Genomic DNA, 51002 nt, shown 5'->3' on the forward strand with positions numbered 1-51002 from the left:
TTTAAGGATTAAGATGCCAGAGAAAAGACTGGTATACTTTGCCGCGGAATGCTGGTATACTTTTGTCGGAATAATCATCTCACAGAACCGTGCTTGAAAGTCTCCCTTCACACGGCTCTTGTTGTACAAATCTAAGCTACTACATTTATTTCTGAAAATTGCCAATGGTAAAACAAGGTGGGGTATTGACTCCGTACTCTTGCTAACCATTTGTAACCTTTCCTGATACTGGTTTTGTATCGCTTATACCTTTCCCTTGCCCACCAAACCAATCGCTTACTCAATAATCTGAAGACTTTTGTAAGTTCAAACATCTTAAATTTACCATAATAATGCACCCATCCTCTAATCATTGGATTAAGGAATTGAGCCACCCCTACAATACTTTTAAAAGTAAGTCTGTTTACGTTGAGTTCTTCAAGCTTGTCTGCAATTCGTTTTCTTGAACTTATACTTATAGCACAATCATAACCTATAAACAGCTTTCCCTTTTTCTTAGAGTAGGCAGTTCTTGGCTGAAAAGAATATCCCAAAAAATCAAATTTGACTGTTGGGTATTTTTCTCTTCTTCTAAAATCTCGGCAATAGACAATTTTTGTCTTCTGTGGGTGTAGTTCCAACCCTACCGATTCCATTCTTTGATGTACCAATCGTAGTATTCGTTCTGCATGGGGTTTTGTGTTACAGTGTAGTATCAATCGAGTAAGCCCAGGGAACCTCCCCCTGAGCTTCTCACAGATCCGTGCGTGATAGTCTCCCATCACACGGCTCTTCTTATTCCAGCCACCCCTAAATTTTCGGAGGACGAGTCAAACCACTGAACTCGTAATGTTTGTCATACTTCAAACACTTTTGACAGAATGTAGCACTTTCTCAGCCTGCCCTGTTTTTCACAGGGACACTTCATCAGAGGTTCATTTACATTCATCTCCTTTATCCTTACCTGACCACGCTCTTGACGTGGCCTTTTCCATAACGCTCAATACCTTGACGCTGCCACCAAAGCACCTTATGGTGGTTTGATGCTCTCCCCTGTAGGACAACACCGGTGGGTCGGTTCCACCATCTTATAAACAGTTGCGTAACGATTTTCAGCCGTTCGTTACTCTCGGCACACGTATGAGCAGTAGCGGATTTCAAGGCGATTACCTTTCCGCCACCACAAAAGTTTATTAAATGCTCTATCTTGCAATTTTAGCACTTCACCCGCTATTGCTTATACACAATGTTAGCTACTGTAGCCCCCATCCCCCGATCTTTTCTCAAAGATAGATTTCCTTTTTTCAAGTAGAGACAGGGAGAGGTTTTTATTTGATTTTCTTTTTTCCGGGTTGAGCAGCTACACTCTTTGCCAAGCTTGGGTTTGAGCATGGGCATTTGTGGCTTGGCAATGTGTGTGGCTGTGAAGGGTTGGCATAATTCAAACATTTTATCTACAACAATATTGGTGCTTTTAGTGTGTTTATTGATTCTTTAAACTCAATTCCTTTTGAAAATATTAAAATCTCGTCACCAATACGATTGGATGCAGCTTGTGATAGCTGATAGACAATCTTGTTCTGTTCTGCATAGAGGTTTAGAATAAAATCATGGTTGTCATATGATACCATCCATTTCTTTTGCATTTTATGAACATTTTTAGAAAGTCGTTTGTGATCTTCTTTAGAATAAAAGTTCATGTATAGATCAGCTCCTTTTTGAAAATAGGGCGGATCGAGATAAATAAATATTTCTTCATTCTTCTTATCTAATTTTCCGATAAAGGATAATCCATCAAGGTTGGTCACTGTGATGCGATCTCTGATAACTGCGATTTTCTGAATGCGACTTATTAAGTCATTTTTATTGAATCGTGCATCAATTTTGTATTTCCCCTTTTGCTCCTGACCACCAATTACACCACCTTTAATTACCCCTGAAATATTTGTCCTATTTAGAAAGAATGTTGATTTAGCCAATTCAAAATAATCTACATCATCTGAATTACGTTGGATGGTTTTATATTTATTCCAATTTTGTATTGTTACATCTACTTTTTCAAGCCATTCGCAAAACTCGTCTGGTCTATTTAAAATACCTGTCCAAAAAGCGTAGATTGATTTGTCAAGATCGTTGATGTAGATATGATCTACATACCCCTCAAACAATAACCTTAGAGCTAATCCAGCACCTCCGGCATAAGGTTCTGCATAACTGGCACCAATCAGTTGGTTTTCATAGAAAATTTTGGAAACGAAAGGAAATATACAATTCTTTCCTCCAGGGTATCTTAGTGGTGAATAATGTATACTCATATTGTTTCCTTCTTTCCGTGTGAAATTGTTAGTATTGAGCCAATAATGATTGACATGGCAATGGTTTGTTCTATGTTGTTTGATGATTGATAGTTATGAGCCCCCGTGTGCAACAACTGAACAATACTGTTTTCATTAACATTGTGATTCGATAATGTTGTTTTGATGTCTTTATCTAAAGTCTTTTTTGCGGTAGGGAAGTGACCTTTTAGATAATTCTCGAATTTTTTATTGTTGTCTTCCTTGGCCGCTGTTTCGCACAATAATCGTAAAGACATTCTAATTAGGCCTGGAAATGTTTGAGATAGTTCGTGCTTCTTTGAAAGATAGAACTGGTATAAGTCAACTATATCTCGATAAAGATTACTTACCTCTCCTATGCGTAAGTATAATTTCCCACCAAAGAATTCAGTATTGGATTTTGGTGTTCTCTTTGACTGTCTTAGCGGTTTCTTTACTTCTTTTTTGGAACCAAACTTTATTTTAGAAAGATGCGATTTGTTGTTCTTATTTTGATCAATTAATTGTTGGGAAGCCGGTTCCAGTACTTCAATTATTTTCCCCCTATTTTTTCGAGTGCTTATTTCTTTATCTCCAATTTTTTTTGCGATGTCGTTTAATATTAAATATGATTCTTCGTCCAAATGAACACTATTCAATCTTCCCTTTTGAAAAGTAAACCCAAGGGCTTTAAGGATGTCTTCCCTAAATATTTCTTCCTTGACAAAGCGCTGGTTTAAATGCGAATTCTCGCTAATAATATCTGTATCTTCTTCCAGAATTAAAAATGGACTCTTTTCTTGTCCCATGAATTTGTGAAGGAAAATATCTCGTTCAAGTGGTTGCCAGGATCCAGTATCACCGTGCTTTCTAAGAACATTATTCAATGCTATCTTCTTTGAGCAAACATTACACGGTATTTCTTCCGGAAAATCGGGAATCCGAATTCTTGTTTCGGAAGGCACAGTAACCATTCCATGTTTTATTTTACCCAGAATAATGCGCCTATTTCCATCATAAACAACAGGCTTTTTTCCATGATAAACTACCGTTGGGAGTTCACTAAAATCGTAATAATCCCCCATTTCTTTTGCCAACTTAGATAAAGTCCATTTTAGCAAACCATCATCTAATGCTCTATCAACAATATCTTGGTCAGACGCATTTGCATCAATTGGGTCACGTGGATTTTCAGTCCATAAGGCCAAATCTTTAATGTTGATATATTTCACTTCTTGTTCCATAATCAAAAGCTCTAATTAAGCAACAGCTTATTGTATTTTTCCAGCAACTTCTCAAAATCATAAATAAATGCATCTACTTCCTCTTGGTTTTCTGCCATCCAAAGGTTTATCACATTGGCGCAATTTCTTCCCCAACATGGTTTCTGTGAGTTAAACCATTCTTTTGCCTTATCCCTATTGGTTTGTATTTCACGCAGGGAATAGTCTCGAAACACATGCTGTTTGGAATATCCATCATAAATGTTATCCCAATGTTCGGATTCATCTGGAAGATTATAGAGAAATTCAGCAATAAGTCTTTCAGGTGATTTGTTGCCTGGCAAAACCAAAAAGTTTTTATTTTGATTTATTTTCCTCATTTTTGATGCTTCCGTTTTCACATCTCCATCCAATACAATTAATGATTCGGGAAATCTGAATCCCACTATTTTTTTTCTTGCCAATTCAATTAGATTGTCGCAGCCTAATGTGCAATCAACGAATTGTAAAACTGTTGATTTTCGCTTTATTATCGCTCTAAAGAATACCTCACCCTCTTTGTCTTCCGTGAAGACAGGTATCTTCTTTGGCTTTTGTCTGATTGATAACGCGACATTAAGCTTGTTTTTAATCACCTCATAGGAAATATTGTCAATGGCCTTGACTTTAGAATCTACTTTTTGCAGATATACTACTTTGAGTTGACCAGTAATTTTGACATCTTCTTGCCATTCACATGCTTTTTCAAGAATGCTTAATGAATGAGTAGTAAACACGACTTGTATGTTAAGCTGTGATGAAAATTTACGTAAAGCTTCAATTAATTTTAATTGAGATGCAGGATAAAGGGTAGCATCTAATTCATCAATTGCCAATATTCCTCCTTGATAGGCAGCTCCATGAATTTCTTTCAATCGCTTAAATGATAATATTGCCAACAGGACTTTACCAATATTATCCTGACCAGCAGAATTCATTTTCCAATCATAAAATGAAGTATTCGCACCTAAGGTGTTTTTTTGTTTACTGGCCAAATAATCTACGCTGGTCATCTCAACATTTGGGATGATCAGGATTTTGTTATGCCAATCTTGGTAAAATTTAAATTCGGCTTCCGTGAGTGTAATTTCATTGCTGGTATCAATTGAAGTATCTTCACCAATTGGAAATAATCTTGACAAACTCAGATAAATAACCGGTAACTGGATATAACCCGACCCCTTCGATCTATCACCTTTTTGCCAAAAACGAATTCCCTTTGAACCTGATTTATCTTTCCTTTCAATGCTTTCTACAGTAAATTCAGGTTCCGTTACATTATTCAAACTCAGTGTCCATTCATGGCCTTTAGGCTGGTCAAAGGCATCAGAGAGCTTAAATTTTTCGCTGAATAAAGATTTATAATTTCCACCGCATAGGGGTTTTTCTCCATATAGTGGATTTTCTTTATCTGTTATAGTAAAGGGTTGACTTATAATTCCCAATAAAGTTGTTTTTTGGGTACCGTTCTGTCCTGCAATAACAGTTAAATTGGCTCCTAACTCAAATCGAACATCATTGAACCCACGAAATTTTTTGATATGGATACTTTTTATAATCATTTCATTTGAATTGGTTGACCTTTTTTAAACTCCATTATCCACAGTCTCCGTAAAAAAGACACCTCGCTTTTCACTTATCGTTTTTGGTAGAAATAATCAGGTCTCTTACATCAACTCCCAAAATCTTTGCGATCTCGATCAATGTTTCCAAAGAAGGTTGCATTTCATTGGTACACCAACGTGAAACCGTTGCAGTATTCTTACCCAATTTTTCAGCTAACCATTTGTTGGTACGACCTTGTTCTGCCAAAACAACTTTAAGTCTATTAATTGTCTTTTTAGCCATTTTTAATTGCGTATAGCTTAAATCTATTTATCATTCTGTCAAATATAGTCAGTTGAGTTGACAATATAAATTGATGTAATAGGTTTCTATATGCACTTTTATAATCATTTTATTTGCGTATTTAAATTTTAAATTATATTTTTTAATCACTATTAATTAATGTAATTCGCAAATAAATTTAAGTTATGAGCAACAGATACACCAAAGCCGACCTTGAACAAATTGTCTACTCTCAACTGGAAAACCTTAATGTTATGCATGATCTGCTAAATATCATGAAGGTTCAAAATGAGTTGCTGCACAATGCTAACAAGAAACTGAAAGATGAAATCTCCGAGTTTAAAGAAAAACAACACGGTTATCCTACACGAAAGAGATCGTCAAGGTCGTGAGTGTCCTGCGGGCGGGAGAACAAGCTCTTTTGCAAAGCTTTGGCTTGTTTGCAAATGTGCTGGCTGTGCGTTGGCAACAAATCAAATAAAAACCTCCTGCGCGTTGGACTTTTTTTCCACCGGTATATTCAAAGAACCTCTGTCGTTTCAGTCAGCACCGTTCCTGTCAACGGAATACGTTCCTTTTCTCTTTTTATTTTTTCTTTTTCCGTCACCCCGATTAGAAGTACTTCAATGTCTTGGGGGCTATTGTAGCTAACGGTTAGTGTCGAGTAGGAAAAGGGAGTTCCACCCTTCCCCTCTCACAGAACCTACGTGATAATCTCCCATCATACGGCTCTTCTAATTTAATCTACAAATATAAGCTCATCCTCTTTCAAGTTGGCAAATCGTATTTTAAATTAGCTAACCCCTTTGCTCCACTCCCATTACAGGAGATTCATCACTACTACGGATTAGTCCGCCACCTTACTCTACATTGGTAATCATCTTGCAGTTGCTCTGCTTGATATTTCCCTTTTACATTTTAATGTAAGGCTTCCTGCGTTCCATCTATAAGCCCAGATAAAAGTCATGCCCCCTATACGACGGTTGCCGAATAGCCAGTAAATAGGTTTCCGCTATCCTTGTCCCTGAGAACTCGACGTTTCTCGGTTTTGACAGCATGTTTTGCCTTCTCGACGCTTCGTCGGTAGGTTCGCTTTCGCTCATCTCTTTTATCAACACCTGACAGATCCAGTCTGCCTTTTCTTCTCTCGCTTCACACAAACAAATCACTTTGAATGCATTAGAAAAGTGGTTTAGAATCAACTCCTATAAGCGGATTCTGGTGGGTCGGTTCCACCATCTTATAAACAGTTGCGTAACGATTTTCAGCCGTTCGTTACTCTCGGCACACGCATGAACAGGTAGCTGGTTTTCTGCGCATTTTCAGATTACTATAGATTTTATCGATTCAACAAGACTCACCTCATTCTTATTTGTCCTTACTTCATCAATTAGATATAGAATATCGCAGCAAACTTTTCGGTCGTATTCATTTCTTGGCTTTAAGTTCAGTAATTCTAATAATTCATTTTTTGAATTTTTTAGACTTTCGATGGTTAAATATGAATGGTAATAAAACAAATAATAGTGCGAAACAAACCTTTCAGCTAAAAGTTGGTCCCTTTTCTTGAGACTTCCTATATCGTCCTGAACAGCTAATGCCTTTTGTGAATAATTATACGCTTTCTTTAAACTTTCGAAAGAATTTTTTACTCCAACGTATATCGATTTTCGAATTAAGGATTCGCAGAGATTGTGTGCAGCAGTTGGATATTGATCGTTGTTACCTATGATTTCTTTTACTTCAACTCCCTGATAACAATTTTCTATTGCTGAATTATATAATCCAATCTTATTAGTGGTCTTTTCATTAGAACTATCCGCAAGCATTCTATACGCAATACCCAAATTCACAAGCACACTACTCAACTTCCTTCTTCCAATACCAGGCAATAATAAGGCTGCTTTATAATTATTAACTGCTTTTAGATAATTTGATTCCCACTCATGAAAGTTAGCTTTATAATTATAATAATCCACCAAAATCTTAGTTGATTCTCCATTTGAAACCATTGTTTGTATTGGAGTCTTAAGTTCTTCTAAATACATTTTCACTTTTCTCTTTAAATCTATTCTCTCGATTCTACCGCTAATTACAGACCAAGTAAAACCTAATTTTACTTTAGTCAAGAAGCTATCTCTAACAACATATTGGTCCCTGCTTAATTGGTGAATTAAAGCTAAGTATTCATCGGCGGATTTCTCTGGTTCACCTTCTGCTTCCAAAAGCTTAATTCTCATATGATGGCTAAAATCAGGATCAACATGTTTCAAGAACTGAATAGCTATTCCTACTTTTTGGTACATCCCCGAAAACAGAAAATTATTAACAAGCTGCTTTAATCTTTCTATCTCAAGAATACGAAATACATTTTGAGTAGCATCCTCATCCGTAGGCGACTCAGAATCGTGAACCAAATAATCCCATAAGTTCCTTAATACAGAGAATAACTCATATTTGCCTACTATCTGAATAAAATGGTCAATTGAAGCCGTTCTATTTATAGAAAATAAACTATTGGTTCGATTAGCGTGAAGTATAAATATTGCAGATATAGGATCTTCTAGTATTGATATTAGTTGTAATGTGTCGCTCTGAATATATTGATTAATGAAACCAAATTCTGAAAAAACCCTATGCTTAAGCATATCATAAATATCTATATTTTTAAATTTCCAGTTATCAATATTTTGAGAAAAAGCCAATTCTAGCAAATTATAATCATTTATAAACCTACTTATATATGAATCAAGCGTTATATACTCTTCTTCTAAAGAGGAATAAATCTTATCCTCATACCGATTGAATATTACCTCTGCTAATGGCACACTAGTTGTAGGATATACAGGCGAGTTGTCATCATTTAGATTGATGGGAGTTTTATCTAAGGTGAACGTAGAACAATACATTAATAAGCATAGCACGTCAATTTCTCTGTTTGACATTAGTTCTAGAGGAAAAATCATTCCATTTGTCTCGGCTAAATCAACATCAATAATTTTTTCTTTCCAAATTAGATCGTTACTAAAAAAGCCATTTATTATGTTTCTAACCTTACTGCGTTCGTCGATTCTTGTATAAATATTTAGTGAGTATTTGGATTTTACAGCTTTCCGAATTAATGATCTAACTATTGCATCTCGCTTTTTTGAAAAAGAGTCAGGATTCCAAATGTTAATTGAACGAATACTTGGTTGTCTTTTATTTAATTTTCGTAATACCCTTTCAATTCTTTTTTCCATCAATATGTCACTACGCATTTGATCATCCCAGAATCTTCTTCCCGCAGATACATCGCCTTGGAAAAGAGAGGGAACAATGTATATAACCGCAAGCAACAGTACTGTTGTTACTAATACTAGCTTTATTACGAACCCATTAATAGACTTACCATCTGTTACAATTTCATATATTCCATTTCCAAAAATTTCTGCGATTCCTAGTATTAACACTATTAGGAACGAGAAGAAAATTATTCCAATATTATAATAAGCTCTCGTCCAAAACCTATTTATTAGATAGCCAGTGGGAGACATTTCTCTATATCTTTCCATAAGACTATCATATACACTACTTAAAGTGTAATTTGATTTTAGATAAAAATTCACAGAATTATCGTTTATTTCGAACTGTGACTCAATAGTATTTGGAATTTTAAAGAGTACGCCCGAAATAATTCGGGTATTGATTTTCTCGCAAGAAACTTCAACTTTTCTTTCTATCATATCATATTCAGTTCTCCATCTAAACCTAAAGATCTGTAATAATCAACTGCTAATGTTTTTCCATCAGCTAAAAATGTAGTTTTATCATAAAATTCACCGAATTTAGACGATACAAGGTACGCACCCGTTCTAGCCATCGATAAATCTGACCAACAAGGCAGAAGGTTACTGATTGAATCACTTATTAAATGTTCATTTGCTTGGTTAGACATATATATATAACCTTCATCAATTATCGTATTATCATCAAAACGATAAAAATTTGTTTTAATCCGGTCGTAATATCTCTCCCTCTTATCTAAAGACTTCAATTCTTCATCTGAAACATAGAAGCATAACCCATTATAGCTAGCATCAGCTTTTTCTAATACATTCGCAGCTGCATTTTCAATCAACTTACTTGAAACTTTAGCACTCGCTTCATAATGTGGAGCTCTGAGATTGAATAGTCTTTGAAAACCATTTACATAGTATGGTATATACTCAATAATATCATTCTCAGTTCTCCCAAGTGATTTGTTCAAAGAACCAAAATACAACAAGGTGCCATAACCTCCAATTAAATGCTTCATATCTAAATTTACACATTTTGCGTAGAACATTGTATATAATCAACTCTCCATAGAGAGTTACCTATATATTTATTAAATCCCCACTAAACTAACTAAATGCTTCTAAACAAAAAAGGCTTTTAGCGCTTTTAAACTGGGGTTTTATAAAATATAATTGGTTTTGAGCTAAGAGTTTGCTAAACGTTTACAAACGTTTGTAAACGGATAACAACAGAAAGGCATGGATATTTAAGGTAAGATTTACTGCCATTAGATAATTATCAATTCAAATCTTCGCATTACTGATTTTAAACCATTTTGTAATCCATGATCAGTTCCAAACTAAAAAATTCCGGCAAAAACCCTATATAACCCATCATTTTACCAAAATGCTTTACTCTTTATCTTCTCCCTTGTCAGTTTTTGGTCAAATGGATCAGTTAAAACTTAAAAAATACTGCCAAAAAGGCGGAAATTTCCGGCTAAAAGGTTCAATTACCCACTTCAGAACTGGAATTTTGAAGTAAATAACTGCAATGGGTAGGTTCCGAAGTACCCCTCCCCACTTCTGAACCTAGTAATTTTGACCTTACCCAAAGACTTTTCCTGAAATTTTGTCGGATTTTCCGGTTTTCACCCATTTCCTTGTCAGTCTTTGGTCGAATTTTTCAGGTTTGAGGTGAAAAATAGGAGTTCTGAACCGGAAAATTCGAGTTAAAAGGTCCAAGCTTGTCAGTTTTAAGTACCCCAGCCCTGTTTTGAGGTGGGTAATTGAGGTTATAAACTCCAATGGGTAGGTTCTGAAGTACCCCTCCCCACTTCCGAAGTACCCCATCGGCTTTCCTAATACCTACAAATTGATAAGCCCCGTACCATCCGCAACATTCACTTCATAGCTTTCCATCTGCCGGTTGAATTTGTCGGCATAGGCAGCCGAGATGCCGGCGATAAATGCTTTTTTATCGGTTTTCTTGATCAGGTTTAGGGTACATCCTCCGAATCCCCCACCCATCATTCTGGCTCCCAAAACATAGGGCAACTCCCGGGTATAATCCACCAAAAAATCAAGCTCTGGACAACTCACTTCATAATCAAGAGAAAGTCCATCATGCGAACCATAGAGAAATTGTCCGACCGCCTCCAGGTCCTGCTTGGCCAAGGCCTCGCAGGTTTTTATCAGGCGTTCATTTTCCCGAATCACATAGGCACAGCGCTTGTATACCACCGCAGAAATTTCTCCTTTCGTTTTGTCCAACATTTCAAGGTTGATATCCCTAAGACTATTTACCTCGGGAAATTGCTTTTGGACCAGCTTTACGCCTTCACTACATTCCTCCCTCCTTTGGTTATAGGCAGATTCTGCCAGGGAATGGGCAACCTTTGTATTGCATAGGATCAATTGGTATTCTCCCAATTCCAAAGGAAAATAAGAATGCACCAAAGAACGGCAATCCAAACGAATGACTTGGTCTTTTTTGCCCATCATGGAGGCAAACATATCCATGATGCCACATTTCACCCCTACAAACTCATGCTCTGCCTGTTGGGAAAATTTCAGCAACTCAAGCCTTTCCAATTTTAAATCAAACAACTGATTCAGACCAAAGCCTACTCCGTTTTCCAGCGCAGCAGAAGAAGAAAGACCTGCCCCTATGGGTATGTCTCCACCAAAAACACAATCAAAGCCTTCAAGCTCATTCCCATTCTTTTGAATGGCATTGGCCACGCCCATCACAAAATTCACCCAACCCTTGGCCGGTTTCAAATTGTCCAGTGAAAAGGTCTGCTCCTCCTTAAAATCTAGGGAATAAACCCTACAGCTACGCCTGTTGTTTTTGGCAAAGCCCAGGTAGATGGACTTGTCAATGGCCGCAGGCAAGACAAAGCCTTCATTGTAATCTGTATGCTCCCCGATAAGGTTGATCCTGCCGGGAGAGCGAACAATGATCGATTTTGACTGAAATTTCTCTTCAAATGTTTGGGCAATAAGTTCTGGTAAGCGCATAAAAAAGTGAGGTTATCTAAAATTTACTGTTCTTGAAAGAGGGTAAACAATACCGTTTTCCCCACTACAGCAAGGGTCTTTTTATCGATGATCTCCATATTGTCCTGGTGGGTATGGTGGTAAAGACCAAAGCCATAATCAGGACTGTATTCGATAATGTTGATCATGGGAATATTGGCATTCTGATTGACAAAGAGGTGGTCATCTGTAATGGCCTCGGCATTGCGCATGGGAAAGAAATCTCCAAAACCCAAATGGTGGGCATAGCCCCAAACCTTGTCCACGATATTCTTGGCATACTGCACAGAATAACCTTCTTTATAAAACCTGGCATTCTTGCCTCCCACCATATCTACCAGGATTCCATAATAGGCGGAATAGCCTTGAACATGTGGGGTTTCAGACCAATATTGTGAACCTAAACACCACCAAATTTGGCTATTGTCACGGAAATTTCTGTGCTCCGGCTCCCCGTCATCTTCCCCATCAAAGAATATAAAATCTATCCCTACATCAGGTTGCAGACTATCTGTATGCAAGACCCGAGCGACTTCCAATAAAAGCCCTACCCCACTTGCCCCATCATTGGCTCCATCAATCGGTTCCTCCAGGTTTTCGGTATCCTTGTCTGCAATTCTCCTGGTATCCCAGTGTGCACCCAGCAAAATTCTTTTAGAAGCTTCAGGCTTATAGCTCCCTATAATATTTCTCAGCTGAAGTACTTTCCCATCATAAGCCTTGTCCTGAAAAGCCTGCTCGGTAACTGCCAAGCCAAAGCTTTCAAGTTTCTGAACAAGCCAGTCTCCGGTGGCTTTATGGGCTTCCGTATTGGGTACCCTGGGGCCAAAGTCCACCTGCTGCTGTATATAGGCATAGGCAGAATCGGCATTAAACGCAGGGCTGGCCCGGTAATTGATTACTTCTTCTGATCTTTTTTCACTGCTGGTTTTGTCACCACAGGCAGCCATCAGACATAGCAAGCCTACGATGATCAACCCAATTTTATTATTCTTCATAAGCCCAATCTACGCTATGCTTCATGTCTTTAATTATTACACCCATATCTTTCAATGCTGCCCTGATTTCATCCACTTTTTGATAATCTCTGGCAGTCTTGGCCTTGCTATAAAGGTCGATGATCACTTTTAACAAAGCTTCCTGATTGTCACCTTTTTCCTCTAGCAAACCTAAAATCTCAGTAATAAATACGTTAAAAGTTTGAATCAGTTTATCAAACACATCTTTCCCCAACTGGGCAGATTTCAACTGTCCGGTGTAGAGGCTATTGATTTTTTTCAACAAGTTGAAAAGATGACCGATGGCCTGAGCCGTGTTAAAGTCATCATTCATGGCCGCAAAGGCAGCCGCAATGCTTTTCTCAATTTGTGAAACAAGCTTATCGTCCACCAGCACTTCCGGATCGGCCTCATATTTCAGTTGGCTGGCAATTCTCAGCCCATTGATTAACTTTTTATAGCCTTTTTGCGCAGCCTGTAAAGCGCCATTAGAGAAGTCCAATGTGGAGCGGTAATGGGCCGTTAAGATAAAGTACCTTACCGTCATCGGGCTGTAGGCCTGCTCCAATTTGTCATGATCCCCTTTGAACAACTGCTGAAGGGTAATGAAATTCCCTAAGGATTTCCCCATCTTCTGTCCATTGATGGTGATCATATTGTTGTGCATCCAGTACTTTGCCGGGTCGGTATGATGGCTTGCATTGCTTTGGGCAATTTCACATTCATGGTGTGGAAACATCAGGTCCATGCCTCCACCGTGAATGTCAAACTGATCCCCAAGGTATTTGGAACTCATGGCCGTACATTCCAGGTGCCAGCCCGGAAAGCCAACGCTCCATTTGGATTCCCAGCGCATCAGGTGTTCGGGAGAAGCTTTTTTCCATAGGGCAAAGTCCACCGGATTTCTCTTTTCCGATTGTCCGTCGAGCTCCCTACTTCCACTCATCAGCTCTTCTACCACACGACCGGACAATACCCCATACTGCTTTTCCTGCTCATTGTATTTGAGCACATCAAAATACACGCTTCCATTGACTTCGTAGGCCAGGCCATTTTCAATGATTTCTTCGATAAGCTTGATTTGCTCCGGAATATGTCCGGTGGCACGAGGTTCGATGCTGGGCTTGAAAGTATTGAGCAGTTCCATATCTCTATGGTAGGAAGCCGCATATTGCTGGGCCACTTCCATGGGCTCTAGTTGTTCCAGTTTTGCTTTTTTTGCAATTTTATCTTCTCCCTCATCGGCATCAGCTTCCAGGTGGCCCACATCGGTGATATTGCGGACATAGCGCACTTTATAATTTAGAAAACTAAGGTACCTGAAAACGATATCGAAGGAAACTGCAGCCCTGGCATGCCCCAGGTGGGCATCTCCATACACGGTGGGACCACAGACATACATTCCAACATTTGGAGGATTAATGGGTTCAAAAATTTCCTTCTCCCTGGTGAGGGTATTGTATATTTTTAACTTTTTTGATTGCATGGGGCAAATTTATCAAACTTTCAATACTTTTTTTAGGAAAATAATTTTATTACATTTGTACCTGAGTTAATTCATGACAACAGAGGGGACACAGAGTCCCCTCTTTCATTTATTGATCATTTTTGGGACAAAAACCAAAAGCAAGTAAGTAAAAAGATATGGATTTGAGGCAAACGATAGAAGAAATAGTGGAAAAGCACCTTCCCGACAGCAGTCATTTTGTCGTAGATGTTCAAATAGTGAAGAAGGGAAATAAAAAATCTTTACAAATATTAATTGACGCTGATCACGGCATTAATATTGATTCTTGTGCATTGGTAAGTAGAGCCGTAGGTGAAGAAATAGAAGCCAAAGAACTGATGGACACTGCTTACGTAATGGAGGTTTCCTCTCCCGGTGTAGATTTTCCTTTAAGTTCAAGGAGGCAATATCAAAAAAATATTGGCCGAAACTTAAAGGTTAGCCTTGAAGAAGGGAAAGACACGGAAGGAAAACTTACAGAAGTGGAGCAGACAGGAATTCAGTTATTGGTAAAGAAAAAAGAAAAAGGAAAAAAGGCTGTTGAAGAAACGATCAGCATACCTTTCGACCAAATTAAAAAATCAATTGTATTAGTCTCTTTCAAATAAAAACAATGGATGCTAAAATTCTGATTGAATCATTTGCAGAGTTTGCAAGATCAAAAAATGTGGACAGACCGACAATGATCCGCATTCTCGAGGATGTATTTAGGGCGATGATTCGTAAAAAGTATGAAACTGATGAAAACTTTGATGTGATCATCAACGCGGACAAAGGTGATTTGGAGATCGTAAGGATTAGAGAGATCGTGGACGACAATTCTGAAGATATCTGGGATCATGATAAGATTAGTTTGGCGGAAGCCAAAAAAATTGAGCCTGATTTTGAAATCGGTGAAGAGACCTATGAAAAAATAGAATTGGAAGATTTTGGTCGTCGGGCGGTAATGATGGCCAGACAGACCCTTATCCAGAGAATTAAAGATTTAGAAAAGGATTTACTTTTCCAGCAATATGAAGAGCTTGTAAGTGAGATCATCACTGCAGAAGTTTATCAAATATTGGGTAGAGAAATACTACTTATGGATGGTGAAGGGAATGAATTGATCATGCCCAAGTCTGAGCAAATACCAAAGGACAGGTTTAGAAAGGGAGATTCTGTTCGGGCAATTGTTCACAAAGTGGAAATGATCAATGGTAATCCAAAAATTATACTTTCAAGAACATCTCCTATATTCTTGGAAAGGTTATTTGAGAATGAAGTACCGGAAGTATACGATGGCTTGATTACCATCAAAAAAATAGTGAGAGAACCGGGAGACAGGGCCAAGGTGGCCGTAGAATCATACGATGATCGGATAGATCCGGTTGGAGCATGTGTGGGTATGAAAGGTAGCAGGATTCATGCTGTGGTAAGAGAACTACAGAATGAAAACATAGATGTTATCAATTACACAGACAATCTTGATTTATATGTTTCCAGAGCATTAAGTCCTGCCAAGGTAACTTCACTCCAAGTGAATGAAGAAGCTAAAAGGATTTCGGTATATTTGAAACCTGATCAGGTATCTCTAGCCATAGGTAAAGGAGGCTTCAATATCAGGCTTGCCAGTCGTTTGGTAGGTTATGAGATAGATGTCTTTAGAGAACTTTCTGATTATGAAGATGAAGAAGATGTTGATCTATCTGAATTTTCTGACGAAATTGAAAGTTGGGTATTAGAGGAGTTGAAGAAAACAGGTTTGGATACTGCGAAAAGTGTATTGGCATTGACCAAAGAGGACCTTCTAAGGAGGACAGAATTGGAGGAAGAAACGATTGCCGATATATTTAAAATATTAAAACAAGAATTTGAATAGCAAATAACGACAGATAATTCGTTATCCCCTTTATATTTGCATTATTATAAATACAGGAATAGGTATTAGTATGTCAGAAGAAAAAATGATGCGATTAGGCCAAGTAGCCAGAAAACTCAATGTGGGGGTTTCCACCATTGTTGAGTCTATGGCCAAGAAGGGCTTTGAGGTAGAAAGCAATCCGAACTCAAAAATAAGTTCGGAACATTACAATATGCTTGCCAAAGAGTTCAAGTCTTCTGCTCAAGAAAAGGAAGAGGCCTCCCATCTATCTATAGGCAAAAGGCACAATGAGAACTTCACCATCAAGGCGGAGTCTGAATCTGAGCCTGAAAAAGAAATCAAAAAGCCGGAGCCGAAAAAACCGGTAAGCACTAGCAAACCGGCCAGTGCAGCTCCTCCTGTCGAGGAGAAAAAAGCTGAGGAAAAAGCTACTGATAAAATATCAAATGAAGCGCCTAAACTTCAAGGAATAAAAGTGCTGGGCAAAATTGATTTGGATGGTAATAAATCCAAACAAAAGCCTGCTGAAGTGAAGGAAGAGGCCAAGCCTACCCCTCCTAAGCCGGTGGCGGAAGAGCCTAAAAAGCCCGAGCCTAAGCCTGCCGCCAAAAAGGAGCCTGAAGTTAAACCTGAACCTAAAAAGGAAAAAGAACAGCCTCAGAAAGCCGAGCCTAAAGCGGAAACGACTACGCCTAAACCTACTCCTACTCCAGTAAAACCCGAAAAGCCGGTAGCGAAAACTCCTCCTGCTCCAAAAGCAGAAGAGAAAGCCACACCTCCCAAAAAAGCGCCAGAAGCTAAACCTGAAGCGCCCAAGGAGCCTACTGCCCAATCGAAGCCTATTACTGAAGAGAAAGCAACTACTAAAGAACCGGAGAAACCTATCGAAAAGACTGAAGACAAGGTAATATCTGCAAAGGCAGATTCCCTTAAAGGTTTGACAGTATTGGGAAAAATTGAACTTCCCAAAGACAAGCCTAAGAAAAAATCCAAGCCGGTTGCCTCTTCTGATGAGCGCAACAAGGAGAAGAAGAAACGTCCGAGAAAAAGGATTGACAACCGTCCTGCCAAGAGTGGCGACGGAGCGAGAAATACACCTGCCGGAAGAGGTCCAGGTGGACAAGGTGGTGGCGGTGCCAGAAAAGGAAACAACCGAGGGGGCGTTGGACGTCCGGGAGGAAGAGGTCAAAATCCTCGTTTCCAAAAAGAGGAACCTACTCAAAAAGAAATCCAGGATCAAATCAAACAAACACTTGCACGTCTGCAAGGAGGAGGTAAATCCGGAGGTAGAGGAAAAAACAGAAGAGACAAAAGATCTGAAAGAACCAAGGAGGTTAGCGAAACCCCTGAGGAAAGCAAAATATTACGGGTAACGGAATTTATTTCCGCCAATGACCTGGCATCTTTAATGGATGTTTCTGTAAATGAAGTAATCTCTGTATGTATGGGGTTGGGCATGTTTGTCTCCATCAACCAAAGGTTGGATGCAGAAGCCATCACCATCATCGCCGATGAATTTCATTATGACGTAGAGTTTACCAAAACTGACGAGGAAGAAACGGAAGTCATTGAAGAGGAAAACGAAGATACACTTATAGAAAGAGCGCCGATTGTGACCATTATGGGTCACGTAGATCATGGTAAAACTTCCCTACTGGATTATATCCGAAGGGCAAAAGTAACCCATGGTGAAGCAGGTGGAATTACCCAGCATATCGGTGCCTATGATGTGGAAACTTCCGATGGACACAAAATTGCATTTTTGGATACTCCGGGTCACGAAGCATTTACAGCCATGCGTGCCAGAGGTGCAAAAATCACCGATGTGGCCATCATCGTAATTGCTGCGGATGACAATGTCATGCCACAGACCAAGGAAGCCATCAATCACGCCCAAGTTGCAGGTGTGCCAATGATCTTTGCTATCAATAAAATTGATAGGCCAAACTCCAACCCGGAAAAGATAAAAGAAGAATTGGCCAATATGAACCTCTTGGTGGAAGACTGGGGTGGTAAATACCAATCTCAAGATATTTCTGCCAAAACAGGTGTAGGTATTGATGAGCTTTTAGAAAAAGTATTGCTAGAATCTGAAATACTTGAACTAAAAGCCAACCCAAATAAAAATGCAGTGGGTACAGTAGTAGAAGCCTCCCTTGATAAAGGTAGAGGTTATGTATCCACCATCATGGTTCAAGCAGGTACCCTGCACGTAGGGGACACCATCTTGGCAGGTCAACACTACGGTAGGGTGAAAGCCATGTTTGATCACTTGGGTAAAAAAGTAGACGAGGCAGGTCCATCCACACCGGTACAAGTACTTGGTTTAGGAGGTGCTCCTCAGGCAGGCGATGTATTCAAAGTATATGATTCTGAAAGAGAAGCAAGGGAAATTGCCAACTCAAGGGAGCAGATACAAAGAGAGCAAAGTTTACGTACCAAGAAACACATCACTTTGGATGAAATCGGTAGAAGATTAGCCATTGGTAGCTTTAAGGAACTTAACATCATTATCAAAGGTGATGTGGATGGTTCTGTGGAAGCCCTTTCTGATTCCTTACTGAAACTTTCCAAAGACGAGGTAAATGTAAACATCATTCACAATGGCGTAGGCCAAATCTCAGAATCGGATGTATTGCTTGCCTCCGCTTCAGATGCGATCATTCTCGGCTTCCAGGTAAGACCTTCGGTCAATGCCAAACGCCTTGCTGAACAAGAAGAGATAGAAATCAGGCATTACTCCATTATCTATGACGCCATCAACCAGATCAAGGATGCCATCGAAGGTATGCTAGAGCCTGAATTTGAAGAAGTCATCACAGGTAATATTGAGGTTAGAGAAGTTTTCAAAATCTCTAAAGTGGGTACAGTTGCCGGTTGTTACGTAACAGACGGGTATATTAATCGTAAAAATAAAATCAGAATTATCAGAGATGGTATAGTGATTCACGAAGGTGAAATCAGTGCCTTGAAGCGATTCAAGGATGATGTCAGCGAAGTGAAATATGGTTACGAATGCGGTGTATCTATCAAAGGCTTCAACGATATCCAGCAAGGAGATACCTTCGAAGGATACAAAATGGAAGAGATCAAGCGTAAAAAATAAATTTAAAGTTTATAGTATGGAAGGGACGACGAAAGTTGTCCCTTTTTTGCTTTTAGGTCATGGAAACCCTCATTACAGGTATAAACATCTTGTTTTTCTTAGCCTTATTAGGAACCATCCTGGGGCTGATAAGGCCGGTAATTGTCCTTTGGTTTATGCACCGTTTCAATAGGCTTAGTGTGATTAAATATTACGGTGTTCCTACAGCCATATTGTATTTTTTTAAGCTTACCTTGGCCTATTGGGCCTAATATAATCGCCATTCCGAGAAATAATATTTTAAAAACGCATAAATCAAGCCGTTAGGATTCAAGGCAGCACTCCAGCGGAGTGCAATCTTTGTAGCCCTGGGTAAGCGGACGCAGGAGGTGCCACCCGGGGTATTATTGAATTGGCTTTTTAGGACATAAGCCTGCAGTAAGCTCTATAGGGAAATTAGCTTTTCGCTAATACCATTGACACCTTACCTCTGGTTTTTAAAATCTGTTATCGATAGGCTAAGAAAGGGATTTTAATAGGACTTGACAAAGCCATTACGAAATTGATAATAGTGACGGTTGCAAAAAATCCCCCTTTGTCCCCCTTTAAAAAAAGGGGGATTTTGAGCTTTCAGCAATGTAGTGACTTTTGCTGAACGTGGGATAGAATCTCTTGGAAAAACCGCTAGACCCGAAAGAGGGATTACAACAGTCTTTCCTTACGCAACAGCTCCTCGAAAAAGGTACGCAATGACGATCTGGTATATCATTAATTCGGTACACTTCGACAAGCTCAGTGACCGGAAGACGTCATTCCGAGACTTTACATTTAAACGTCGAAAAGCTACAAGGCAGAATTAATATAATCATCTGCTTAATGATGCGCAATTTTCAACGCAATCGCTGAACTAAGGGCGCGTGGGCCGGGCCAAAACTACGAGGCGGGGTTGGGCCTTGCGGGGGGAAGTTTAGTTTTGGCTAGATTTTTCTTTGGTTCGTTTCTTTTCATCAATGGAAAAGAAATGAACGGCAATTCAGTGTGTAGAGCGATAAAATCTCTATGAAAGTCAAACTTACCAGACAACGTTGAACCAGTAACAATTCTACTAATTCTTATACTTTCCTATTAGTAAAGATTTGAAATTTGCCAAGGATTATTTTTTACATTGCAAACCAGTTTTTTACTAGACCATCTCATATAAAATAACCATTGTCACTTATTTGCTGCAGGCCTGCCCTGATGGGAACCATGTCAGAGCAGGCCTGCAGCGTAATAATTCAGTGGCTCGTCCTGAAACGAAGTAACTCAGGGGCCCAAAAAGTAACCAACTTGTCCTGAAACGGAACAACTCAGGGCCTGCCCTAATCCCTCAGGGACTAGCCCGCCGCTGAGTATCTTTTCGGCTAAAATTTAAGGCCTCCCGCACACAGGCAAACTAGGTTAGTTTAGAGTTTATTTATATGGATTGCTTTTTCGGAATTCAATCCTATATTTCAAAGGCTAACCATGCCTGTGCCCTTTCCTTCGCATCATAAATTTCTTAAGGCGGAAATTAACACATTCGTCATTCCAAGAATTAATATTTTAAAAATGCAGCATTCCAGTGGAGTGCATTCTTTGTAGCACTGGGTAAAATTATTTAATTCACTTTTTTATAACTCAAAACTGCCAGCCCATTTACCAAGACGGCATAAGCCAAAGTCTTCCATATCTGAGGCAAAATATCTGAAAACCCGGCCCCTTTTAACATTACCATTCGTACTACCTCTACAAAATACCTGATGGGATTAAAGGTAGTGATCACCTGGGCCCATTGTGGCATGCTTTCTATAGGGGTAAACAAACCACTCATTAGGATAAAAATAACCATGAAAAACCAAGCAATAAACATGGCCTGCTGCTGGGTTTCTGTGAAATTGGAAATAAATAGACCAATTCCCAGGACCACCAAAATATAAATGGCAGTATAAAAATATAGGGTGCCCAAGCTCCCTAGTAAGGGAATGTCAAAAATAAGTTTCGCCAGCACCAGCCCAATGGTCAACAAGCCCAAACCTATGATCCAAAATGGAAAAAGCTTTCCAATAATAAATTGACTTTTTTTGATTGGGGTGACGTTAATTTGTTCCAGTGTTCCGATTTCTTTTTCCCTCACAATATTCATCCCTGAAAGAAACAAGGTGATCATGGTGACCAATAGTACCAATATCCCCGGCACCATAAAAGTTTTATAATCCAATGTGCTATTGTACCAATAGGAAGGAATAATGGTAATCAGGCCGGCAAAGCCACTGCGGTTTTTATTACTCACAGAAGTCTCTAAGGCTATACCTTGGTTGAATTCCTGCACTATTTGTTGAATATAAGCAGTCTCTACTCCTGCTGCAGCCCCATCTATGGCATCCACAGTAAGCCCTAAGGAAGTTTTTTCTTGATTTACCAGCTGTCGTTCAAAATTATTGGGGATCTCCATGATTACATTTACTTTTCCCTGCAACATTCCTGCATAGGCCACCTTATAGGATGAGTAAGGTGCAAGAAGGTTGAAATAGGCCGATGAACGGAATTTTTCAATCAGTGCCCGAGAAGTAGAGCTGCGGTCCACATCGATGTAACCAAATTTTATATCCTTTACCTCATAGGTAGCTGCATTGGACAGAATGAGGAGTTGAACTATTGGTAAAATAAAAATAATAGGAAGCATTCCCTTATTTCTAAAGATCTGCTTGAATTCCTTTTGTATCAAATATCCGATGGTTTTCATTATTCAAGCCTGATTTTATATTTGTAGGTACTGATTCCAATAAAGAATAGCGTCATGCCTATAAGAATAATCGTCTCTTTCCAAATAAAAGCCATTCCCACTCCCTTTAACATGATTCCTTTAATGATAAGAATAAACCATTTGGCCGGAATAATATTACTTATAATTTGTAAAGGAAGCGGCATACTGCCTATAGGGAATATAAATCCTGACAAGAGGATTACCGGCAACATCAAGCCCATCAAGGAGATCATCATGGCCGTCTGCTGGGTCTTTGCTATGGTGGATATTAAAATCCCTAATGACAAAGAGGTAAGAATAAACAGCACACTCTCAGCACCTAATAAAATCAAGCTTCCTTGAACGGGCATTTTAAAAATAAAAATACTTAGCAGTACGATAATTATTGCATTTATGATGGAGAGCAAAATATAAGGAACCACCTTGCCTAATATCACCTGAAAAGGTTTTAATGGCGATACCAATAAAATTTCCATTGTTCCCAATTCTTTTTCCTTGGCTATGGAAATGGAAGTCATCATGGCAGAGACCAACATTAAAATTATCGTCATCACTCCGGGTACAAACATAAAAACACTTTTAAGTTCAGGGTTAAAAGCCATATGGGTTTGGGTCAATACCTGTGGACCTCCTACTTGATGGAGGTTTATGGATTGATTGTACTGCTGAACGATAGATAGAATATAATTGGTGATGGAATTGGCGGTGTTGGGATCCGTCGCATCAGCAACAAGCTGAATGGTGGCTTGCCCCCTTTTCACCATTTTTTCGCCAAAGTCCTTTTCAAAATTAATTACCGCCTTAACTTTTCCTTCCTTGAAAACCCCTTCCACCTCGGATTCAGCAGCTAAATATCGGTTTATAGAAAAGTATTTCGACGTAGCCATCTTATTGATAATCTCAATGGTAGTCGCATCTTTGGCTTGGTCCAAAATAGCAATTTCCACCTTATTGATTTCATTGGTAATGGCGAATCCAAATAATAAAATTTGGGCGATAGGCATCCCAAAAAGGATAAAAAGTGACCTTTTATCCCTATAGATATGGTAGAATTCCTTCTTTACAAAACCAATAAATCGTTTCATTTTGAAAAATTGAATTTCTTTTTATTCATTCGGTTTACTGCCCCTTGCCAGTTTCAAGAAAACCTCATTCAGGTTACCCGCCCCATATCGCTCCTTCAAAAGCTTAGGAGGACCCATTGCTTCAATTTTCCCATTGACCATAATGGATACCTTATCGCAATATTCTGCCTCGTCCATATAATGCGTAGTCACAAATAGGGTTGTTCCCTTATCAGCAGCATGATAGATCATTTCCCAGAATTGCCTCCTGGTAATGGGATCCACTCCCCCTGTAGGTTCATCTAGAAAAACAATTTTAGGGTCATGCAGGAGAGACACCGAAAAGGATAATTTTTGCTTCCAACCCAATGGCAAAGCGCCAACCAGTTGATCAATTATATTTTCCAGCTTTAGCTCCGTTACCAATACCTTTACCTTCTCCTTAATTGTAGCCCGGGACAAGCCGTATATCCCACCAAAAAAGGTGATGTTCTCCCTCACTGTTAAATCATCATAGAGGGCAAATTTCTGGCTCATATAGCCAATGTTCTTTTTGATAAGCTCCGTTTGAGTATAGACATCAAAACCTGCTACCATTGCTTCTCCAGAACTGGGTTTGGAAATGCCTATAAGCATTTTCATGGCCGTGGTTTTCCCCGCTCCATTGGCCCCGAGAAAGCCAAATATCTCTCCGGCCTTTACTTCAAAGCTTATGGCATCTACAGCCAGAAAATCACCAAACCTCTTTGTTAGATTTTTGACCGCTATTACCTTGTTGTCTTTCATTCTTTTGCCATTTCCATGAAAACATCCTCAATGGTAGGTTCAGTTAAACCAATATAAATCCCGGTAAGTCCATTTGCTTTCAGGTATTCTTCCAGTTCAGGAATATCCAAATCGGATCGACTATCGGTATAATGTACATATTCGCCAAAGGGGTACACACTGTACAGGTAAGGGAAATCCCGAAGCACTTGTATCAATTTATGTCTTTCTCCGGCTCCGATTTCATAAACTGCTTTAGGGTACTTTTCCACAATTTTTTTAGGGCTGTCAATCTCCATAATACGCCCATTCTGCATAAGGGCTACCCTATCACACAAAGCAGCCTCATCCATGTATGGCGTAGAAACCAATATGGTAATACCTTTTGCTTGCAGTCGCTTCAACATGTCCCAGAATTCCTTTCTGGAGACGGGATCCACACCGGTGGTAGGCTCATCCAGAAAAAGCACTTTAGGTTTATGAATCAAGGCACAACAAAGGGCAAGTTTTTGCTTCATTCCCCCGGATAACTTTCCCGCTCTTCGGGTTTTAAAGGGTTCTATCTGTTCATAGATTTCCTTGATGAGCTCATAATTTCTTTCGAGCGTTGTACCAAAAATGGTAGCGAAAAATTGCAGGTTCTCCTCCACTGTCAAATCCTGGTATAGTGAAAACCTGCCCGGCATATAGCCGACAGATTTTCGAATTGCAATATAATCCTCCACTACATCCATGCCTGCTACTACTGCAGTGCCGGTATCTGCCAATAAAAGCGTAGTCAAAATCCGAAACAAGGTGGTTTTCCCTGCACCATCAGGCCCTATTATTCCAAACAACTCACCCGGTTTTACCTCAAATGAAATGTCCTGAACCGCACTTATGCCCTTATAGGTCTTGCTGATTTGGTGAAGGGAAATGCTCATATTTAATCCTTTATTTGAATGGTAATGTTTAAGGAGATTTTTGATTTAATTGAATTGGAAATCAAACAAGCCGCTTCAGATTTCTGAACAATCCGTTCGGCCCGTTCTCTATCTTTTTCATTGAAGATGGTCACCGTTGGTGAAAGAATAATTTCTGTCATGGCAAATTTGCCCTCCTCTTTGGCCAAAATTCCTTTTGCATTGCAGCTAAAAGCAGCAAAATCCAGTTTGCTATTTTCTGCAATGGCCAAAAATGTAGTCATCAAACAACTACTCACCGAGGCAGTAAATAAATGTTCCGGAGACCAGATATTGGGCATTCCTTTAGGGAATTCCGGAGGTGTAGCCACCGCAATACAATTGGACGAATCGGACTCGCCCATTTTAAGTTCCGGCGAACACATAAGGCCCTTTCTATCTACATTCCAATTGATGTCTACATTGTACTGATGGTTTTCCATGGGATTATTGATTATGGTTAGTTACTTTTTTCGCTCAAGGTATTTTCGATCCACATTTCGGCTGGCATACCTATTTTTAGGGCGCCATCATTGTTCACCTTTATTTTCACTGCATAAACCAGGTTTACTCTTTCTTCCTTTGTTTGAATGATTTTCGGAGTAAACTCAGCCGTAGAGGATACCCAGCTAACCTTACCATCATATGCTTTCATTCCCTCATTTGAATCAATTTTTACCGTTACATCTTGCCCGATGCTGATATCCGGTAATTGCATTTCACTTATGTAAACCCTTAAAAGCATATTGTCCAAATCTGCAATTTTATATAACGGCTTTCCAAAAGCAACAACCTCACCTGCCTCAGCAAATTTACCCAATACCGTTCCATAAATAGGATTCCTCAAAACACTTTGGGCGATTTGCTGATCTATCTGAGCAATGCGCGCATCAAAAGACAATGCTTCTTTCTCAATAGGCATTTGCTGACTTTGAACGTTTTTAATCTGTTTTTTTAAAACTTCGACTTGATTTCTCCCTTTATCCAATTGCTGCTGAGTGGCCGCACCATCGGCAAACATTTTTGAGATACGGTCAAATTCTAAAGCTGCGTTTTTTAATTGTTCTTCCAGCACATTTATCTGCGAAGAAATGCTACCGGATTTTGATGCTACCGTTTCCTTGGCAGCCAACAATTGTTGCTTTGATAAAAACAAGGGCAAGGTGTCTACCAAAGCCACAAAGGTTCCCTTCTCGATCACTTGCCCCTCTTCTACGGCTAAGGACAATAATTTACCGGAAGACTCAGCTGAAACAGTAATTTCAGTTGCCTCAAAATTACCATAGCCATCTGCTTTCTCTTCATTTTCACAGGATACTATTCCTAGCAGAAGAATACTTGATAAAAATAGTTTGAAGGTTTTCATTTCGGTTCTGTATTTAAAAGTCACCCCTAATTAATTTGTACCTTGCCTGACTCATGACCAACTGTATTTCAGTCAGCTTTTGATTGACTTTTGCCTCATAAAGCTTGTTGAGTTCAATGATGTATGTCGAAGAAGTGATGGTCCCATTTTGAAATTGGGAGGTACTTGATGCAATTACTTCTTCCCTCAAGTTGACGATTGAGGCATCATGGGCTAAAATTTCTTTGTACTTGTTGATGTCCTCCCGTGCCTCTAGCAATTGGATCTCATTGTTGCGTACAAAGGTTTCTTTCTCTGTGGCCACCACACGCTTTAATGCTTCAACTCCCAACTTTTTTTCCTGAGCCTTGCCCCAGTCAAATAACCTCCAGTTGAACTTTAAACCAACCATATAAAAGTCCTGAAAGGAATTGTCTAACATGTTCAATCCAGGGTTCCCATATCCAGCCTGTGCAAAACCCATGAGGCTGGGGGATTTTTCTTTATCAATTAATTCCTTAGAAATGTCTAACTGCCGGGACTTGTATTCAAATAGTTTTAATTCCGGCCGGTTAAGCAGGGTATTAAATGTTTGCGCTATCTCTGGTTTCAACAATGTATCATTGAAATCAATGTCCTTATAGATTAGTAAGGAAAGGCTTTCTAATGCTTTTTTGCGGTCATATTTCAGCTGAACTTTTTGTTGCTCCAATAATAATATTTCTGCTTGTAAATGCTGATTTGTGGAAGGTAGGGCCATCCCATTTCTAATGGCAGAAACCGCTTCCTTTGCCCGCTCCTGCAAAATTTTCATTTTAGAATCCAGCAGTTTTTCTTGTTCCTGAAGGAGTAAAATCTTGAAATAAACGGCATTGACTCTTTCCTTAACCTGGTAAATGGTAACTTCTACCTCTTGTTGTCGTGTTTTTAATTCAGCTTGTTTTAACTTGGCATTTGCCGCTATGCTCCCACCGCTATAAATCAATTGGTTGACATCTAACGTCGCCCTATACTGATCCTTATTTGGTGGTTGGATGTCAGTATTCGGCAATTCTATAGGAATTCTCGTGACCTCAGATTGATAAGTAGTTTGCGCATTTAGGTCTAGTTTAGGTAGTTTCTGCAATTCGAGCACCCTGACCTCAGATTGAAATTGTTCCTCCAAAAAAATTTTCTGACTGCTTAACGGATAATTTATTTCTGCAAGATTAAAGCATTCTTCCAAGGTGAGCAGCTGCTGTGCAGGTACAAGAAAGGGAACCATTGCCAGAATAATTGTTACTATCTCTCTCATAACTTTTTTATTGAGTTGATAATGAATTCGGAAACAAAGGTTTTACGCTGTTCCATTAGTTGCTCAAAGTCATCCACTCCCAATTTCATAAAACCCCTAATAAGTGGCTTGGCTACAAAAGGAAAAATATTCAACGAAACAATGGTCACAAATAACTGCTCCCCATCGATAGGTCTCAAAATCCCTTCCTCAACCTCCTGTGCTACCTGCTTTTTAAATTTGTCAAGAGATGGAAAGCCTTTACTGTCTTGGATCATCTCAAAAAATGCTGGGTTTCGGTTTGACTCCTGAATGATAAAATTTGGAAGGTAAGGGTGCTTTTTCATAAAGGAAATATAATTATGGGTAAAGCTTTTCACCTTTTCCTCTATGGATGAATCATCATTTAAAACCTTATTGAGTTGAGGAGACAATAAGGAAAAAGCATTCTTAAACACCGCCTCAAAAAGCAATTGCTTGCTTCTAAAATAATAATGCAACATGGCTTTATTGATGCCCGCTGCATTTGCGATCTCCTGCATTCGGGCTCCATCCATGCCCTTCTGCTGGAAAACTTCCTTGGCTGCCTCCAAGATTTTCTTTTCTGTGTCTTGATTAAATTTTTTCTCCGCCATATTAACCTTATGGTTTAACCATTTGGTTAACAAATGTAAAATTTATTTTTACAAAAGAAAATTGATGGCGAAAAAAATTTACTAATAGGTTAAAATACGCTAAATCAATGCCTTAATAAAACATAATCAATTAAGTTAAATGAAACAGCGCACCATTGTGGAGAAGCTATCACGAAGGGAAAATAGGTAGAATTTTCAATCCTCTCTGAGTATTCCGTTAGATACCTTTATGGAAATGGTATTAATGAGGTCCAAAAATTCGCCCTTACCGGTAAAAAAATGCTATTATGAGACATCTCCGCTCACTAAAGAATGGACAAAAGCACCTAAATAGAAATAAAACTCATACCAGTTGATTGCTAGGTATTTTCTTGAGAAAGTTTGCACCTTAACACAGCAGTCTGCCCATCCATTAATGTGCAAGCGATCAAATATTCATCTCCTCCATCTTTAAGCTTGTACCTCTTTTTGATTTGGTCCGGCTTGCTGGGGAAATTGCGGGTCAATACATTCACCTTTCCATCAGGAAAGCGTTTTTTAAGCACTTTCTTATCCAGTTTCAGCTCTTCCAGCACTTCAAATACCCTACCATTGATTGACCCGGATATTTCATTTCCGGTGTAAAGATGGGTGTGCGGATGAAGCTTACTCAAGCCTAACTCCTTGCCAAAGCTTTTAAATGCTCCTGCCTTTAAAATGCAGGAAAATGGTAATACCAAAAATTTCTGTGGCAAAGAATAATTGACCAAGGCATTTGTTTCTTCCTCCAAGGAAAAGGAAAACTGTTGCGCACTATTTCTTCCCAATTCAGTGGCGACCACTTTCAAAGGCTCATTCTTGCCATTGTAAAGAAACAGCAATTCTTTTACCTCATTTTTGACAGCCACCACATGTACTTGGTTGATTTCCGGTAATTCTTTTAGTGCTGCCTGGATGTCAAGCATAGGTGATGCTTTGATCAAGATTACTTTGGCTTTATCCCGAAACAAATCCCAATTTTGGCTCACATCAGGTTCAAGGTCTTTGAGCTGATACATCTTTTGATTCCCACTACCTCTTCTAGCCGGATCCACAAAAAGCACATCGTATTTGGCACTTGTCTTTTCAATAAACTGAACCGACTCTCCATGCACCAAACTCAATTTGATTTCTTGGCCCTTTAACAATCTGGAAAGATTGTGTCGGGCGAGTTCCACCAGCTCTTGCTGCCTTTCTAGATAGGTAATTTCTTTGAATTCCTTGCCGATATAAAAAGTGTCTACAGCAAAGCCTCCCGTAAGGTCTATAAAAGTTTTGCCTTGGACCAGCTGGGACTTGTATCCGGCAGTAAGCTCAGAAGAGCACTGTTCCATAGATAGGCTAGGTGGAAAAATAATTGAAGGATAACCGGCCCAAAAAGGAAGCTTTTTAGCCGCTTTTTGTCGCATGGCTATTTGCCTGGCAGCTATTTTTAAGTCTATTCCCGGCGCAGTCTTTTGCCTTAAAAGCAAATGTGCAGGATCTTCCTTTAGATGATCCTGCACAAACTGCATCAATTCTTGATGATATATATTTTCAAGGTTCACTTAAACCATGCTGTGTTCCAGTAAATACTCGGCAATCTGAACGGCATTCGTAGCTGCTCCTTTTCGAAGGTTATCGGCTACGATCCACATATTAAGGGTATTGGCTTGGGTTTCATCCCTTCTCAATCTTCCTACAAACACCTCATCTTTTTTATGCGCATTCAATGGCATGGGATAAACATTATTTGCCGGATCATCTTCTACAATAATACCCGGAGTATTGGCCAACAATTCTTTGACTTCTGTCAAGTCAAAATCATTGTGGAATTCAACATTCACCGCTTCTGAATGCCCCCCCATCACAGGGATCCTTACAGCAGTAGCTGTTACCTGAATGGAATCATCACTGAAGATTTTCTTGGTTTCATTGATCATCTTCATTTCCTCTTTGGTGTAACCATTTTCTTGGAACACATCTATATGAGGCAATACATTCAAATCAATTTTATAGGGATAAACCATATCGGCTTTTTCTCCATTTCTCTCTGCCATCATCTGGTCTACTGCATCTTTACCTGTTCCGGTAACTGACTGATAGGTAGATACCACGATTCTTTTGATGCCATATTTTTCTCTCAAAGGAGCCAAAGCTAGTACCATTTGAATGGTAGAGCAGTTGGGATTCGCTATGATGCGGTCATCAATTCTAAGGCTCTTGCCATTGATTTCCGGCACTACCAATTTTTTGGTAGGATCCATCCTCCATGCAGAAGAATTGTCAATCACAATAGTTCCAACTTCAGCAAACTGCGGTGCCCATTCCTGAGAAGTTCCTCCTCCGGCTGAGAAAATCGCCACATCCGGCTTTTCTGCCACAGCCTGTTTGAGACCAATTACCGTATACTCCTTACCCTTATAAGCAATCTTTTTCCCTGCAGAACGCTCAGAGGCAACCAACAATAATTCATCGAAAGGGAAATTGTGCTCTTCGAGCACTTCTAGGATTTCTGAACCTACCAATCCGGTGGCTCCAACTACGGCTAACTTCATTTTAATTATAATTTTGACCGATTAAACTCTCCCGGTTCTGTCCCGGGAAAAATATTCTTCAACAATAAATACTTATTTAGTATACTTTTAGTTATATTAATGTTATGAAAACCAGTACTTTAATTTGGACTTTCATAGCATCTTCCCTATTTGGTTTTTCAATTCCCTGCCTTGGCCAAACATTTGCCAAACAAGACTTTGAGACTGAATTCAACATCGTCAACTACCCGGCAGAATTTCTGCCCGGATGGTCAGCCAGTCAAGTTCGCTCCGGAAAATCCAGGGTTTTTCAAGCTTCAGGAGAAGGAATCGCTGATTCCCAGGCCTTGGCCATTCAGACTACCAGTACTTTCAACGCGCAAATTTACATAAAAACATTGACTGTAGGGTTAAAAAACCCTACAATTTCATTTTGGGCCAAAACCGGTAAAAATGGATCAGGCAACAGACCTGTGCTTTTATACCTTTCCTATTCCACAGATCAAGGAAAGGGTTATTCGACCCCAAGCTTAATCGGATCAGACAGCTCTTTTCTCAATGAAGACTCCCCTTACCTGGAATACCGGCAACCGATACCTGCAATTTATACGGATATAGAAGATTTGACCATAAAACTAGAAATAGCCTATGGAGAAGGTTCCGGCACTGCTGCCAGATTGTTTCTAGATAATTTCAGTATAGCAGAGACTGAAGAAGAAGGCGAATCCCTAAGTGCTAAAATCATCCCTACAGACAATGACAGTAGTTTACTGATCGCATTTGACCAGGAAGTGGCCCTGGTTTCAGAGATTGCAACCCTTAGTTCCAAATATGGTCAGGCCAAGAGCATTTTTCAGCCCCAAAGCAAGCATTTGCTGCTTCACTTTGAAGACTATATTTACAATAATGACTACCGCTTACTTTTCAAAGAGATCAAATCCCTGCAATCAGGCAAAGTATTTAAAGACTGGTCCATTAGTTTTGACTATCCAAAATCCACCCCTCCCGGAGCCCTTGTAATCAACGAAATCATGCCGGACCCAAACCCCAAAGGTTTGATCCCGGAGAACCCTACTCTTCCCAATGCTGAATATATTGAACTTTTTAACCTAACAGAGAAGGCCATCAAACTGAACAATTTCACTTATAATGATGCGACAATTCCCCAAGTGCTCGTTCAACCGCAGGAACACTTGATCCTTTGTGCCGCCACCAATAAGGATTTGTTTCAGCCGTTTGGAAAGGTGGCAGCCATGGAGGCTTTTCCAACCTTGGTCAACAATGGTGGGGTGATCCTGATAAAAGATGACTTTGGTAACCTATTAGATAGTCTGAGCTATGACCGATCCCTGTATGCCGACAAGGAAAAAGAAAATGGTGGATGGTCCATAGAGCGCATCAACCCATTTCTAAACTGTGATGACACTTACAATTGGAAGGCTACTGCAGCAGCCCAAGGGGGGACTCCCGGAACCACAAACAATAGATTTGGCGAAGCTCCAGATCAAAGGGTTTTTGAAATCCTTGAGCTCCAAACTTTGTCCTCCCAGCAAATCCAACTTACTTTCTCCAAAATACTTCCTCCTGTTTTAACAACAAACCCCAACATTTCTCTTAATGATCAAGTATTGATTATTAAGGAGTTTGGTCAAAATTCCATGCTTCTTGAGCTCAGTAACCCTATGATTTCAGGCGAATCCTATAGTTTAACCATTCAAAATTTGTTGGATTGCTATGCCCTGCCTTTGACTGAGAATGAAATAATCTTTACCTATGATGGCCTTCCTCCGCTTGCTGAGAAAGTCGGGGGAATTGATGAATCAACCATTGTTGTGAAATTTGATGAAGCTGTTGATCCTATATCAGCACGCAACCCTCTGCACTATAAATTGATTTCACAAGAAGAGATCACGCTTGCTCCTGCTATATTAGAAGAGCCATCCACTGAAGTTCGAATCGCTCTTTCAAAGCCACTGCTATTCGGTGAAACCTATGGCTTAAGCCTAAGCAATATTGCAGACCAGTCAGGAAACCAAATGCAAAAGGATACCATTTTCTTTGCTTGGGAAGATGTTTTGGATACAGTTATGATTCTTTCACCGAATAGTTTGAAAGTAACTTACTTGGCAAACATCAGTCAGGAAACCGCTACAAATCCTGAAAATTATCTGGCCGGAGAAAGGCTAATTCATCCCATTAGGGTTTTGCAAGATTCTGAAGAACCCAATAGCTTTATTTTGTTTTTTGATGCTGAATTTACGGAGAACAAAGTACAACAATTGCAAGTGCAAAACCTGGTGGATACCGAAGGTAAGGGCAGGATAAGCTTACAAAAAGCCTATGTTCTAGACACAAGACCCATTGAACTGGAACAAGTGGAAACCCCAAACAATAAAAGTCTTCTTCTGACATTTAACAAAGCTCTGGAGCCAAAGCGGGCCCTGCTGCCTCAGGTTTATAGAATAGAGGAAAAGAATGAACATCCACAAGAATTGGAAATGCTCAATGAACAACAGGTTTTACTTCAGTTCCCTTCAGAATGGGTTACCGGTGAAGCCTACCATTTGAGCATTGATGGTCTTGAGGACCTGTATGGGCAAAAATTGACAGCGCCTTTAAAGCACCGCTTTGTTTGGGACACCCTCCCACCAATGATTGACACAGCATATTTTACCCATCCCTATTCATTGGTAATCTCCTTTAATAAAAGCGTAGCTCGACCGGATTCAATCTTGGTCAATGAACAATTAATTACCCAGTTTGAACTTAACAATGCCGGAAATAAAATCACCCTGTACAATGAAGAGGCTTGGCCGGCTATTCAGCTAGCTTTAACAGTCCCTACTGTAAGCAGCATAAATGGGGAGCTTGGGAAAGCGCTCAATTACGCCATTGACAATAGGCTGCTTTCCGTAGCTGAGGCCATGCTTTGGGATGCTGAATCTGTACAAATTTCTTTCACAAGGTTTTATGATCCAAGTACAATTTTATTTATAGAGCAATACTTGGTACAAGGCGAGCTCCCTCTGGAAGTAAATCAAATAAATCCCTATCAAGTCATATTAAAATTGAAAACCCCTTTAAAGCTTGGTGATGAGGTATCGGTTCAAGTGGATCCAAAACAAGAAGCTCCGGATATTTCCGGACATTTATTTCAAACTGTGCTGGACTATGATGATGGCATTCATGATATTTGGCTGGAAAATAATCAGCAAATCATCATCAACCATGATGTGACACTGGCTGAGTCACCCTGGCTTGAACCTTTTAATTTTGTAGAGGAAAACTTTGAACTGGAACCATTTTTAAGCCAATCTTACCCTGAGCAAATCCAGGTATTGATTTCTTCTCCGCTCCAGCAAGGCCTTCAGCTGACACTAAAAATTCCACCAAGGCAAGAGCGAAACAAGCGTATCTTACCGGGTAGCCAAAGGCCCATTTCATGGAATCCTTCAGCTCCTCAACTTTTGGAGGTGGCCGTCCTCCCTGAAAATCAAATTGCCCTGTATTTTGATAAAGAACTGGATCCCGTGCTGGCACTTGTCCCACAATTTTACAGCATTGCAGACCAAAACCCTCAAACAGTAACTTTAGAAGAAAGTGGTAAACTGGTATTGCTCACCTTTGAAAATACTTGGCCAAACAACGTAACCCTCACTTTGCAAGTCCAACAGTTAGAGGATTTAGATGGGAATGAAATTGATCCGATTGAATTTGATTTTCTTTACAAAGAGGTAACTGTTGCAGGGTATAAAGATATCCTGATCAATGAAGTCATGCCTGCCCCCAGAGAAGGCTCTGGCTTGCCGGATTCTGAATATATTGAAATATTCAATCCTACTGATAGTACTTTTAATTTAGGAGGGATGCTGTTGGCAAATTCTAGAACCCGAACTGTCTTGGCACGGACAGAAATGAAACCCGGAGAATATATTATTCTTTGTCCATTGGCTTCAGAAACTGCCTTTAGCAATTATGGAAAGGTAATCGGCCTCAGTCCTTGGCCTGCATTATTGAATGGTGGAGATGAAATTTCTCTTTTGAATCAAAAAGATGAACTTGTGGACAAGATGAGCTATGACCCGCAAATGCCTTTAGCAAGCGAAGTGCTTACAAATGGCTATAGCTGGGAGCTGATAAATCCTTGGTCTACTTGTGAAGGGCCAAGCAATTATGCACCTGCTGGCCTTGAAGCCAAGGGCACACCCGGTGCCGTTAATTCCGTGTTTGATAATAGTCCGGACCGCAGTTCTCCTCAACTGCTCAGCTCGCAAGTCAGTCACAACAACCAAATCATCTTACAGTTCTCAAAACCCTCTGCTAAAGAGATGGGGAATATGGTCGATTTTGAAATTGTCCCTTCGGTCAAAATCATAAATGCAATTCAAGACTCCGATGATCCTTTCCAATGGATTCTTTATCTAGAAGAACCTTTGGAAGAAAACCAAGCTTATGAAATTACGATAATAAACTGGAGAGATTGCTCTGGAAATGCCTTAGATAATAATAAGGCTTTGGTGAAAATACCCGGCAATCCGGAAGAAGGAGACATTGTTTTGAATGAGATTCTTTTTAATCCACCGACGGGTGCTCCAAAGTTTGTTGAAATTTACAATAATTCAAGCAAGCTCATCAACCTCAAAAACTGGAAACTGGCCAACTTTTCGGAAGGAGAAATTGACAACAGGAAAATTCTAACCTCGGATGATTTTATCTTTGACCCTTTTACTTATTTGGTACTTACCACCGATAAGCAGAACCTAGTTACCCATTTCCCAAAGGCGGTAAACAGCAATTTCTTGGAATTGATTTTACCAAGCTATCCTATCCGTTCGGGGACAGTCATTTTATTAGATCCTGAAGAAAGTTGGCCACAAAGATTCGATTACGATGAAGATTATCACCATGGTTTTTTGAGAGATGCCAAAGGTATTTCTCTCGAAAGATATGCCAGCGGGGAGGAGGTAAATGATCCTAAAAACTGGCATTCTGCAGCAGCAGCTGAAAACCATGCCACACCCGGCTATAAAAACTCACAGGTATATGATGGAAATTCCGGAGGGGTAGGATTGACCATTTCACCCGAAATATTTATTCCTGATGCAACAGGAGAACAACCTTTTACCACCATTTCCTATAAAATGGACCAGCCCAACTATCTGGCCACCCTTCGCATTTTTTCTGCTTCCGGGCTAGAGGTAAAACTTTTGTGCCAAAACGAAATCTGGGCAACAAATGGGTTTTATACATGGGATGGCACCAATGAAAAAGGAGAAAAGGTAGGTGTGGGCTACTATATAATTTCTGCAGAACTCATTCACCCTGCCGGCCATGTACAGCACATCAAAAAAACGGTGGTTGTAGGCACTAAATTCTGAAATTTGAATGCCTTGCCCCATATTTTTTGTACTTTGGTTTGATTTTCCAATTGAAACTAAAGAATTTAGTTTTATATATGCAAACAATGAACCCAAGTCGATTAACGCTTCTATTTTTATTATTGATCCAACTGTGGAGTTGCTCAGCCTCCTCAGAAAATAAACCTGAATATGTCTTACGTTTTGGACACCTGGCTAACAACCAGCATGGTTGGCACCTGGCCAGTTTAAAATTTGCCGAAGAGGTAAAAAAGCGCTCCAATGGCAGAATAGAAGTAAAAGTCTATCCCAACGAACAACTCGGTAAGGAGATGGATGTGTTGACCGGACTATTGGTAGGAAGTGCAGACATTATGATTACCGGAGAATCCCTACAAAGCTGGAGCTTGCCCAAAGCCATCCTATGCGCCACCCCTTTTGCTATCCGAGATTCTGAGCATCTAAAAAAAGTGGCAGGTGGACCTTTGGGCAAGGAAATCGAGCAGCATATTTTGGATGGTGCCGGATTCAGACCCATTGCCTGGTTTGAGCGTGGGGCAAGAAACCTAACTGCCAATCGAATCATCCGCCATCCGGACGATCTTCAAGGAATGATTTTAAGGGTACCACCGGTTTCTCTTTATGTGGATACTTGGAGTACACTGGGTGCCAAACCTACACCTATGGCTTTTTCAGAGGTTTTTACTGCTTTGCAACAATCCACCATCCATGGACAGGAAAACCCTTTTGCCTTGATCAAAGATGCAGGCCTCTATGAGGTGCAAAAATACTGTATGTTAACCTCACATGTGAAAAGCTGGGCTTATGTGGTCATGAGTGGTAAAAAATACGATAGCCTCCCCAAGGACCTGCAAAATGTAATCGATGAATCAGCTAAAATAATGCAGGAATATGAACATGAATTGTTTTTAGTTCAAGAGAAAAAAGATTACGATTTTCTTGTGGAAAAAGGAATGGAATTTATTGAAGTTGACATTGAAGCTTTCAAGGCAGCCGCCAAAGAAGCTGTTCTGGAATCCTTTGATGAAGAACAAACAGATCTTTTAAATAGAATCCAGCAGGTAAAATGACAAAATCTCCCTTCCCCACTTTAGATAAAGTACTGGGTTTCCTCGTAAACCTAAGTTTTGTTGTGATGATTGCCGTTGTATTGCTTCAGGTTATTGCCAGGTACCTTTTGCCTTGGGCTCCCAATTGGACCGAAGAGCTTGCCCGCTTTTGCTTCATCTATTTGGTAAGCATGGGTGCTGCCTTGGCTGTAAAAGACAATGGTTATGTAAGTGTAAACTTTTTATTGGACAGGCTATCGCCCAAATACAAATCCCTATTGGAGAATATTATTTTGGTATGCATTATCGGCTTGATGTTTACTCAGTTTGTGGTAAGCCTTCCATTAATGGAGATTGTGAGCATACAAAAATCCCCTTCCATGAACCTCAACATGGCCTTTATGTATGGTACCATGGCCATTATGGGCTTATCGGTTGCCTTTTACAGTACCTTGAAATTAATACAGAAAAATAGATGACAGCACTTTTATTCATTGTCTTTTTGGTTCTATTGGCCATTGGCTTTCCTATTGCCTTTGCCTTGGGGATTTCCGCCTTTACCTATTTGTTGTTTAGCGATATCCCATTAATGGTGATCCCACAAAAAATGTATGCCGGGATTGATGTATTTGTATTGCTTTCTATTCCCGGTTTTATTTTGGCCGGAAACCTTATGAATGCCAGTGGCATTACCGGTAGGATCATCAATTTTTGCAATGCGCTTTTGGGACATATTAGAGGAGGGTTAGGACTGGCCAATGTTGGGGCTTCCATGTTATTTGGCGGTATCTCCGGGACGGCCATTGCCGATACCGCCAGCATTGGTTCTGTAATGATTCCTGCCATGAAAAAAGAAGGCTATGATGTGCCTTTTTCCTGTGCCGTCACGGCTTCTTCTTCCACAATTGGGCCTGTTATTCCTCCCAGTTTACCGATGATCATTGCCGCCACCCTTACCGGACTTTCCGTGGGAAAGTTATTTGTAGCCGGGATTGTTCCGGGTGTATTATTGGGAATAGGTTTTATGTTGATTACCTATTTGATTTCTGTGAAAAGAAAATACCCCAAAAGGGCTAGAAAATCATTTGGCTTCATCTTCAAAAGCTTTTTCCAGGCATTTTGGGCCTTAATGATGACCGTAATTATTCTTTTTGGCATCATAGGAGGTGTTTTTACGCCTACCGAGGCCTCTATTGTAGCCGTAATTTATGCGATAGCCATTGGTCTTTGGGTTTACAAAGAGTTAAAAATTAAAATGATTCCGGCCATATTGCTTCAGTCAGCCAAAACAACTGCTGCCTTGATGGTCTTGGTTGGTTTTGCCAATCTCTTTGCTTGGATCATGACCGTAGAGGAGTTGCCACAGCTGATTGCCAATAGCCTATTGGAATTGACCACCAACAAATTCATGCTACTCTTGTTAATCAACCTCTTGCTTATATTTGTAGGCGCCTTTATGGAAACCATTGCCGCCTTGCTTATACTGTTCCCGGTTTTGCTGGGCGTAGCAGTAAATGTGGGCGTAGACCCTGTGCAGTTTGCCATCATTATGGTTTTTAACTTGGTGATTGGGCTCACCACGCCTCCGGTAGGAGTTTGTTTGTTTGTGGCTTCCAGTATAGGGAGCATATCCCTTGAAAAAATAGCGGTAGCAGGCTTGCCTTATTTGATGGTGAGTATTCTGGTCCTTTTGATGATTACTTATATCCCCGAAGTAAGCCTCTGGTTACCGGGATTGTTTTATGAGTAAATCTCGAACTTCTGATCGAGGCGACCTTTGATAAATTGCTCAGTTGGTGACAATGAAATAGGCTGACTTAATTTTAACTTCGTTACGCAATCGTCAATCTTGAAAATATCAAAATCCCCCTTTTTTCAAAAGGGGACCAAGGGGGATTTCTAACGTTAACAGCAAACAAAATAAACTTTTAATCTCTGAAAATAACCATCCATTATTAGCCATTTTGTCCATCCAAATGTCGCAATTCCTCTTTTTTAATCTTCATTAATAAACAAAAACTTCAATTAATTTTAATATTAACAATTCCTTTGGTTAAATTAAACCACAGGAAAATAAGAAGAGGGAATAGTGCCATCAGTCTGCCAAACTTTTTGTAACTGTGCCCATCTCCAAAATACACTTTAACTAAAACCACACAGCCATAACCATGAAAAAAATTACTATAACAAGTAAATCATTTACTTTTTCCTTATGCCTTTTGGCATTTTTCACCTTCTGTAAATCTCCTCAAAAGCAAGAAAAAATGGTTGAGCAGACAGCAAATACTTACTATTCCATGGAAGATTTTTCCTCCATAAAGAAGTTTGATACCCATTTTCACCTTCGCAGTCAATTTGATACCCTTTTCATCAATCAAGCGGCGAAGGATAATTTTGGTCTACTGACCGTTAGTGTATACACTTCCCCAAACAGAACCCCTGAGGACCAAGAAAATTTCTCTTTAAAAATGGTGCGTGATTTTCCTGATATTGTCTCCTATGCCACCACATTTTCATTGGATGGTTTCAATGAGGAGGATTGGGTAAGCAAAACCCTAGCCTATTTAGAAAAATCCATTGCCCATGGAGCCATTGCGGTTAAGGTTTGGAAAAACGTGGGCATGGAATTGAAAAATGACAAGGGTGAATTGGTAACCATCAATGACAAGAAATTTGAACCCATCTTAAAACTTTTAACGGAAAAGAACATTACCCTATTGGGGCATCTTGGTGAACCCAAAAACACTTGGTTGCCACTAGAAGAAATGACCGTACAGGGAGACAAGGATTATTTTAGTGAAAATCCAAAGTACCACATGTACAACTTTCCCGATTTTCCCTCCTATGATGATCAAATTGAGGCCCGAGACCGGATGTTGGCCGATAATCCTGATTTGAGATTTGTTGGAGCACATTTGGGAAGTTTGGAATACGATGTTAAGGAATTGGCAAAAAGACTGGATCGCTACCCCAATATGGCAGTGGACATGGCCGAAAGAATTTCCCACCTACAATACCAGGCCATTACCAATTGGCAAGAGGTTCATGACTTCTTTATTAAATACCAGGACAGGCTAATTTATGGAACAGATTTGAGAACCAGTGCATCCGATATACAAGCCAAAGGATTGACCCAAACGGATGAGATTGCATCCCATGCCCACGAAGTATGGTTAAGGCATTGGCAATTTTTCACCGGAGATGATGAAATGAATGTGCCAAAAGTAGATGGTTCCTTCAAAGGCCTAAAGCTACCCAAATCCGTGGTAGATAAGATTTATAGGTACAATGCTGAAAAATGGTATCCTGGACTTCTCGAATAGTTTTTAAACTTTAAAAAATTAAAAACACCATGAATTACCTCGACCGCAGAAATTTTCTAAAACTATCTTCCTTAGCCCTCGGAGGTCTATCGGCCGGTTTGCATGCCAAGCCTTCTTTTGCAAGAGACTTCAAAAAAAACCTAAGACTGGGTTTTGTGGGTATTGGAGGTAGGGGTTCTTACCATCTGGACACTGCACTGGGAATTGCCGGGGTAGAAATCCCTGCCATTTGCGACATTGACCCTACAAACCTTTACCAAGCCAAGCGATGGATTGAAGAATCCGGCCAGCCTAGTCCCAAACTTTACGAAAAAGGCCCAACAGATTTTATCCGGCTATGTGAAGAAGAAGAACTGGATGCGGTAATCTGTGCGACACCTTGGGATACCCATGCACCTATTTGCCTGGCGGCCATGAAAAATGGGAAACATGCGGCCTGTGAAGTACCTCTTGCCCAAACATTGGAAGAAGCATGGGAACTGGTAGAAACCTTTGAAAAAACTGGGAAGTGGGCCAGCATCGTTTTAGGCGGTTTTGGAGACCTGACCATGTTGAATATGGTGAGGAAAGGACTTTTAGGAGACATCCTCCATGCAGAAAGTGGTTATATTCATGACCTAAGGATGGTGAAGTTTAATCCCGAAGAAGAACCATGGAGACTGCAACCTGCCATAGACAAGAACGGCAACCTGTACCCTGACCACCCCATGAGAAACATGATGCCTTTATTGGACATCAACCATGGGGACCGATTTGATTACCTGGTTTCCATGAGTACCAAATCGGGCATGCTCAATGAATACGCCAAGGCCCAATATGGGGAAAAACACCCATATGCAACTAAAAAGATGGCCCTGGGAGATTATAACGCTTCGCTTATCCGTACAGTAAAAGGTAAAATGATCACCCTCAACCATGATACCCACACGCCCCACCCCAGAGAAAGTTTCCGACTTCAGGGCACCAAAGGAATTTATTTAAAGGAAAGGGATAACCAGCGCATTTACATTGAAGGGAGAAGCCCGGAGGCACATCAATGGGAACCTGCGGCGCCATACTTAGAAGAATTTGCGCATGATATCATAAAAAACTATGCCCCACCGGAGAGAAAAGGAGGCGCCATTCGAGGACATGGCAGTGGTGGTATAACCCAAACCCCCATAAACTGGCACCGATTGATTCTGGCCCTGCAGGAAAACAAACAGCCGGACTGGGATGTGTACGATTCAGTAACAAGCGCGGCCATTATTCCCCTTACCGGCGCTTCAGTAGCCGACAAAAGCAGGTCGGTAGATTTCCCTGATTTCACAAAAGGGAAATGGGAAACCAGGGCAAAGCTTTATTCTTAATTAAAGAGTTGATGAAAGCCCACCAACAGCGAATAAGAACTGAATTACCAAAAATCTATAGCCAAGATTTATTGAATAACCAGTTTCGGTGTCTTACAACAAAATTTACTTCGTAATGGAGGATACTAAAATAAGTCGAAAACAGCGGCGAAATATCTCTCCCAGTTAGATAAAATTGGAATATGAGCAATCAGAAAATTTGGAAAGACAATTACCATAGAAACAGAAGATTTTATGCTTTTACAAAATATTGGTAATTTTCATGACCCGCATATCAAAGAAGAACTGTTTAACTCTCAAAAATTGAAATAGGAATTCGCTTAGTGAATGATAGTTATTTTAATGCCTGTGATACAAAATAAACTCGGCAAACATCTTATTTAGCCAAAGCTACCTGCCTTTAGTAAAAAATGAGTATAACCTGATTCAGAGAGTATTGTTGCAAACAAAAGGTAACAATACCGCCAAAATATCGACCTTAATTAGTAATTTCTTCAAATCCAAGATTAATTGTTCTATTTCTATTTGATTCCTATTCCTAAGTCTTTATTTTAGTATTTAATAATTTAGTAGCAGTGAGTCGTTTGAAAATAGGCATTTTTAAAAGTCATTTAATGTTTGATTATAACAAGTGCCTTGCACCATTCATACAACTCCTAATCTAGACTGATAAATATCTTCTATCTTTAATAGAGTCTCAAAATGAAGAAGACAACATTACTTATTATAATCTCCTTTTTTGTATTTTCATGTAATCCTTATAACAAAGAATTTACGTTAGAGGGTGAATATTCTATCGTCGATTTTACAATGACCCCGGAGTTTGCAAAAGATTCAATTGCACGAAAAAATATATTGCCTATAATTACTAGTCCCAATAGCAAATTTATTTTTTCAAAGGACCATTCATTTGTAAAAATAGATCCCAAGTTTGGTATGGAATTCTTTGGAGATTCAATTTATAAATATGAGATGGAGAATAAATTTATTTCCTTAACAAATAATGATAAAACCATAAACATCCCATATAAAAACGATAATGGAATAATAAGGCTATTTATTGACAGCAAAGGAATTGAGCGATTTTCAATTATCCCATCAAAGAATTAGTATTCGTTTGTAACCAGATTAAACCAAAAATTAAAAAAAACTGATAGACGAAAAGTGAAAATTCAGTCGCGAACGAGCTCAAGGCTTGATGATTCAACATACTATTATACTATTCCTATTTCTCGAAAGGTCCTGCTCACCAAGCCAAGAGGAATCCCAAGCAACTTTTGAAAAAAAAAACTTACAACAGTGCACAGCCAACTTTCGTCTAGCTTTGTTGTTTTTTCATTTTTTGCAGAGTGAACCAAAAAGTCAATGTAAAAATGAAAACCAAAGCAGCTACTAATATTCCCCAGCCATACAAATAATGGTCGGTTAAGATTTTAAAAGTAGCAAAAACGATGACCGCTAGTGCAGAAATTACTAAAGAATATAATAAATTTTTCATGATTAATTTACTTAATCCTTTTACGGAACAGCCTAAACCAGCTCCAACTACACATAATATACTTTACACACACCAAGCAAATTTTCCCTAAGGGTCATAAAGTAATTGGTTATGTACTTACACATCCCCAACCTTAGGTGGCAAGCCCATAGAAATACATATTATATAGTTAATTTGTTAATTATCTCGACAAAATGATCTAATTAAAATAATTAAGTATAATTTAATATCCAATTTATTATAAAAAATTCCTAAGGGTAATCATTTAATCCGAGATTAAATATTAAGAAAGTATAACCATGAATTTTAAAACCTTGATGAAGCTATCTAACATTACTATTTTTTAATGTTTAAAATTGTTAGTTATTAAGCCCCCTATCGCTCCAATAAAAAAGACAACAAATCTTTGAGGTCGCTATCGGTAAGGTTCTTTTCTAAACCTTCGGGCATCAATGAACTTTTGATCAAGCCATAATCGGCTATGTTCTCCTTAGCAAACGTAACAAAGCCTTTTGCTAAAGTATATATTTCTATGCTGCCTTCTCCCACATCTATTTGCCTGCCTTGATGCATGGTCCCATCTTTTAATTTTATAAACCATCCTTGTGACTATATTTTACCAAATTGGCCTACCCTTAATTATAATTTTTCCTTATTGATATTTAATCAAACACACCATGCCATATCGTCACTTTTGTCCATATTTAACAGTCATAATGTCATTTAACCAATCAACAATACTGACGTATTGTCCTGTTTTACAGATGTTTACCTGATTTTTCCAATTGGCATTTACTTTGTAAAATGACAAGTAAATAAAGAAGTTAAAACTAAAAAAACTATAGCCATGACACTTATAAAATCAAACGGAAGAAAAACACAGGCACCTGATTTTAACAATTGGTTGGATCAATTATTTGATGTTCCATCTTCTTTTGTATTGGGTAGCCCTGAAAATCGTTTCAATGGAAACAGGCCGGCAGTTAATATCAAAGAAAATGACAAAGAGTATTTGTTGGAAGTAGCTGCCCCCGGTATGAAGAAGGAAGATTTTAACATTTCCTTTGAAAAAGACTATCTGATTATCTCCGCAAGTAAAAAAACAGAGACGGAAGAAAAAGATGAAAGCCATAAGGTAAAGCGAACTGAATTCCATTACGAAAGTTTTGAAAGGTCTTTCTTTATTGAAGAAGACAAAGTAGATGTGGATCAGATCAACGCTCAGTACCAAGACGGTATCCTTAAACTTATACTTCCTAAAAAAGAAGAGCTAAAAAGAGTGAAGCAAATCACAGTATCATAATCGGGAAAAAATCCTGAATTAATTATTAGAAAGTTCCTTGGTTAGCCAAGGAACTTTTTTTGGTTTTATTTCCAATAGACTCCATAGGTTTGCTTAGCCCCAACCGAAAAGTTTTGCAGCATTACCACCGAGTATGGCTGCCTGCTCCTGTGATGAGAGGTGCGAGAGGTGCCCCAACAGGTCCTGACGGTAGCGGAGGTAGGAGTCTGGTGTCGCATCTGAATTGAAGCCCCCGCCATAGATCATCCGTTCGGGGCCCCAGGCACTGGTCAATTGGCGGATGATCGGCCTGATATCCTGGTGAGGATAGTGCTCTGCTTTTGGGATCGATGCTAGCTTCATTATTGTGTTAGGAAAGTCAGCCCAGCGCAATACCCTGCCATATTCCTCCGGTGATCCTTGAAACGGACGCCCAAGGTGATCAATTATCACAGTGGTGTCGGAGAATTCCCGAATGTAAGGTTCGAAGCCGGGAGCATAGCGGGGTTCGAAATGCATTTGCACAGTAACCCCGGCATCGGCGACACTACGCCACCATTTACGGAGTTCCGGTTTCCCAAACGGAGGCAACCGATCGGGAGCATAAGCATGAACCCGGGAAGCAATAATACTCCCTTCATGGCTCTTTAAATAGGATGGCATCGCAGCCAGCGAATCAGGCTGGTCAGCGAAAAACAGACAGGTACCCTTCAGTCGGCCCCCGCCAACTTCCAGACAATGATCCAGGTAGCGATGATCGTCCTGATACGGTTCAGGGTGAACAACGATTGCATATTTAATTCCTGCTCCGTCCATGCAGCTCAGCAGGTGCTCTGGAGTGGCAGCGGAATTAGGTTGATAGGGTCCATTGGGATGATAAGGAAATTTATTGCTGTCTGGGCCGGCAAAACAGTGCAGATGGGTATCGACAACCGGCAAATCGCTTTGGCCCTTCTCCGCCCTCGACCTCGAAGTAAGGGCAAGGCTAGCAAGTGATCCACCTAATATCCCTAGGCAGTCACGGCGGTTAATGCAATTCCCCTCGTGGCCTTTTTTCGGATGGTTCTCTTGTCTGCCGAAATAAATGGCTTTTGGATGATCATTTGTATTAAAGGATTTCAGTATCAAGGCTATATGGGTTTGTTTAAACTACCTTCAAAAGTTACTACAGTCTTCCTAAAAACCAAAATGAATAACTAAATAGACTGGTAAATTATTTCTTTGAAAAGAGTTGGCTTGATTAAACCCGAAATAGGTAATAGAAAATATATTACTTGCTGAAACTGCTTTAAACAGTTTGATTTTCTAGCGATTACAACACCTCCCATACACAGGGAACAGGCTATTAGGCATCCTATTACATAATTCGAATCTTTTTCTAGTCAACATACTTTATTTTGTTGTCTTTTGGGTATAAAATTCATCTGATTTGCATATTTTGAGCTTATCGATTGTATCTCCATCGTCTACTCATGGGTTAATCCTCCTATTTTTTTCCTTCTATTATTTATATCACTTCGATGAGCTTATCCAGCTACTCCGATCTGGTCTAAGTTACGCTTCGCTAAACTTAGACTTATAATGAAGAATGTTTTCAAATTTCTTTATTGAAGAGAAGCACCTTTTGGGTTGACTTCGGGTCCGCTCAGTCACCTATACCATAGTCGAAAAAAACAAATCAAAGAATGGCCTTCAACCCACAAGGTTCGGCAACGCCTCATAGTTTTGGCCCGGCCAATGTTTCTTGATTGGGTCTAATGGATAAGTTTTCCCTTGAATTATACTTTATTTTGGCCTATAATTTTCATCAAAAGAGAATAGCATTTTGTCGATTAATATTGAACCTTCTATATTTTTCACCAATACCGGCCATTGTCCTGCAGAAATATTTATTGTCCCCGGAACTTTTACCCATTCCCATTTTTTCCTATTAGAAACTAAAAAGCTTTCGGATTTTTGATTATTGAACACTACTTGAACCATGCTCTTACTTGGGTTTTGACTTTTTACCAAAATCCACATGAAGATATCCACATTTTCAGCAGTCCCTACAGAGTATTCTATAAAGGTCTCTTTGTCAATACCTACTCCTTTCGTTTCAACATATTTATTCCCTGTGGATTTACTATCATTAAGCACCGAAACATTTCCATAAGAATAGGAATAGTCCTCTGCTTCAATAAAGTTGATTTTTTCTTCCTTCAGAAATAATTCCTTTCCTTCTCCATCACGGGCATATCTGATAATTTTATTATCTGTTGCCATTTTGGTATTCTCCGAAACAACAAGGGAAAATTGGTATATCCCATATTTATAAAAGCGCACCTTGGTTTGAAATTTATTTGGTTCAAGAATGTCAACCTTTCCAGGGCCATTTTCTAATTTCCAGTAAAAATTAACAGCTTTATCCGAAATATTCTTTATTTCCCCTTGTAACAAGCCTTCATTGTTAGGGGATAACAACACCTCATTTTTACCGGCATCAACAATTAAATTAGCCTCTTGAGAAATATCCTCTATATTGTTCGCATTCAACTCAATTGATCCTATATCTGGAGCTAATCCGGCAATATATTTTCCAGGTATTTCAAGAGAACCTATACCCTTTAATTCGTACCTGTCTATCCCCGCATCAATTACGGGACTGTTTTCGGCAGGCCTAAAGCTGATCTTATCAAGAAGTGGATCCATAGAAAAAATGTTTCCCTCATTGATTATATTATCATTCAGCTCAATGAAATCATCTCCACCATTTTTAAAAAATAAATTATGCACGATAGCCGAATTTCTACCAAACCTCTTGAACCCACCCAATGCATTTCCCAGAACCAGATTGTTTGCCGCAATAATATTATTACCGCCCGTAGCCCCCATTTGGTTTCCCACCAGGGTATTATTAAAAAAATAAACCAGCTCATCCATTTTTGAGGCCCCACTTAAATCTTCTACAGTTTTTGATCCTTCCATGCAGCCCAAGCCTGTTTTGCAGCCCCTTATAATATTGTGATGAATCATAAATTCTTTTCCAGTATATTTATCATAAGAGATGAGTTGAATCCCTGCATTTTTACTGCCAATAATCGAATTATCGCGAATAGTATAATTAATATTCTGGTCAGGGTATGAAAACAACCTGATCTCAATTCCGTCGTCATTGCTATTGATGATGGTATTGTGTTCCACCAGTATATCACTGCCTTTATTGTCCGGATCAGACCCAATATCTAAATCCAAGCCATCATCACGGTCATTCTCAACTGTGTTATATCCAACGTATCCTCCTCCCGGGCCTTCAATACTCATGGCATCTAGGTTGTTTACAAAATGATTGTACATGACAATAACCTTGGACATAATATCCAAGGTATGGTCCCCATTTATGATATGTAGGCCACTAATCTCCACTTCATCTGCTAAAATTGTAAAAAGGCTTTCATCACCCGAATCTATAATGGTTGCTTCAATTTTTGACAGATCTCCTGTTACTTTCCATTCTGAAGAGGCAGTAATGGATTTGTTGATTTCAATCTTATTTTCAAAATACTTCCCGGGAGAAATAATAATCCAATCCCCCTCCTTGGCCTCCTTAACTGCATTCCCTATACTTGGGAATTCCGCTGGTACTTTTAGGATTCGAACAGGAATGGAATCAATTGGAGTTTGAGTTAAGCCGGTAGATTTATCAAAATCGACGTAAATTTGGCTTGGAAGCGAATGATTTTTCCTAACCAAGGATAGACTTGTTTTATCCAATTCAGTGTTAAGGGCCTCCTCATTGTACCGGACCATCATCAGATCAAGATGATTTGACTTTCCCCCTTCTCCTTCAAGCCCTTCAGAAATTTCCAAAGTATTTATCTTGATTGAATCAGGTAAACCCATATAATTTAACCCATAGGTAGTAAGTGATAAAAACAAACCTATACCAGTGAGAACATGAGGTAATCGAGGCTTCATGTGAGCTGGAGAGTATTCTTCGTTCATCTTCTTTGTTAGAATTAAAGTAATTAACGATCGTTAATTACTGCCGCACAACTAATCTACAAAATTTAAAATAAAGTCATTTTAATAATATATAAGAGGAATAAATCCTCAATTGCAAGAACAGTTAAATCGCTACTTTCTTCTAATATCTGTATCATTATAATTAGAATAAATATATTTTTTGACCTTATGCATAATTTATAGGATGTTGTATGTTTGTGTTAATGCTGATATTGGCATTAGAAAATAGGTTCGAAAGAAGAGAAAATGATACAATCAAAAATCATCATGGCTGTTGCGGTCAACCTACTCTCCATTTTAACAGTCGTTTCCACCTTTGCCCAAACAGAGGAGAAAGCCATGGAAAATTTCAACGAACTTACGGATGCCAATTGGCAAGAGGTGTTCTACGATCCATGCACACAAGATTGGAGGGATAATTGGTCTCTGGACGGGGAGAAAGCTACGGTCACAAACCAAAAAGAGGGTATGGACTTTATGGCCGGCCCAAAGGCCTTTAATGATGCGCACCATGCTGTTCTCTGGACCAAACAAGACTTTAAGGGGGATCTTAAGATTGAATATGATTACACCCGGCTAGACAAAGAGCTCAGAATGGTAAATATTCTCTACATTCAGGCAACCGGCAGTCGAAGGCCGGGCTTTGGCAAAGACATCAGCGAATGGGCAGATAAACGAACTGTCCCTTCCATGAAAAGCTACTACAACAATATGAATGCTTATCATATTAGTTATGCCGCCTTTGACACGGATAATACTGTTCCAGGGAAAGATTACATAAGAGCACGTCGCTATATGGCAAATGGATTGAAAGGGACGGAACTTGACAATGAATATGAGCTAACCGGTTTCTTTACCCCGGGCGTTCCGCACAAGATAACGATCATTAAACGAGATCGAGACATTTACATGCATATCCAAAATGAGCAGAAAGAAATGCTTTGCCATTTTGTAAACACCAAGTTTCCACCGATTAATGAAGGGAAAATTGGTCTGCGTCACATGTACACCCGAGGGGCCCGGTATAAGAATTTCAAAGTAAGCCTACTTGCTCAAGATACAGTCAACGCTAAAGTCCTATCAAAAGAATATAAAATCAAGACGGCTACGGAATTGACAAGGCGCCTCAAGAGTGCGGAACCTGGGGATATTATGGTTTTGCCTGCCGGAAAACTGAAGGACTGGATGGTTGATGTCAATATTTCCGGAACAAAGGAGGCCCCAATCATAATCAAAGGCCGAGGAAAGGACGAGACAATCTTTACAGGAATGAGTGCAATCAAAATCAAAGAATGCTCATATGTCAAACTCGAGGACTTTTCCTTTTCAAACATTGAAGGAACAGCCGTGGCCTTTAGTTCTACAAACCATTGCTCAGTTAACAATGCCACTTTCACTAAGATCACAGCAAAGACGATTATCAAGATCGAAGGAAATGGGCAGAACAATGAAATAACCTCATGCCATTTTTTCAAAAATCCATCCAAAAATATCGAAATAGCTATAGGCAAGAAAAGTAAGCCGGTAGGGACAATCATTCGCAACAACCTGTTCGAAGACGTACCTCCTATTGGAGGAAATGGGAGAGAAACAATTCAGATTGGCCAAAGTCAGACAGTCTACGGTGAAGTGGAGGCCAATACACTTGTGGAAAACAACCGCTTTATCCGGTGTAGCGGTGAATCAGAAATCATCAGCAACAAAAGTTCCGGCAACCGTTATATTGGCAACCTCTTTCAGGATTGCGAAGGGGAGTTGGTCATGAGGGGCGGTTTTGGTTGCACAATCGAGAACAACCGTTTCGAAAACTGTACTGGAGGAATAAGACTATCAGGTAATAATCATAGGGTAAGAAATAATGTTATATGGAAGAGTCAAGGGGCAGGAATTAGCCTGATGTATGGGGTAAGCAATGAAGCACCTGCCTTCTATATGGCCGTAAGTGGCTGCACAATTGAAAATAATACAATCGTAGGCGCAGGAAGTACCGGAATATTAATAGGAGCCAATCGTGGTAGGGAGTTATTGGCCAACCCGACTAACAAGAAGAAACTTTTAGGAAACCCAAGTAGGTATGGAACCCACTTTGACATGAATATAGCTCCCTATGATAATATTATTCATTCAAATGTTATTTACGGTGAAAAAGGCAACCTAATTACTGCCGACAATGCTCCTCAAAACAATTTCAAAGACAACCTGGCATTTTCACCCAACTCCAAAATAAGGGCAGATACCAAGTATAATTTTATCCCTCTCATATTCATAGATTTAGAAACTGGTAATCTGGCTCTTAAATCAAATAAGGCAAGGACAACATCAAGTGGCGCTATGGGAAAGGTATGTGAACCAGTCCATTCGGACCAACCTGAAACGAATAATTAGAACAAAAACCTGGATCAAGGGTTAGTATCCCAGTGTATTGGTAAATAAAACAATATTTACCCGGATTAGCGGTTCGTTTATTATTGACTTTATTAGCAGCTGGACAAACTTTCAAAATAAGTAAGGCACCTTCCTCCCCTAAACAAGCACGATTATACTGAAAAGAGAGGAGAATTAAGCAGGATTATTTATAAAAAGAGGGCATAAAAAAAGACCCTTAGATTGCTCTAAGGGTCT

38 protein-coding genes are annotated in these 51002 nt (G+C 39.5%); 14 read left to right on the top strand and 24 right to left on the bottom strand.

Annotated features, from left to right (window positions below; all coding sequences use genetic code 11):
* Window positions 1-131: 131 nt before the first annotated feature.
* The 5 genes from Q4534_RS22525 to Q4534_RS22545 all read right to left on the bottom strand — a co-directional run bounded on the left by Q4534_RS22525 (window position 132) and on the right by Q4534_RS22545 (window position 5404).
* Window positions 132-635: a group II intron maturase-specific domain-containing protein gene (locus tag Q4534_RS22525; protein WP_303615418.1), complete on the bottom strand. Its 504-nt coding sequence runs from the start codon at window positions 633-635 to the stop codon at window positions 132-134.
* A gap of 798 nt (window positions 636-1433) precedes the next feature.
* Window positions 1434-2294 (bottom strand): DNA adenine methylase, encoded by an 861-nt coding sequence (locus Q4534_RS22530; RefSeq protein ID WP_303615419.1) that lies wholly within the window; start codon window positions 2292-2294, stop codon window positions 1434-1436.
* Complete coding sequence (locus Q4534_RS22535) at window positions 2291-3538, bottom strand: hypothetical protein (RefSeq protein WP_303615420.1); 1248 nt, start codon at window positions 3536-3538, stop codon at window positions 2291-2293. The genes Q4534_RS22530 and Q4534_RS22535 overlap by 4 nt, the downstream gene beginning before the upstream one ends.
* A gap of 11 nt (window positions 3539-3549) precedes the next feature.
* Window positions 3550-5118, bottom strand: coding sequence for an ATP-dependent endonuclease (locus Q4534_RS22540; RefSeq protein ID WP_303615421.1), 1569 nt, complete (start codon window positions 5116-5118; stop codon window positions 3550-3552).
* A 70-nt stretch (window positions 5119-5188) separates the two neighbouring features.
* Complete coding sequence (locus Q4534_RS22545) at window positions 5189-5404, bottom strand: helix-turn-helix transcriptional regulator (protein ID WP_303615422.1); 216 nt, start codon at window positions 5402-5404, stop codon at window positions 5189-5191.
* Window positions 5405-5589: 185 nt separating this feature from the next.
* Here Q4534_RS22545 and Q4534_RS22550 point away from each other — a divergent pair, with 185 nt between their 5' ends.
* The gene (locus Q4534_RS22550; protein ID WP_303615423.1) at window positions 5590-5796 is read left to right on the top strand and encodes a hypothetical protein; all 207 of its coding nucleotides are present in this window, start codon (window positions 5590-5592) and stop codon (window positions 5794-5796) included.
* Between the two features lie 930 nt (window positions 5797-6726).
* Here the strand turns inward: Q4534_RS22550 and Q4534_RS22555 are convergent.
* From Q4534_RS22555 to cysS, 5 genes are all read right to left on the bottom strand, one after another.
* Window positions 6727-9129: a hypothetical protein gene (locus Q4534_RS22555; RefSeq protein WP_303615424.1), complete on the bottom strand. Its 2403-nt coding sequence runs from the start codon at window positions 9127-9129 to the stop codon at window positions 6727-6729.
* Complete coding sequence (locus Q4534_RS22560; RefSeq protein ID WP_303615425.1) at window positions 9126-9701, bottom strand: gamma-glutamylcyclotransferase family protein; 576 nt, start codon at window positions 9699-9701, stop codon at window positions 9126-9128. The genes Q4534_RS22555 and Q4534_RS22560 overlap by 4 nt, the downstream gene beginning before the upstream one ends.
* Window positions 9702-10530: 829 nt before the next feature.
* Window positions 10531-11685, bottom strand: a complete 1155-nt coding sequence (gene galK / locus Q4534_RS22565; RefSeq protein ID WP_303615426.1) for a galactokinase — start codon at window positions 11683-11685, stop codon at window positions 10531-10533.
* 23 nt (window positions 11686-11708) lie between these two features.
* Window positions 11709-12701, bottom strand: a complete 993-nt coding sequence (locus Q4534_RS22570) for a M28 family peptidase (protein ID WP_303615427.1) — start codon at window positions 12699-12701, stop codon at window positions 11709-11711.
* Window positions 12691-14187 (bottom strand): cysteine--tRNA ligase, encoded by a 1497-nt coding sequence (gene cysS, locus Q4534_RS22575; protein WP_303615428.1) that lies wholly within the window; start codon window positions 14185-14187, stop codon window positions 12691-12693. Before cysS ends, Q4534_RS22570 begins: the two co-directional genes overlap by 11 nt.
* Window positions 14188-14345: 158 nt before the next feature.
* Between cysS and rimP the strand changes: the two genes are divergently transcribed.
* From rimP to Q4534_RS22595, 4 genes are all read left to right on the top strand, one after another.
* Window positions 14346-14816: a ribosome maturation factor RimP gene (gene rimP / locus Q4534_RS22580; protein ID WP_303615429.1), complete on the top strand. Its 471-nt coding sequence runs from the start codon at window positions 14346-14348 to the stop codon at window positions 14814-14816.
* Between the two features lie 5 nt (window positions 14817-14821).
* Window positions 14822-16066: a transcription termination factor NusA gene (gene nusA, locus Q4534_RS22585; RefSeq protein ID WP_303615430.1), complete on the top strand. Its 1245-nt coding sequence runs from the start codon at window positions 14822-14824 to the stop codon at window positions 16064-16066.
* A 70-nt stretch (window positions 16067-16136) separates the two neighbouring features.
* Window positions 16137-19175, top strand: coding sequence for a translation initiation factor IF-2 (infB, locus tag Q4534_RS22590; RefSeq protein WP_303615431.1), 3039 nt, complete (start codon window positions 16137-16139; stop codon window positions 19173-19175).
* Between the two features lie 59 nt (window positions 19176-19234).
* A complete protein-coding gene (locus Q4534_RS22595) occupies window positions 19235-19426 on the top strand; it encodes a hypothetical protein (protein ID WP_303615432.1) in 192 nt (63 codons plus the stop codon).
* Between the two features lie 1367 nt (window positions 19427-20793).
* Here Q4534_RS22595 and Q4534_RS22600 read toward each other — a convergent pair.
* From Q4534_RS22600 to Q4534_RS22645, 10 genes are all read right to left on the bottom strand, one after another.
* Window positions 20794-21918 (bottom strand): ABC transporter permease, encoded by a 1125-nt coding sequence (locus Q4534_RS22600; RefSeq protein WP_303615433.1) that lies wholly within the window; start codon window positions 21916-21918, stop codon window positions 20794-20796.
* Entirely contained in the window at window positions 21918-23024 is a 1107-nt protein-coding gene (locus Q4534_RS22605; RefSeq protein WP_303615434.1) for an ABC transporter permease, read from the bottom strand. Before Q4534_RS22605 ends, Q4534_RS22600 begins: the two co-directional genes overlap by 1 nt.
* A 21-nt stretch (window positions 23025-23045) precedes the next feature.
* Window positions 23046-23789, bottom strand: a complete 744-nt coding sequence (locus Q4534_RS22610) for an ABC transporter ATP-binding protein (RefSeq protein WP_303615435.1) — start codon at window positions 23787-23789, stop codon at window positions 23046-23048.
* Entirely contained in the window at window positions 23786-24691 is a 906-nt protein-coding gene (locus tag Q4534_RS22615; RefSeq protein ID WP_303615436.1) for an ABC transporter ATP-binding protein, read from the bottom strand. The genes Q4534_RS22610 and Q4534_RS22615 overlap by 4 nt, the downstream gene beginning before the upstream one ends.
* Window positions 24692-24693: 2 nt before the next feature.
* Window positions 24694-25152 (bottom strand): OsmC family protein, encoded by a 459-nt coding sequence (locus Q4534_RS22620; RefSeq protein ID WP_303615437.1) that lies wholly within the window; start codon window positions 25150-25152, stop codon window positions 24694-24696.
* A 17-nt stretch (window positions 25153-25169) separates the two neighbouring features.
* Complete coding sequence (locus Q4534_RS22625) at window positions 25170-26075, bottom strand: HlyD family secretion protein (protein ID WP_303615438.1); 906 nt, start codon at window positions 26073-26075, stop codon at window positions 25170-25172.
* A gap of 13 nt (window positions 26076-26088) precedes the next feature.
* Window positions 26089-27348: a TolC family protein gene (locus Q4534_RS22630; protein ID WP_303615439.1), complete on the bottom strand. Its 1260-nt coding sequence runs from the start codon at window positions 27346-27348 to the stop codon at window positions 26089-26091.
* Window positions 27345-27962, bottom strand: coding sequence for a TetR/AcrR family transcriptional regulator (locus Q4534_RS22635; RefSeq protein WP_303615440.1), 618 nt, complete (start codon window positions 27960-27962; stop codon window positions 27345-27347). Before Q4534_RS22635 ends, Q4534_RS22630 begins: the two co-directional genes overlap by 4 nt.
* A gap of 359 nt (window positions 27963-28321) precedes the next feature.
* The gene (locus Q4534_RS22640; RefSeq protein ID WP_303615441.1) at window positions 28322-29494 is read right to left on the bottom strand and encodes a THUMP-like domain-containing protein; all 1173 of its coding nucleotides are present in this window, start codon (window positions 29492-29494) and stop codon (window positions 28322-28324) included.
* 33 nt (window positions 29495-29527) lie between these two features.
* Entirely contained in the window at window positions 29528-30517 is a 990-nt protein-coding gene (locus tag Q4534_RS22645) for an aspartate-semialdehyde dehydrogenase (RefSeq protein WP_303615442.1), read from the bottom strand.
* A 104-nt stretch (window positions 30518-30621) separates the two neighbouring features.
* On the opposite strand from Q4534_RS22645, the gene Q4534_RS22650 reads away from it, so the two are divergent.
* The 7 genes from Q4534_RS22650 to Q4534_RS22680 all read left to right on the top strand — a co-directional run bounded on the left by Q4534_RS22650 (window position 30622) and on the right by Q4534_RS22680 (window position 42705).
* Window positions 30622-35874 carry a lamin tail domain-containing protein gene (locus Q4534_RS22650; RefSeq protein ID WP_303615443.1) on the top strand — a complete coding sequence of 1751 codons (5253 nt, stop codon included), beginning with the start codon at window positions 30622-30624 and terminating at the stop codon, window positions 35872-35874.
* Window positions 35875-35951: 77 nt separating this feature from the next.
* Entirely contained in the window at window positions 35952-36944 is a 993-nt protein-coding gene (locus tag Q4534_RS22655; protein ID WP_303615444.1) for a TRAP transporter substrate-binding protein, read from the top strand.
* Complete coding sequence (locus tag Q4534_RS22660) at window positions 36941-37402, top strand: TRAP transporter small permease (protein ID WP_303615445.1); 462 nt, start codon at window positions 36941-36943, stop codon at window positions 37400-37402. Before Q4534_RS22655 ends, Q4534_RS22660 begins: the two co-directional genes overlap by 4 nt.
* On the top strand, window positions 37399-38673 hold the full coding sequence (locus Q4534_RS22665; protein ID WP_303615446.1) for a TRAP transporter large permease: 1275 nt from the start codon (window positions 37399-37401) through the stop codon (window positions 38671-38673). Before Q4534_RS22660 ends, Q4534_RS22665 begins: the two co-directional genes overlap by 4 nt.
* 418 nt (window positions 38674-39091) lie before the next feature.
* Entirely contained in the window at window positions 39092-40246 is a 1155-nt protein-coding gene (locus Q4534_RS22670) for an amidohydrolase family protein (protein ID WP_303615447.1), read from the top strand.
* A 29-nt stretch (window positions 40247-40275) separates the two neighbouring features.
* Window positions 40276-41595 carry a Gfo/Idh/MocA family protein gene (locus Q4534_RS22675; protein WP_303615448.1) on the top strand — a complete coding sequence of 440 codons (1320 nt, stop codon included), beginning with the start codon at window positions 40276-40278 and terminating at the stop codon, window positions 41593-41595.
* A 702-nt stretch (window positions 41596-42297) separates the two neighbouring features.
* On the top strand, window positions 42298-42705 hold the full coding sequence (locus Q4534_RS22680; RefSeq protein WP_303615449.1) for a hypothetical protein: 408 nt from the start codon (window positions 42298-42300) through the stop codon (window positions 42703-42705).
* A gap of 208 nt (window positions 42706-42913) precedes the next feature.
* Here Q4534_RS22680 and Q4534_RS22685 read toward each other — a convergent pair whose 3' ends face one another.
* Together Q4534_RS22685 and Q4534_RS22690 are read right to left on the bottom strand one after the other, a co-directional pair.
* Window positions 42914-43093 carry a hypothetical protein gene (locus tag Q4534_RS22685; protein WP_303615450.1) on the bottom strand — a complete coding sequence of 60 codons (180 nt, stop codon included), beginning with the start codon at window positions 43091-43093 and terminating at the stop codon, window positions 42914-42916.
* A 375-nt stretch (window positions 43094-43468) separates the two neighbouring features.
* Window positions 43469-43666, bottom strand: a complete 198-nt coding sequence (locus Q4534_RS22690) for a hypothetical protein (RefSeq protein WP_303615451.1) — start codon at window positions 43664-43666, stop codon at window positions 43469-43471.
* Between the two features lie 274 nt (window positions 43667-43940).
* On the opposite strand from Q4534_RS22690, the gene Q4534_RS22695 reads away from it, so the two are divergent.
* On the top strand, window positions 43941-44396 hold the full coding sequence (locus Q4534_RS22695; RefSeq protein WP_303615452.1) for an Hsp20/alpha crystallin family protein: 456 nt from the start codon (window positions 43941-43943) through the stop codon (window positions 44394-44396).
* 93 nt (window positions 44397-44489) lie between these two features.
* On the opposite strand, the gene Q4534_RS22700 is transcribed toward Q4534_RS22695, so the two are convergent.
* Window positions 44490-45503 carry an amidohydrolase gene (locus Q4534_RS22700; RefSeq protein ID WP_303615453.1) on the bottom strand — a complete coding sequence of 338 codons (1014 nt, stop codon included), beginning with the start codon at window positions 45501-45503 and terminating at the stop codon, window positions 44490-44492.
* 657 nt (window positions 45504-46160) lie between these two features.
* Window positions 46161-48359, bottom strand: a complete 2199-nt coding sequence (locus tag Q4534_RS22705; RefSeq protein WP_303615454.1) for a hypothetical protein — start codon at window positions 48357-48359, stop codon at window positions 46161-46163.
* A 267-nt stretch (window positions 48360-48626) separates the two neighbouring features.
* On the opposite strand from Q4534_RS22705, the gene Q4534_RS22710 reads away from it, so the two are divergent.
* The gene (locus Q4534_RS22710) at window positions 48627-50765 is read left to right on the top strand and encodes a DUF1961 family protein (protein WP_303615455.1); all 2139 of its coding nucleotides are present in this window, start codon (window positions 48627-48629) and stop codon (window positions 50763-50765) included.
* Window positions 50766-51002 lie beyond the last annotated feature (237 nt).

It is taken from the genome of Cyclobacterium sp. 1_MG-2023, assembly GCF_030546805.1.
Lineage (GTDB): Bacteria > Bacteroidota > Bacteroidia > Cytophagales > Cyclobacteriaceae > Cyclobacterium.

Bases quoted from the DNA above. Each gene is read 5' to 3' on its own strand.
- Q4534_RS22525 (WP_303615418.1), bottom strand. From the start codon at position 635: ATGGAATCGGTAGGGTTGGAACTACACCCACAGAAGACAAAAATTGTC.
- Q4534_RS22530 (WP_303615419.1), bottom strand. From the start codon at position 2,294: ATGAGTATACATTATTCACCACTAAGATACCCTGGAGGAAAGAATTGT.
- Q4534_RS22535 (WP_303615420.1), bottom strand. From the start codon at position 3,538: ATGGAACAAGAAGTGAAATATATCAACATTAAAGATTTGGCCTTATGG.
- Q4534_RS22540 (WP_303615421.1), bottom strand. From the start codon at position 5,118: ATGATTATAAAAAGTATCCATATCAAAAAATTTCGTGGGTTCAATGAT.
- Q4534_RS22545 (WP_303615422.1), bottom strand. From the start codon at position 5,404: ATGGCTAAAAAGACAATTAATAGACTTAAAGTTGTTTTGGCAGAACAA.
- Q4534_RS22550 (WP_303615423.1), top strand. From the start codon at position 5,590: ATGAGCAACAGATACACCAAAGCCGACCTTGAACAAATTGTCTACTCT.
- Q4534_RS22555 (WP_303615424.1), bottom strand. From the start codon at position 9,129: ATGATAGAAAGAAAAGTTGAAGTTTCTTGCGAGAAAATCAATACCCGA.
- Q4534_RS22560 (WP_303615425.1), bottom strand. From the start codon at position 9,701: ATGAAGCATTTAATTGGAGGTTATGGCACCTTGTTGTATTTTGGTTCT.
- galK (WP_303615426.1), bottom strand. From the start codon at position 11,685: ATGCGCTTACCAGAACTTATTGCCCAAACATTTGAAGAGAAATTTCAG.
- Q4534_RS22570 (WP_303615427.1), bottom strand. From the start codon at position 12,701: ATGAAGAATAATAAAATTGGGTTGATCATCGTAGGCTTGCTATGTCTG.
- cysS (WP_303615428.1), bottom strand. From the start codon at position 14,187: ATGCAATCAAAAAAGTTAAAAATATACAATACCCTCACCAGGGAGAAG.
- rimP (WP_303615429.1), top strand. From the start codon at position 14,346: ATGGATTTGAGGCAAACGATAGAAGAAATAGTGGAAAAGCACCTTCCC.
- nusA (WP_303615430.1), top strand. From the start codon at position 14,822: ATGGATGCTAAAATTCTGATTGAATCATTTGCAGAGTTTGCAAGATCA.
- infB (WP_303615431.1), top strand. From the start codon at position 16,137: ATGTCAGAAGAAAAAATGATGCGATTAGGCCAAGTAGCCAGAAAACTC.
- Q4534_RS22595 (WP_303615432.1), top strand. From the start codon at position 19,235: ATGGAAACCCTCATTACAGGTATAAACATCTTGTTTTTCTTAGCCTTA.
- Q4534_RS22600 (WP_303615433.1), bottom strand. From the start codon at position 21,918: ATGAAAACCATCGGATATTTGATACAAAAGGAATTCAAGCAGATCTTT.
- Q4534_RS22605 (WP_303615434.1), bottom strand. From the start codon at position 23,024: ATGAAACGATTTATTGGTTTTGTAAAGAAGGAATTCTACCATATCTAT.
- Q4534_RS22610 (WP_303615435.1), bottom strand. From the start codon at position 23,789: ATGAAAGACAACAAGGTAATAGCGGTCAAAAATCTAACAAAGAGGTTT.
- Q4534_RS22615 (WP_303615436.1), bottom strand. From the start codon at position 24,691: ATGAGCATTTCCCTTCACCAAATCAGCAAGACCTATAAGGGCATAAGT.
- Q4534_RS22620 (WP_303615437.1), bottom strand. From the start codon at position 25,152: ATGGAAAACCATCAGTACAATGTAGACATCAATTGGAATGTAGATAGA.
- Q4534_RS22625 (WP_303615438.1), bottom strand. From the start codon at position 26,075: ATGAAAACCTTCAAACTATTTTTATCAAGTATTCTTCTGCTAGGAATA.
- Q4534_RS22630 (WP_303615439.1), bottom strand. From the start codon at position 27,348: ATGAGAGAGATAGTAACAATTATTCTGGCAATGGTTCCCTTTCTTGTA.
- Q4534_RS22635 (WP_303615440.1), bottom strand. From the start codon at position 27,962: ATGGCGGAGAAAAAATTTAATCAAGACACAGAAAAGAAAATCTTGGAG.
- Q4534_RS22640 (WP_303615441.1), bottom strand. From the start codon at position 29,494: ATGCAGTTTGTGCAGGATCATCTAAAGGAAGATCCTGCACATTTGCTT.
- Q4534_RS22645 (WP_303615442.1), bottom strand. From the start codon at position 30,517: ATGAAGTTAGCCGTAGTTGGAGCCACCGGATTGGTAGGTTCAGAAATC.
- Q4534_RS22650 (WP_303615443.1), top strand. From the start codon at position 30,622: ATGAAAACCAGTACTTTAATTTGGACTTTCATAGCATCTTCCCTATTT.
- Q4534_RS22655 (WP_303615444.1), top strand. From the start codon at position 35,952: ATGCAAACAATGAACCCAAGTCGATTAACGCTTCTATTTTTATTATTG.
- Q4534_RS22660 (WP_303615445.1), top strand. From the start codon at position 36,941: ATGACAAAATCTCCCTTCCCCACTTTAGATAAAGTACTGGGTTTCCTC.
- Q4534_RS22665 (WP_303615446.1), top strand. From the start codon at position 37,399: ATGACAGCACTTTTATTCATTGTCTTTTTGGTTCTATTGGCCATTGGC.
- Q4534_RS22670 (WP_303615447.1), top strand. From the start codon at position 39,092: ATGAAAAAAATTACTATAACAAGTAAATCATTTACTTTTTCCTTATGC.
- Q4534_RS22675 (WP_303615448.1), top strand. From the start codon at position 40,276: ATGAATTACCTCGACCGCAGAAATTTTCTAAAACTATCTTCCTTAGCC.
- Q4534_RS22680 (WP_303615449.1), top strand. From the start codon at position 42,298: ATGAAGAAGACAACATTACTTATTATAATCTCCTTTTTTGTATTTTCA.
- Q4534_RS22685 (WP_303615450.1), bottom strand. From the start codon at position 43,093: ATGAAAAATTTATTATATTCTTTAGTAATTTCTGCACTAGCGGTCATC.
- Q4534_RS22690 (WP_303615451.1), bottom strand. From the start codon at position 43,666: ATGCATCAAGGCAGGCAAATAGATGTGGGAGAAGGCAGCATAGAAATA.
- Q4534_RS22695 (WP_303615452.1), top strand. From the start codon at position 43,941: ATGACACTTATAAAATCAAACGGAAGAAAAACACAGGCACCTGATTTT.
- Q4534_RS22705 (WP_303615454.1), bottom strand. From the start codon at position 48,359: ATGAACGAAGAATACTCTCCAGCTCACATGAAGCCTCGATTACCTCAT.
- Q4534_RS22710 (WP_303615455.1), top strand. From the start codon at position 48,627: ATGATACAATCAAAAATCATCATGGCTGTTGCGGTCAACCTACTCTCC.